Source organism: Spirochaetia bacterium 38H-sp (assembly GCA_039023545.1).
GTDB lineage: Bacteria > Spirochaetota > Spirochaetia > Winmispirales > Winmispiraceae > Rarispira > Rarispira pelagica.
On the sequence record JBCHKQ010000004.1, the window covers coordinates 115,344 to 173,014 of the forward strand.

Consider the following 57,671-nt stretch of genomic DNA (forward strand, 5'->3'; position numbering starts at 1 on the left):
AGTTTTTTAAGAGGATCAAAAAAGAAAAACTCACTACTGCAAAGGTCGTTGCCTTTGGCTCTACACGCAAGCCTGGAAAAAAAGCAACGGGTGATGCTCACATAGAAGCTCTTCTCGATGCCCAGACAGAGGCTGTAATTGTCGTAGGAAAAAGTTGGATAAAACATGTAACGGATGTTCTAAGGACCAGCCCGGAAGAGAATCTGGAGATGATATACGACTCAATTTCCTATCTCAAATCCGAAGGCAGAGAGGTATTCTTTGACCCAGAACATTTTTTTGACGGATACAAGGATGATCCTGATTATGCAGTAAAAACGCTACAGGCTGCAACAGAAGCAGGAGCATCCTGTCTTGTGCTATGCGATACCAATGGTGGCACTCTTCCCCATGAGGTAAGCGAAATTATAGGTGCTCTTCCAAAGGAAAAGCTTGCTCCTATAGGAGGTCATTTTCATAATGATACTGGTAATGCAGTAGCAAACTCTTTAATGGCTGTGCTCGCCGGAGCAACGCACATTCAGGGCACAATCAATGGTTGGGGAGAACGCTGCGGTAATGCCAACTTGTGTAGCATAATGCCCAACCTCATGTATAAGATGGGATACAAACTCACATGCGGAGACAGAATAAAAACTCTCACAAGTGTGTCACGTTTTGTTGCGGAGAAAGCCAACATAATACCTGACAAAAGACAACCATATGTAGGAGAGGCTGCCTTTAGCCACAAAGCAGGACAGCATGTGGATGTGCTGATAAAAGCAGAAGAGCTTATGGAGCATATGGATGCCTCTCTTGTGGGTAATAAGAGAAGAATAATACTATCGGAACTTGCCGGAAAATCCACTCTGGTGAAAAAACTTTCCAAATACGGTGAGTTTACCAAGGATTCTCCGGAAGTTGCAAAACTTACAGAGCTTTTAAAAGAAAAAGAAAACGAGGGTTTTGAGTACGAGGCAGCAGAAGCTTCGTTTGAGCTTCTTATACTTCAGGTACTTGGTCTGTATAAACCTCTTTTTTCCCTTGAAAACTATCATCTGGAATCCTTCAAAACAGGACGGGCGGATTCCAAGACACTTGGAAAGCTTTTCCTGACCGTAGAGGATACAGAGGTTATGGGTGCATCTGTCTGTATAGGTCCGGTAGAAACACTGGATGCCGCTCTTAGAGATGCTCTTGGAGAGAAATATCCCTTTATAAAAGAAATTTCTCTTATAGACTACAGGGTAAGGGTTCTAAATCCAGAAGACGCAACAGCAGCAAAGGTACGGGTTTTTATAAGCTCACGCAACCATGTGGGAGAAACATGGGATACGGTAGGCGTACATAAGAATATTATAGAAGCCTCATGGCAGGCACTGGTGGACAGCTACGAGTATTATTATAATACTTATGTTATAAACAGATAAGAAAACATAAGTAAGGAGGACGATTTGGCTCCAAAAATAATATATGTGACAGGATTCCGCCAGCATGCAGGAAAAACCATAACATCACTAGGCTTGCTATGGCTACTGCAAAAAAAGTTTTCTCCCTCTGAGCTTGGATACATAAAACCAGTAGGACAGGAACTTATAACACTGGAAGACGGCAGTAAAATAGACAAAGATGCAATAGTTGTCAAAGAGTTTAGCGGCATATCGGATATGGACTTGCACACCGTATCTCCAGTAAGACTTGGGAGCGGATTTACAAAAAACTTTCTGGACTCAGAAAACAAAGCAGAACAGACAAAAGAGCTAACTGATAAAATATTAAGATCCGTAAAAAAGCTTGAAGACAAGAAAGTTATAGTAGCAGAAGGAACAGGACATCCGGGAGTAGGAGCAATAGTCGGACTCTCCAATGCAAATGTTGCAAGATTAACAGGAGCCGAGGTTATATTCCTATCAGGTGGAGGTCTGGGTAAAGCATTGGACATGCTGGAGGTTGACCTTCACTACTTTATGTCTAAGGGAGTCAATGTAAAAGGAGTAATATTCAACAAAATAATTCCCAATAAAATTGAGCAAATAAAGCATTATATTACAGAAGACCTTCTCAACACACGTTTTCCGTTTTTCTATAATCCTCTGAGAATTTTAGGATTCTTACCCATAGAAGAATCCCTGTCCAGACCCAGCATGCAACTTCTTGCCAATAAACTGGATTCTGCTATAGTGATAGGAAACCCAAACGAACCACAATGGAATATCCCGTGTGGTAAAATGATAATCATCACCCAGGACAAAGAGCATCTCATTCCTCAAAGGTATATGACAGAAAAAGCACTATACCTTATAAGTGCAGGAAGCGGAGACAGAATAAATCTCATTATAGAAGCCCATAAAAAAGAAAACATACCTATAGGAGGTTTTATAATAACCTGCGGCGACACCACACAGCTAGAAGACAAAACCCTAACTATTTTGGAAAACAACTCAGTACCGGCAATATATGTGACCGCAGATACAGCAACCATAAGAGAAAGGATAGAAGACGTGTACGAAAACCCAAAGCTGCAAACATCAGATATCATAAAACTCCAAAAAATACAAAACCTCTTTGAACAATACTTTTATTGGGATAAGTTTTGCGATATAATGTCGCTTTAACAGGAAGGAGGAAAAATGATTAACATGCTGATAAAAGGCGGTCCCATACTATGGTCAATAATCCTTCTGGCATTTGTGGGAACCGCAATAGTAATAGAAAGATTGCTATATTTCAGAAAAATACGAGTAGACGAAGAAAAACTATTTTTGAGGATAAAATCTTCCCTAGAAAAAGGACACTTTGACGAGGCGCTCTACATATGCGACACCAACTATTCCCCTTTGAGTGCTCTCATAAAAGTAGGCATAGAACATAGGAATCACCCAGAACACATCCAAAGAGAAGTGATAAAAGATGCGGCTAATCAGGAGATCCCACAACTTGAGAAAAACCTCTCTGGACTAGGCACAATAGCCCACATAGCACCACTTCTTGGACTTCTTGGGACTGTTACAGGAACAATGAAAAGCTTTGGCATACTAGGACAATTTGGTGCGGTAGCAGACCCTGCTCAACTTGCAAAAGGCATATCGGAAGCGCTTATAACAACAGTAGGAGGGATACTCGTTGCAGTCCCGGCTGTTATATTCTATAACTACCTTGTAAGCAAAGTAAACCTCATGCTAATAAAAATGGAAAACCAGGTAAACGCGCTTATCCTGATGATAAATTCTAGCAAGAACAATGGGAGCAAACAACAATGAGACTGCAAAGAAGGCTTAGCCCGCAGATTAACGTAGACCTCACACCTCTCATCGATGTAGTATTCCAGCTTGTAATATTCTTTATGGTAACAAGCGTATTTAAAATAGCACCTGGAATAAGTCTAGAACTTCCAGAATCAGGAACAGCAGAACCACTTACGGTAAAAGAACTCGTGATAAGCGCAGAATCGGAAGATACAATATACGTCAACAACACACTAACAACCATCAAAGGAATCCCTGCTGTGCTGGAAACCTGGAAAGAAGAAAACCAAGGTAAGGACATGCAAGTAATCTTGGAAGCAGACAAAAACGCACCGTACCAGCTGGTAATAAAACTGCTGGACATACTGAGACAAAACGGCCTTGCAGACGTAGGACTAAGAACAAAAGCCCAGAGATGACATGAGAGAAGACCTCAGAAAACAACAAGACAAACGCATAAAGCTCCTTTCAATATCGATAAGTGCAGGCATTTATCTGCTTATAGTAATAGCACTGTGGATAGCAGGACTCCTGCAGTATCAAGAACTATCAGATATATCCAGTCCCGTAAACATCAAGCTAAAAAGCCAAGGGAATGCTCCCATCCCCCAGATAGCACAAGAACCGCCCAAAGGAACACAAACACCACCACAACCAGAAGCAACCCCACAACATACAGAACAAAACAATAATAAGCCCCAGCCCACAAAACAAGCAGAAAAGCAAACTCCAACTTCAACCAGCACAAAGCAAGCAGCCAGCACACCCCGCCCCACACAACAAGAACAACCCGCAGAAATATCAGGACAAGAAAACGGTAGCAGCTATAACATAGGCTTCTCAGCCTCAGCTGGACAAGTAGGAAGAAGCTTTTACGTACCCATCTACCTCTACATGCCACTACCAGACACACTCACAGACACAACAATATCCTACCTAAGAATAAAAGAACCGCAATTACAATGGGAAACAATCTACCACCAACAAAACGACACATGGTTAATATCAAGCCAACCACCAATAGAACAACGCCCGCAATACTGGAACGCACTTAGCAAAGCAGGCTATAACCCTACAAAAGCAAGCTATAAAAACCGTCCCAACCTTAAAAACGTAAAAATAGAATTCCGCGTGGACTCAAGCAAAAAAGGCAGCCGCCTCACAGACATAAAAATACTCACATCCTCAGGATACTCCGATATAGACGAGGCAATACTATACGGATTTAGCCAAGCCACATTCTTTAACAACACAGACCAGCCTATAAAAGGCGTATTTACTTACAAATTCTAGATTAAAACCGAACGGATTACCCTCGCCATAAACCAAGAGCACAATAAAAAAGCTCGGGTAACCCTGCCTGCGGCACATAGAAATTATAAAAAAGAAGACGGAAAAACCATCTTAACAAGACGTCCATCTGACTCGCGATCTATAACCTCCAGCCCTCCCCCAAGAGAAGAAACAATATCTCTGACAACATCCATCCCCACACCCATACCAGAAAAAACACTCACATCACCATCAGACGCAGGAACACCTCTACCATCATCAGCCAGCCATAACATAAGCTCAGAATCAGAAACCCTAGCTCCAAACTCAATCCTTCCCACCTCGCTCTTACCATTTTTTTTCCTCTCATCAGGCAACTCAATACCATGGACAACAGCATTACGCACAAGATGGACAAAAACAAAATCCAGCCCCGCCCGCCACCATGCAGGAATAATAACATCCTGCCCAAGAACAACAACTTCGCACAACTTTCCAAGCTCAGAAACAAGCCTTTTTGCCTCAGAAACAGCATAAGAAAAAAGCTCCCCTGCCCTAATCCTAAAAAGAGAAGCAATCAACCTGTCAAAATGCTCAAACTCAAGCTCACTACCTAGCTTGGCTACATACTCCCGATAGGCACGCCACCCCTTCTCAAAAGCAACAAACATAGAACGAGTTGCAACAAGAGAATCTATAGCCACATCCTTTGCAAAACCAAGCTCAGCCTCAGACAACATAGAAACAGAAAAAGAAATCAAATCAACAGCAAGAGCCTCTCGTATAGAATCCTCAGAATAACAAGAACAAAAAACAACAATGGAGTCTGGAATCTCCTCTTGACTCATATTGATTATATCAGGAACACAGGAAATCACAGCACAAGCATCCTCCAGCCTGGAGAAAGCAAGATACAACCTGGCATAACGGTAAGACTCATCCCCTGAAACAGAAATAACAACCTTAAAAATCTTTTCTCCGCGCCTTACAGACTCATGAAAAGCAGAAAGAAGAGACCGCATAACAACAACATCATCAGTAGGATGATCAGAAGAAGAAGAAACAAGAGAGGACTCCAGCTCGGAAATAAAGTTTAACAAATCAGAAGACTCAAATAAAGAAGAATCCTCTACCAAAAGAAGCTCAAAATCATGCACACGAGAAGCATACTCATCCATCTCCATAGAAAGAAGCACTGCCTTTAAAGAATGAAGAATTCGTCTTACCCGGTTTTTTGATACAGGAGAAATATCAAAACTTCTCAGCAAATCCCTCAATTCGTATAGAAGTCCTATAAGTTCTTTCTTTGCCACATCAATAGGATTAGAGCTCAACATTCCCCCTATCTTTTATCAAACAAAGTCTTCTCAAGAGAAATGATAAAATCAACTTCGCCAACAGTTTTACCAGTTTCTCTTGCTATGTAAGAAAGAGAATAGCCTTCCCTATAGAGACTGAGAACCTTTTCCATAATAATATTCTCACTTGATAAAGAACTGACAGACCCATCATAATCTGACTTATCAGCAGAAAAATCTATAACAGCCTCCTGCCTACTATCCGCCACACCATCGGATATAGCACCCCTATCATCAAGAGGAAGAGCAGAAGGAAGTTCCATGTTGTGCTCTCTTTCCTTTTTTGCCACAAGCCCGTCAAAATCAACAACAGTCTCATTCTTATCCACATTTTTATCCTCAGGAGCTGCATCAACAGACTTTATCGCATTAACAACAGAAACAACAGAAGAGATATCAAGACTTTTAAACTCCTTGATTATGAGCTCCGCATCATCACACGCAGTAGTGAGAGCAATCAATTTTTTATCCATCTGCTCAGCAACACTCCTTACTACACCGAGCCTTTCTTCAATAAGAGTTATATTTCTATCCGTAACCTCATTGCAATCTACAATGATCTCCTCAATATCACGCCTGATTTTATCTAAAACCTCCATAGAGGACAAACGTTTATCTATACGCTTATTTATAAAGAGAATAGCAATAAAAACCCCTACAAAAAAACCGACAAAAGTCCAAAGAAAAGACATAAAATAAGACCTACCCTAAGATATCAATATTATTACCCAAGTCAGAATCCTTAACTATCATTACAGCAGCACTATCCTGCTTACCTTTTTCATGCTCCTTTTTTTTCTCTCTCTCCTCTTTTTGTTGTTGATTACTCTTTTCATCCTTTATTTTCTCAGGACCTTCACCTGCTTTGGAAGTTTGCTTTACGCTATGACTCTCCTGATTAGCCTTCTTTACCATCTCCTCCGCCTGTACAGACTGAGCATGCAAAGGCAACTCCTTCGCTCCCCCCTGCTCCCTTCCCACCTCCTGCAATCTGGTGAAAAGAGTCTGTAAGTCTATGGGCTGAAGAGACATATCACCTCTCCTTTATTCCAAGATTATCCAAATCCTCCGGCTCCTCATATTTTGTAACCTTAACCATATTAGCTTCAGAAATAAATGTTACACTCTTAAAATCATTCTTGACCTCAAGAACAGCTTCTCTTATAAAAATCTTAACTCCAGGAAAAACATTTCCTGATACAGAAACACGTCCCTTAGTCTTTAACTGATTAAGATACTCCCTAATTCTGTCAATTTCAGCCTTTATGGTAGATATTTTCTGACTAAGCTCACGTTTCCTTAGAAGAAGCTCTTTATATACATTAGCCTTGTCTTGTGTTAGTTTCTTACTCTTTCTAAGATTTTCTAAGGCCCCTAAATTGAGACTCAACTCATCAAGTTCCTCGGTAAGCTTAGTATGTTCTAGGCTTAGAGACTCTTCTTTTTCTTTTGCAGATGGGTCAAACCCAACCTCAACAATAGTTTCTATACCTCCGACAGAACCCAAATTTTTGGCAATAACCTCTTCTGTTGCTATGGATTTACCACCTACAATACTTGCCCTTCTTCCATGACATATTATCTTCTTATTAGCACTCACAGTAGAATTGATAATGCCATCGCTTACAATAACGAGCTCACCAGCTTCAACCTTAGCATTTTCCACAAATCTTGATACCACATTTTTACCAGCCTTTATAAGAGCAGCTGACTTTCCTGCAATACCCTGATGTACAATAATATCACCCTCCGCATCAAGCTCACATTTTCCCACAGAACCCTTAACCTCTATATTGCCACTGGCCTTTATAGAAAAACCATCCTCGACATTTCCTGTTACTATAACAGTACCCAAAAAGAGAATATTACCTGTTTTAAGACTTACATCACCATCAACAGTATATACAGGCTCAACAGTAATCTTACCGGAGATAAGAAGAACCTGACCATTTATCTCGGCAATGGCAACCATACCATCATCGGACAACTTGACATTCTTACCCACTGGCATGGGAATATCTTTCCCATCCTTTGCGGGCAAGATCTTTCCTGTAACAGTACGTCCGGGAACACCTGCAGAAGGAGGGATCTTCTTTGCCAGAACCTGACCAGCAACAACATTTTGCACAAGATTTAGATCTTTGTAATCGATCTTGCCATTCTTTTCTTTTAAACGCACACGAGTATGATCAGTTTCAAAATTATAAATAATTTTTGCATCATCACCATTCTTGGGAGGAATCCCTTCTGCAATAAGAATCTCTCGACCATAGACAGGGCTTCTTTCAAACTCTGCAACAACATCTTCCATAATACCATATTCAATACCATTCATCTTTAGGAAGCCAATGATAACATCTCTTGTAGGATCCGTGCCCCCGTCTCTTGGTGCCTGAGCAAGAAGATAAGCTTTCATCTCACCATCAGTTATATTAACACTCAAAACCGCATCATGAGCAGGATTATAACTGTACTCCGCAATCTTAACAAACTCACCATCAGCCCGTTTTACAACCTTGCTCAAAAGATTATTATCAATATTGGTATTAACTCTTCTTATAATAGCCTCTACAGCTTCCTTTTCTGTTACAGGACGTCCCTTACCTTCCGGTGGATAAACAGCAACATATACTCCGTCACTATTCAATCTGACAAAAATCTTACCATCCTTATCCTTCTGCCTCTCATCCTCAATATCAAAGCCAAGTTCAACCTCGTTTTCTTCATAAGATTTGACAGAGACAGAAGACATTTTTGATGCCACAATAAGCCAAGGCTTTTTACCAACCCCCAATATACCTCTGGAGCCTTTTTCCATAATCTCATATTCAAGCTCTTTTATTTTGCAATCAAGCTCGATGGCAGCCTCTTTCAAAGCATCTTCCAGAGTATCCGCAGTAACCTGGACAAACTTTTTTTTATTATCTTCCTCAAGCTGTCTAGACATATAATCACGCAGTCTGTCCAGAGAAATCACAAAGCCCCCTAAAAAATACCCTTTTTAATATTTCTCAACTTAACCCTCAGCCTTGTAATAGCCTTTGTATGAAGTTGAGACACCCTTGATTCCGTGACATTAAGAATAGCACCAATTTCCTTAAGAGTAAGATCTTCGTAATAATATAGCACAAGGACCTTTTTTTCTTTATCAGGAAGTTCCTTGATAGCTTCTGCAACAACTCTTTTTATCTCTGTTTTTTCAACAACAGCTTCAGGATCATAAGCAGAAGGAGCCTCCAACATATCTACAATGGAAACCTTATCGCTATCATCTCCAGTATACCATAATTCCTGAAGAGAAAGAATAGAAGTAGAACTTATTCTTTGCAAAGTTTTTTGCAATTCCTTAGAACTAACCTTAAGCTCCTTTGCCAACTCTTCATCAGTAGCAGCACGCCCCAAAGATGCTTCAAGCTTATGTAGAGCATCTTCCACCTCTCTACTCTTTTGTCTAACAGATCTGGGTACCCAATCCAGAGCTCTTAGTTCATCATATATAGCTCCCCTTATACGAGTAACAGCATAAGTTTTAAATTTTACATGTTTGTCAGGATCAAATTTTTCTATAGCATCAAGAAGCCCAAACGTGCCAAAACCAATAAGATCATCAAATTCAACACTACTTGGAAGACCTACAGCCACCTTCCCGGCAACATACTTGACAAGAGGCGCATATTGTTTTATTAGAAACTCTCTGATATCGGGATTTTTAGTCTTTTTATAATCCCTCCAGAGCTCTTCTTCAGGTTTTTGTGCCAGAATATCTTCTACCATTGGCTAAGTTCCTTCCTCTTCCTTTTTTAATAAAGTCCTGATAGCTTTTGCCATAAGTTCTGGATCATCGGAGTCCGATGATTTATTAGGAGAAGCAGCAGAATAAGATACTACTGTATCACTCTCCATCTCAACATTATCATCGTCCGAATCATTGTCAGAAAAAAAATCATCCTCAAGAGAATCAACATCAGGTAGAGAAGATGTATCAGAATCAACAACACTATCCTGGACATCTCTAACAGCAGCAATAGTCTGAAGCTCATCTGATACGGAAACATCTTCTCCGTCTAAATTCTCTTGTAAAGCAGGCACATCTTCCATTTTGGAAACATCATCTTCAAAATCGGACATATCATTATTAGACTGGGAAGCCTCAATATTTAAATCATAAGTAGGCTTTACTTCTTCTACAGAATCATCAACAACAATATTCACAGAAGAAGCTAACGACTCATCCTCAGCCCCGGAAACCTCATTATCAGAAGAAACATCAGAAACAATCTCAGGCAAAAACTTCTCCATAAGAAAAAAAGCCACAACAAATATAGCTGCTATTCCCCCTCCTCCGACAATAGCCTTAATCAACACAGTCAAAAATGGATTTCCTGAGAACAACCCCAATACCAAAGAGAAGCCCGATGCAATCCCCCCGACATAGAGGGCCTCTTTTATTCTCATAACCAATAACCATTAAAAGGTTAGACCAAAAAAAAGTCTACGTCAAGCAAAGCTTTATCAGGCACCTCCCATAAAGCGCTTCAAAAAAGAACCAAGCCCTCGGCCTTCCTTATAATCAACCTTTTCCAATCTTCCCACAAGATGTTTTATACATCCTGCAGCCTTACTTCTGGGCTCACCAACAATAAAAGGCCGCTGTCTAAGAACAGCCCCCTGCACAGCAGGATCCTCATAGACAAAACCGAGGTAGTCAACCTTTATATTTAAAAACTGGCCTGCAATAGAAGTAACCCTTTCGGACACCTTCTTCCCCTCAGTAACAGTCTTGACCCTGTTGACAACCAACTTAAGCCCCATGTTTAGATTCTCAATCTCAGTTGCAATTATCTTTATTATACCATAAGCATCTGTAATTGCAGTAGGTTCCGGAGTAGTAACAATAACAACATCATCCGCAGCAGCAACAAAAGAAATCACATTTTGCCCCACACCGGCACTGGTATCAATTATAATTACATCGGCAAAAGAAAGACCGGAAAGCTCATCAATAAACCTATCTCTCTCATCATCAGAAAGATTAGCGATCTTGGCAAAACCAGAAGCACCGGCAATAATCTTAATACCATAAGGAGTATCAATGATTATTTCTTCCAGTGATCTTTGCCCCTTTATAAGATGATACAAGTTATATTTGGGAATAACCCCCAAAACAACATTTACATTGGCAAGTCCGAGATCCGCATCCATAAGAACAACCTTCTTGCCTATCTGAGCATATGCGATAGCAAGATTAGTAGCAACATTAGTCTTGCCAACTCCGCCCTTGCCACTAGTAACTGCAATAATCCTTGTTTTACTCTGAGAAATAGGAACAGTCCTGCTCCTCATAAGCTCTCTTAGAGACTCCGCCTGATCTGCCATAACCTTACTCCATACCATTTAAATTAAAACCTCTGACACCGGCAAGCACTCTCTCCGGTGTAGCAACCTCAATATCCTTGGGTACCCCTTGACCGGTGGTTATAAAAGAAACCGGCTTTTTCTTCTCACTCAAAACACTTATGATATTACCAAGGCTGGAAGTTTCATCCTCCTTGGTAATAATCACAGACACATAATTAAAAGGCTCAAAAACCTGAAGTACATTATATATATCGGCAGTTTTAGTAGTAGCACTCAAGGCCAAATGCACCTGAGAATAAGAACCGCAAGCATCAAGAACACTCTTCATCTTACCTATACGTGCAAGATCTTTAGGACTATTTCCAATAGTATCCACAAAAATCATATCCACTGCAGAATAAATTTTAATAAACCTCTCCAACTCATTATAATTCTCAACAAGAGAAACAGGAATCCCCATAATTTTAGCATAAGTCTCTATCTGCTGCTTTGCCGCTATTCTATAATTATCAAGAGTAATTATACGCGTATCATATCGTATATTTTCCTTATTTAACCCAACACCAAACATAGCTGCCAACTTTGCTATAGTGGTAGTCTTTCCCACTCCCGTAGGACCAACAACCACAAAAACACAAGGCTTCTTTTTTATAGAAACAGGATGCACAAGTATCTCATCTTTAATAAAAGAAGCAACACGCCCCTTCAACTCATCCATATCAGTAATCTGCTGCATCGTAAGCTCAGACTTAACACGGGAAACAATCCTATCAATAAAAGAAGCAGAAAAATCAGCAGCCATAAGATGTTCTCTAACAAAAACAATATTCTCATGTTCAGAAGAAGAAACAGCCCCCCCCTTATTCTGCAAAAGGCGCTTTACATCCTTTAGCTCCTCCATTATAAGCTTTGAAATATCCTTAGAATCAGTATCAGCAGTCTTAACCTTAGTTGCAAGCTCAACAATTCTAGATTTTTCTTCATCAAAAGAAACCGAACGCCCTTCGGGCTTTTGTCCATAAGAAGTACGGCGAGGTATATAACAAGTAAGCTCAACCGCAGGCTTTTTAAACAAACCAAGAAATCCACCAACAACAATATCTTTTTTACTGACTATTCTAACATCCATACCATGAATATTCTTTGCCTTGGCAAAAGCCTTTTCAAAACTCTCATCCTGAACAGTAAAAAAATCCATAATCCCCTCCATATCAATCAACCCTTATCTCACCAACAGCCTCAACCCTCACATCCTGAGGAATCTCAGGAACAGACAACACAACAAGATCAGGAATATCCCTCAAAGTACTGTTTTTCACCAGAGCCCTGGCTACCTCCTGACACAAAACAACAGGAATATAACCTTGTTGCTGAGCATCATTTATAGCATTCATAACAGAATTAATCCACTTCCTATACAAATCAGGCTCGAGAGCAGGAACATACCCGGACGCAGTCTCCACCCTGGAATCTATTATTCTTTGTTCCAGTACAGGATCAATAGTTATTACATAAAGAGTATTATTTTCATCAGTATACTGAGCACAAATCTGACGTCCCAAAGCCTGCCTGGTCTTTTCTATCAAAAATCCATGCTCCTTACTAATTCTTGCAAAATCGGACATAGTCTCAAGTATGGTAACCAAATTCCTTATGGAAACCTGTTCTAACAACAGACCCTGCAAAACTTTCTGAACATCACCAAGAGTGAGATCAGAAAGAACATCATCGACAACAGCGGGATAATTCTCTCTAAGAGCATTCAGCATAGACTGAACCTCCTGCCTTCCAAGCAGCTCAGAAGCATGCTGTTTTATAATCTCCGTAAGATGAGTAGCAATTATAGAAGGAGGATCTACAACTGTATATCCAGCCCTCTCCGCTCTATCACGGTCTTCCTCACGTATCCAAATTGCAGGGAGACCGAAGGCGGGATCTCTTGTCTCTTCTCCCTCTAATTCTTCTGATACTCCTCCAGGATTAATACACAAATAATGCCCCATCTTTATAACACCTCTGCCAACATTGACCCCCTTTATCTTCACACTATACTCAGAGGGTTCCAATCTCATATTATCCATAATTCTTATACGAGGGATAACAATACCTAGCTCAAGAGCTGTTTCCTTTCTTATTCTAGTAATCCTCTCAAGCAGCTCCGCCCCCTTCTCCCTATCCACAAGAGGTATAAGGGCATAACCTATTTCAAGAGAAATAGGATCAAGAGGAACAACAGGAGAAAGCTCCTGTTGTTCTTCATGTGCAGAAGATTTCTTCTCATCAACAAAAGAAGAGGTATCAGTAGACCTTACAGACTTGAGAGACAATCTGTAAGCAACAAAACCCAGCACAAAGGCCATAGGAAGAAGGACATACCACGGGAATCCCGGCAAAATAGCAAGAAAAATCAGAAAACCTGCGGCAATCCAATATATTCTGGCTTCTCCGGCAAACTGCGTAGACACATCCTCTCCAAAAGTTCCGTCGGAAATAGCCCTTGTTACAATAAGACCAGTAGCAGTAGAAACAAGCAAAGCAGGAAACTGAGAGACAAGACCATCTCCTATTGTAAGAGAAATATAAGTAGTTAATGCAACAGAAAAAGGTTCTCCGTGAATAGCCATACCTACAATTATACCACCAAGAATATTAACTACTGTTATCAAAAGTCCTACCTTAACGTTACCGGAAACAAATTTGGAAGCACCATCCATAGCACCGTAAAAATCAGCCTCTCTTTGCAACTCTGCTTTTTTTCGTGCAGCTTCTTCCTCAGAAATAGCTCCGGAGTTATATTCTGCCTCTATTGCCATCTGCTTTCCCGGTAAAGCATCAAGAGTGAAACGAGCAGCAACCTCTGCAACTCTAGTAGCTCCCTTGGTAATAACAATAAACTGAACAGCAATAAGAATAATGAAAATTATAAAACCAACGACAAGCCCCTCTTGTCCACCACTGCCCACAACAAAAGTACTAAAAGCTTTGACAAGCTTCCCCTGAAACTTACTACCCTGATTAAGAATAAGTCTTGTAGAAGAAACATTAAGAGAAAGTCCAAAAACAGTAAGAACAAGCAGTAACGTTGGGAAAACAGAAAACTCCAAAGCCCTCTTTATTGACAATACAATAAGTATCGTCAATAAACTTATAACAAGATTTAAACTCATAAGAGTATCAAGAAGAACAGGGGGCATGGGTATAATAAGCATCATAACAACAGCTATGACACCAATTGCCACAAAAACATCGCTTCGCTGATTTAAAAAAGAACTTCTAAAAATCTGAGGAATATCTGCCATAAAAAACTCCTCTAAATGGCCTTCTGCTTTTTACTAGAATCCATTGCATAAACCCTGGCAAGCACAGTAGCAACAACAGAATAATACTGTTCTGGAATAGTATCTCCCACATCAACATCAGCATATAAAGCCCTTGCAAGAGGTTTATGCTCGACAACAGGTACATCCGCATCTTTTGCTATCCGTCTCATTCTAAGAGCAAGCTCATCTGCACCCTTTGCAATAACAGTAGGAGCATGCATTCTTGATTTTTCATATTCAATAGCAACAGCGTAGTGAGTAGGGTTTGTTATAACAACATCCGCTTCCGGAACCTTTCTTATCATATTCTGAGATAACAATTCTCTCATTCGTTGTCTCAATCTGCTTTTTACAAGAGGATCCCCCTCATACATCTTCCTTTCTTCTTTCACCTCTTCCTTGGACATTTTGAGCGATTCAAGATGTTGCCGCCTCTGAAAGATATAATCAACAACAGATATGACCAGAAAAACTATACTAGATTCAAGGAGTATTCTAAAAATAATAAAGGATATAAACGACATGGACTCCAAAATAGGCATCTTGCTAAGAGATAAAATTCTCTTTATCTCTGCGGATATATTTAAAAACGCAATAAAACCAATAACAAATACTTTTAAAAAAGTTTTTCCCAGATTAAAAAGCGCCTCACCGGAGAAAAAAGCCTTTTTAAAAAATCTTACAAAATTAGGAACAATCCTCTGAAAATCCGGAGTTATAGGCTTGGTAGTAAATAAAAAACCAACTTGAATAACATTACCCGCAAAAGCAGCAATAAACGCAATAATAAGAAAAGGTAAACTCAATCGTAAGAAATATTGAATAAAAAGGGAAAAAGCTTTTCGTCCTGAAAAAAAATCAGGAGTAGAAAGTTGATAGAAAAAAGAGGTAAACATGGATACAGCCGTGGAAAGTACATATTGCGACAAAACACCTAGTAAAATCAAAGAAAAAAGCATAACAAGAGCAGAAGGAAGCTCTGGAGTTTTTGCAACCTTACCTTCTTCTCTTGCTTTCCTTATCTTGTGTTCCGTAGGTTCTTCTGTTCTGCCCTCATCTTCTGCAGCAAACCATTGTAAATGCATATCGAGCAGGAAGGAATCATCCTCCACAATAAGCATATAAGCATCGCTCATATTACACTCCCCGTAGAAAAGCTGTTAACAAGCGCTCTGTACAAATAAGCAAAAAAAGAATCAACATACTCTGCCATAAAAGGAATAAAGAGCATAAGAATAATAAACCCCACAGAAATAGAGATAGGAAATCCCATCATTAGCAGATTCATCTGAGGCGCAGCCTTACCCATTATTCCCATAGAAACAGTAACCAGAATAAGAACACACACAATAGGAAGAGCAAGAACAAAACCAGAAGAAAAAAGACTTCCCAACAACCTCATAAAAAGTGCAAGGAAACTATCCCGGGTGGTTGCTATATCTATTGCTTTTAAATACTTAAAAGAATAATATATCCCAACATAAAAAATCTTAACCATGCCGCTGGAAACCAGAAAAATCAATATTGCGATATTGTTTACAAATTGACCCATTAGAGGCAATTCTTGTTGAGCAAGCGGATCGTACACAGAAGCCGCATTAAAACCCATCTGGAAACCAAAAAGCTCTCCTGCAATCTGAAAAACAGAAAAGAAAGCAAGAACAATAAAAGCAATTATCAGTCCTATTAAAGATTCTCCTAACAAGATAAAAATATATGCAAGACCCGTATCAGGAATAGCATAAGAAGATGAGACCCAAGGGAAAACAACCATTGCAGAAAAAAAACCCAGACCTACACGGGCAACTCCCGGGAATCCAGTAGAAGAAAAAAGAGGAGCAGCAGCAAGAAAAGCAAAAACACGTGCAAAAATTATCAGAAAAATTTGACTATTATTAACAAGCTGCTCAAACATCAACAATTACCTCACAATATCAGGAATCATCTCTATAAGACGTATGGTAAACTGAGAAATAGATGAGACAATCCAAGGTCCCAAAAACGCCAAAACACCAAGGATAGCAAGCATTTTTGGAACAAAAGTAAGAGTCTGCTCCTGAATAGATGTGGTAGCCTGAAAAATAGATATAATTAAACCAACCACAAGTCCTACAAGTAGAAGAGGGGCTGCAATTACTATGAGTTGAAAAACACTACTTCTCAATAAATAAACAGCAGTTCCCAAATCCATCATCTACCTCCTAAAAAAAACTTCCCAATACCTGTTTTGTAATCAATGTCCAACCGTCAACAAGCAGAAATAACATCAACTTAAAAGGAAAAGAAACCATAACAGGAGGAAGCATTATCATTCCCATTGACATCAAAGTAGAAGCTACAACCATGTCTATTATTATAAAAGGAAGATATAGGATTATACCTATTTTAAAAGCAACAGTAAGCTCATGCAAAACAAAAGCCGGTATTAGCACATGAGTCGGAACATCAGCTAGAGTATTAGGTTTAGGTAACTCCGTCATATTCATAAACAATCTGATATTTTCCGGCGAAGAACTCATCTGCTTATACATAAATATACGCAAAGGAGCTTCTGCCTTCTTATAAGCCTCTTCTATACCAATCTCCCCGCTGGAAAAAGGAACAAAGGATTCATCATAAATTTGATAGAAAACAGGCCACATTACAAAGAAAGTGAGAAACAAAGCAATCCCCATAAGCACCTGTGTAGGTGGAACCTGCTGCAAAGATAATGCTCTTCTTATGAAATCCAAAACAATAGCAATACGTAAAAAAGCTGTTGTTAAAATAAGTATTGAAGGAGCAAGAGTTAAAACAGTAAGTAAAATAAGAAGCTGCAAAGAAAAGGCAACTTCCTGGTTGCTGACGGGTTCTCTGACTGTTAGATCTATGAAAGGAATATTTATCCCCTGATTATCCTCTGGTCCAAGCTGAGCAAAAACAGGTTGAATGGCTACTATGACAAATAGAAATATCAACAAGATTTTCTTGGGAACAAAAATCATAACTTTTTTAACCTCTCTTTCTGCTTTTCCAGAAAATCAACTGATTTGGAATCAGCCTGTTTATCCGTAGAGGCTCTGCTTAGAAGTCTTTTTAATAAATCTGGAAAAGATGCCTTATTTTGTGATACAGTAGTAGAAGATATTAACTCCAGTCTATCTTTTGTATCTTTATCCGATATTTCCGATATTAGTGAAATAGAAGAATCAGAGACTCCTATTAGGAAAAAAAGTTCTTCAAGCTTTATTACATATAATGTTTTATTAGAAGCCAGTACTTTTGTATCTATAATTTTTATAATTTCATTTTCAAGAAAGCCTTTTGTACTAGTCTTTCTTAAAAAGAAAAAGAGCGCATATATCATCCCAAGAACAACAGCTAAGACCAAAATCATTCTCATCGCATCCCAGATAGAGAAAGCCACAAGAGAAGGACTTTCTGTTGTAGATGTAGAAGCTTCTTCGGTTTTTTGCTCTATATCAGGTAAAATATAACCTTCTTCCGTAGATATATTATCTATATTAGGCTGATTTGATGTAGTAGGCTCCTGAGCAAAAATACAGAAGCCTATATACAGAGACAAAAGAACTACGCTAAAACGAGAATAAAACATATTGTCCCCTCCCAAGAACAAATATATTTTTATGGCTTAGCCAGAGCCATAAAAATATTTAATTATTATCATGACAACTGATTAACTCTAGCAAGAGGTGATATAATCTCAGTAACTCTAACGCCAAAGTTTTCATCAATAACGACCACCTCTCCTCTAGCTATCAATTTGTGATTAACAAGTATATCAACAGGCTCACCTGCGAGTTTATCAAGCTCTATGATGGTGCCTTCCCCCATCCCCAATATTTCTTTGACCATTTTTCTTGTCCTACCAAGCTCAACAGTAAGCTCCATATACACATCCATAAGCAGGGATATGTTAGTTTGTTGCTCGGCACTCAATCCGGAATCTCCAAATTGTGGAAACTGAACCTGCTGGACCTGCGGGGCACCTGCCCCCCATAGATTAGCACCGGCATTAGTGTTGTCTGCCATATTTATTCCTTGCATAGAATTTTGTCCCATAGAAGGCTGCTGCATAGAAGATTGAGAAGCAGGTAGATTTATCAAGCTCATGACAAGAGAAGAAGAAAAATATTCTTTTATAGAAACTGATTCTCCCTCTATATCTACAGGATAATCAAGGATAACAAACTCCTTATCACTAAGGGAAAAATCATTTTTTGAGACAAGTGCCCCCTGAGGAGGAGCAGTGAGTATGGTAACAGAAGCAAAATCTCCAAGAGAAGTTACCACAGGTCCATTTATCTGAGAAAGCCCTTCCTGCAATGCGGAGATAGAAGCTTCTGTAAGCTCCACATTTTCCTGTCCCACAAGAAAACCAGCTATTTTTGTTGCAGCAGCTTCATCTAAAAAATATCCATGTGCCCCTATTTTTCCATCAGTATAACTCATATCAACATGAAGAAAATTATCTGGAAAATCTCTCAGAAGATCATCAAGAGCTGTTATCTTTGCAACAGGAGCTAATATATTAACCTGTTTTCCTGTAAGCATAGACAAGTTAGCCGATTGAGATGCCACAGTATTGGCTACAATCCCCTTAAATTTTTGAACATCAGAGTCAGAAAGAGATGGGGGGGGCCCTCCTGCTGGCGTATCAAAACTAACTGTTCCCTGCAACAAGGCATCAATTTCTTCTTGAGTAAGTGCACCATCACTCATGATTCTTCTCCTTCTGGTTTTAATTCCTCAATAACTTGTTCTTCCTCTTCTATCTTTTTAACCAGTTTTACGGCCATTTTTTTCCCTACCTGTCCGGGTACGCAAAAAAACTTGGGTTTATTCTCTATTTTTAAAACAAGAGGGTTTTTCACAGAGGTAGGAAGCATAATCACATCATTTTTTTGTATGCTTAGGATATCCCGCATTTTAAGAACCATCGTACCTATTTCTGCTACAAGAGAGACCTCTACTGTTGATATTCTGTCTTTTATTATGGCAAGGTTTTCTGTTGTACCGCCTTTTCTAACAGAAGAATACCAATATTGAGCTGACAGTTTTGAAATTATTGGCTCAATAGTAAGATATGGAATACAAAAATTCATCATACCCTCTACATCACCCACTTTTGTTTCAAGTGTAACAAGCACTACCATTTCAGTAGGAGGAACAATTTGTGCAAATTGAGGATTAGTATCTATCTGTCCAAGACGTGGCCTTAGATCAACAACCTGGTTCCAAGCTTCCCGCATATTACCTAGGATTCTTACCATTATCCCTTCCATAACGGTCTGCTCTATATCGGACAGGTCTCTGTCTCTTGGGACAACAGAACCGTCGCCAGGACCACCGAAAAGTCTATCAATTATAGAATATGTTATCGTAGGGTCTATCTCCAATATTGCAGACCCTTTTAAGGGATCCATGTTTATTATACCTATAGTTGTAGGATTGGGTATAGAACGAATAAATTCTTCATAAGTCAGCTGGTCAACTGATGCAACATGTACCTGCACAAGGCTTCTAAGTTGTGCGCTCAAAGAGGTTGTGGTTAGACGTGCAAAGGTCTCATGCATTATAGATATAGTACGTATTTGTTCCTTGGAAAATTTATCCGGCCTTTTAAAATCATATATTTTAATTTTTCTTTGTTCTGGAGCTCTTTGTACTTCTTCTGTTTCTATATCACCTGCAGAGATAGCTGAGAGAAGCTGGTCTATTTCTTCTTGAGAAAGAACTTCTGTCATATTCTCGCTCCCCTCATAATTTTACTAAGTTCCAAGTTAAAACTCCACCACATTAAAAGTATCAAATACTATTTCTTTTATCATTCCATTAGTAAGCACATCGTTTATCTTAGCCATAAGCTCTGCTTTGAGAATACTTTCGTTTTGTGGTCTTAACTCATCTGCTGTCTTGGAAGAAAAAAATCTCCTTATAAGATCTCTGATATAAGGCTTCCTCTCGTTTAACTCTGTCTGAACAGCAGTATCATCAACGTCATATCCAAGATAGACAACTGCAAGAAGTGTGTTCTGCGCTTCATCTGCAGTTCTGGCCCTTATTTCTCCTATTTCATACCAGTTTAATATTGGAGGGGCGGCTTGATACTGTGGAGATATCTCCGGAGGTGTTTGAGATTGACTGGAAACATTTAGTATCTTTAGAGTAATTATAACAACAGTAAAAACAAATAATATTGCAGCTACTCCCATAGCAACAAATTTGAGAATTTGAATAAGTATATTGGGTAAAAATCCGACTTGCTTTGCATCCGAAGTATCTACCGATGATTCTTGCGTGTCATCCTCAAAAATATCACCCATTATCCCCTCCTAATATATAAATTCTATCAGAAAAACCCGGGGTTGAAAAGGTTTTTCTTTATAATATACTCAATTATTATTTATAAATGCCCGTCGGAGAGTATGATAATATCTACTCTTCTGTTGTATGCACGCCCCTCAGGGGTAGCATTATCCGCAAGAGGAACAGTGTCTGCCAAGCCCATAGCCTGAAATTTCTGCTCGTCAACCCCATAATCGCTTAAGAAATGTAATACATTTATGGATCTGTCAGCAGAGAGTTCCCAGTTGCTTGGCCAGGGACCTGCAGGATCTGTCGGTATGTTATCAGTATGTCCTTCTATTCTTATTTTTCTATCTGCAAGCTCAGGGCTGGATAACAAATTGGATAGTTTTATAAGAGTTTCTCTGGCTGCTTCTATATTGAGCTCTGCACTTGCACTTCTAAAAAAAGCATCAGCTGCGAGAGTTATCACTAATCCCCTCTCATCTTGCTTTACTCTTACTGTTTTTGCTTTTATCTCCGGCTGAAACGCAGATATGGCCTTTTTTCTGGCTTCATCCAATGCTCTTCCTCTCTGCATCGATGGTAAGCTCATGACAGTATTACCAAGTTCTGCAAGACGCCCTACGGAGAGTGTATTGCCTCCTTCTCTACTTCCCAATCCGGGAAATGCCGATAATATCAATCTTACCTGATATCCATCTACAGTTGCAGTGGTAAACATCATAACAAAGAAAGTAAGCAGAAGAGTAACCATATCCCCATATGTGAGCATGTAATCAGGAGCACCTTCGTCTGCTTTTTTTTCTTTCTTCTTCTTTTCTGCCATATTATTCCCTGCCGGCCTCTTGTCTTACCGCTTCTCTTTCTGCAGGAGGCAAGAAGGAGAGTAGCTTTTCAAGCAATACTCTCGGGTTATCTCCTGCTTGGATTGATAGAATTCCTTCTATCATTATTTCTCGTACCATGGATTCTTCCCTGTCTCTGTCTTCAAGCTTGTTTTTTATTGGTATTAAAAAAAGGTTAGCAAAAAGAGAACCGTAAAGTGTTGTGATTAGAGCTGTTGCCATTCCTTGTCCTATAGCAGAAGAGTCACCTGCAGAAAGGTTTTTAAGCATGGCTATAAGACCGATAAGCGTTCCTATCATTCCAAAAGCCGGAGCTATCTTTGACCAGTCGTCAAAGAGCTTGGCTCCTGTAGCATGCCGTGCCTGCATTTCATTGAGCTCCGTATATAAAACGGCTTTTATTATCTCTGGGTCTATTCCATCAACTACAAGCTGCAGACCTTTACGCATAAATTCATCTTCTACTTCATCCAGATTATCTTCAAGCGCCAGAAGGCCTTCCCTTCTGGCGCGTTCGGAAAAAGCAATTAAATCATTTATTATTTTACCTTCTTGTCGATTGGGAACATTGAGCACATGAGAGAATATCCCCATTATACCAAGCATTCTGGATAGAGGGTTGCCTACCATCATTGCACCAAAGGAACCTCCCAAAACAATAAGGACGGACGGGATATCCACATATACCATCAGAGGAACACCAGCTGCTATTATTCCAAAAAGAACCAACCCTAATCCGACTACAACACCTAGAATCGTCCCCAGATCCATATCTACTCCTCGTTAAAAAAAATACCTATTTTTTTTCTATACTCAATTATTCTATCAAAAATAGTCTGGTAATCCTCTTGGACTACCAGACGTTTGCCAGAAAGCATAACAAGTGTTGTATCCGGGTTGAGTTCTATATATTCTATGTGATGCGGGTTTACATAAAATACGGTACTGTCAAGCTTGGTTACCTTAATCATAAATCATCCGCCAATTACCTCTTGAGTGTAAGCAGCTCTTGTAGCATCTGGTCAGAGGTGGTTATTGTTCTGGAATTTGCCTGAAATCCTCTCTGAGTTACTATCATGTCCGTAAAGGACTCGGCAAGATCAACATTGCTCATCTCAAGGGCTCCAGCTATGAGCTTACCCTTGCCTGCAAAGTTGGGAGGGCCTATGTTGGGATCTCCCGAGTTGAGAGATACTCTAAACATTGTTTCGCCTTCTTTTTCCAGACCGCCTGGATTTACAAAACTGGCAAGAGCAATTTGTCCCAGAGAACGGTTGTTTCCATTAGAATAAACACCTGTTATAACTCCATTCTGGTCTATTTTAAAACCTTCCAGATAGCCCATAGAGTATCCATTCTGTTTGTATACTTTGGTAGAACTCTTTTCTGCAAACTGAGTTACTGCGTTTACTGCGCTACCTACTTCTCCAAGATTAAGGTTAAACGCCTGTCTTACAGCTACTTCCCCTTCTGGTATTGTAGCATCTGGAACATCAAAGGATACATTAACTTGGAGATTCCCGGCATCTATTATATCTCCATTGGCATCTTCTACTGACTGAATTGTTCCGAGATTATCAAACTGAATTATAAAATTGTTTACGGTACTGTTTTCTGCTCCAATATCAACTACTGTGTTTGTAGGAGTTTCCGCATCAGGATCAACATTGACTGTTGCCTGCCATCTATTGGGTTCTCCTGGTATCTTGGTGAAATCTATTCTAAGCGTATGAGTGTTACCAAAACTATCATAAATATCATAAGAAGCTGTCCATGTTCCTTGTGCTATAGTTTCTGGAGCAGCCCCTTCCGGTATTTCTGGCAGTCTCTTATCAAGATTACATGCAAGATAAACCTCACTTGTAGCAAAAGCCGGGTCTTTGCTGCCAACAGGTATAATCAGATCCTGCAACGCAGCTGTTGTATTAATTATCGTTTGTCCGCCTACTTTTTCTGCCTGCCATCCCTGGACTCTAAGACCATTTGCCGGATTGACAAGATAGCCATCCTCATCCAAACCAAAAACTCCGGCTCTTGTATAGAAATTCTTATCACCTTTTCTTAAGACAAAAAAACCATCTCCCTGTATTGCCAAATCTGTATTAACTCCTGTTGTTTGAAGAGATCCTTGCGTATGTATGGTATCTATAGATGCTACTGTCATACCAAGTCCAACCTGTTTTGGATTAACACCACCTACCTCATCCGTTGGTCTAGACGCTCCTGACATCATTTGAGATATCATATCCTGAAAATTAACTCTTCCCTTCTTAAAACCTGTTGTATTGACGTTGGAAATGTTGTTACCTATAACATCCATTCTGATTTGATGATTCTGGAGTCCAGAAACTCCAGAATAAAGAGAACGCATCATAATTCGCCTCCTTGAGCATTGGATAGTATGCTTTCCACAGCAGATATGTCATAGAATCTGTTGTTTATTCTAAGCTGAGGAAAATCGTTTCCTCTAATCTCATCAACCACACCGCTTATTATATTATCACCATCCTTTACAGATACAGTTCTACCAAGAAGAGAAACGGCTTGACTGCTCATAAGTCTTCCTGACATTTTTGCAAGTTCTGTATTCATATTTGTAATTTGTTCTAGAGAAGAGAACTGCGCCATTTGAGCTATAAATTCTTTATCTTCTAGAGGCTGTGTAGGATCCTGATGCGTAAGCTGTGTTATAAGCAGTTTTAAGAAATCGTCTTTATCGAGATTTTGCTTTATTTTCCTGCCATCCTGTAAAGATTTATTTATGGCATCCACCTGAGCTTCTACTTTAGCTCTGTCTGCTCCTGTCATAATTGTTGAAAGTTCCATAAAAACTCCTATACTACCAGATCAATTGACATGGTTTTCTCTCTTATAACATCGGCAAGAGGCACAGCATGATCAAGCTTATCTTTTTCTATTATTCTTATATTACCACTGTCAGAATTCTCCGATCTGTTTTCGTTATAATTATCGGAGTTTCCATCTTCCACTCCTACATTAAGATTAGCTATGCTAAACCCTTGTTCCCGGAAATTGGCAACAAGGTCATGAACATTCTGTTGGAAAATTTCTTTTACAAACATGTTCTGTACCAGTATTTTTCCTGAGATTGAGCCATCAGCAAGAGAAAGCGAAATTTTTACCCTTCCCAAACTTTTGGGCCTGAGAACCAGATTTATTTCTCCCTTATCATTATCCTGTAATATTATCTTGGCCTGTCTCACAATATCCGCGTTACCAGATTCCTTCAAAGTCTCAAGTAATTTTGTCCTTGCCTCCGGTACAGAATCCATATTGTGAGGTTTAACATCCCCCATTGTCATGTCTGCTTTACTCATATCCGTAAACGAAACCTTAATTTTATCGGTTACACCATCATCCGATGAATGCTTCACATTATTTGCTAGCTCTTTTTTCACTTTGGAAATATCAACAGAAACTGTTTCTGTTTTATTTTTGCTCCTTTTGTCTATCAAAGATATGTTTATAGAAGGTTGTGTTTTTAGTTTCTTCTTGTCTCCAGACAGAGACTCAACTTTTGGGGCTTCGTTTTTTATGCTAGATTTATCTACTACTATATAATCGGACTTTGTTAAAGAAGATTTTTTATCAGAAATATCTATAAAAACAGTGGTCGCTAATTCTGAGGCTGATTTTTTTGTCTTTTTCTTGTTTTCTACTTCATCTTGCAGGATGTTTTGATTAAAGACGCGCTTTGTCTTCTCTTTGGATTTTTTTATATCTCCATCTTTTACAACCTTATCAGATAATACAGTACGTTTATTGGAAACCTTTTCCTGTTTTGTTTTTTTATCAGCAATATTTTTATTATCCTTTTCTTTTGTATGTTTATTTATTTCTTCAGAAGAAAACTTATACTGTTTTATATTTTTTTCATCTGGATTTTTTATGTTTTCATCATCTTTTATATCTCTTTCTGCATCTTTGGTCTCTAATGCAGAAGTCGCATCATTTTTTGAATCACTGTTTATTTTATCATTAAAATTTTCTCTGGAATTATCAATCTTAGCATTGTCAAGATATTTCTGAAAATCCTGATTATCTATAAAAATATCGTTTTTTTTATCATTAGCTCTTCTTTCTCCAATAAAATCCGTTGCAAAATCAGGTTTTCCAATTGTGACAACCATTATTAATAACTCCTTTATGGTCGTTTTGTCATCTTCCTCTGTATCTCAGCAGCCCTATCTGCTGGCATCAGAGAAAGCCAATAGGGAACAATAGAATCCTCACCTCTTTCTGTAGAGATACTATCCGTTGTCCACAAAATATCTATGATCTCTTGGTCACTATCCATATTTAATAATATTTCAACCGCTTTATCAGGCGGCATGTTCATTAAGTAATTAGCACTTTGCCTGACTATGGCTTTTTTATTTTCGTACTGTTTTATCTGTTCATTAAACGATTTTTCTTGTTCTGCAAGAGCTTTCTGTCTTTCGTTTAATTCCGATAATTTACTTTCTACTTCCGCTTGCATGTCTTGTAGTTTTTTTTCCCATTCTTCAAGTTCTCTTTTTTTCAGTTCCAGAGCTTCTTTCTCTTTTTGTAATCTCGCACTATCCAATAGAGTTATTCCCGGTATTTGCTCAACAGTCTTTGGTTTTTGGACGCCAAATATATTAAAAACTGGTGCCAACTGTTCCCTGACATCTATAACACCAAGGTAAGTCAACCAGAGACCTCCTCCAAGAACCAGGAGTATTATCAGAAATATCAATGCAAATATTCTTGCACCAGGTCCTACTCGAGTATAATTATCAGGCATTTATTTCCCTCCTGTATTTTCTTATATAGCCCTGAATAGATATCTCATCAATAGAATTTATTTCTTCTTTAATGCATTGTTTCTTATATTCCGACATCTTTCTATCTTTAAGGTTTTCTAGAACTTTTGTTTCTTTTTTGGCTGCTAAAAAACTGTCAATCGCATTGTTTTTTTTCTCTTCAAGCTTTTCCCTATGTTTATGTAAAATAGCATTTTCTTGAGATAACCTTTCTCTATAAATAGAAATAGCATAGAGCATATTATTAAGTTCTTCAGATTTAATAGAAAAATCATTTATTCTTATCAGAGATTTTTTTATATTATCAATAATTTGATATTCTATCTTGTTACATTCCGATATTATCTTTCCAAGTTCTTCCTTTTTTTGCTCTTCGATATATTTTTTTAGAGTTAAAATTCTGTTTAAAGGAAAGTCAAACCTTTTCACCCAGAGAAACCTCCATATCAGCCAGAGTAAACAGCCTGTTAACCGTATCAGAAAGAGGGGCTTTATCATCTATTTGCTGAGAAAGAAAAGCTCTTATCTCTGGCATCTTTTCAATCGCCATATCTATATCAGGATTACTGCCTTTTACGTATGCTCCAACATTTATTAAATCTTCTGCTTCCCTATAAGCCGCTATCCATTGTAATACTTTCCTAGCTGCAGATCTCAAGTCGGGAGAAACCACTTTATTAGCTAAACGGGATACAGAATTCAATACATCTATTGCAGGATATTGTTGTCGTTGTGCTATTTTTCTGTCTAATACGATATGTCCATCCAAAATTCCTCTAACAGTATCGGATACGGGCTCATCCATATCATCACCTTCAACTAGAACAGAGAAGAAACCAGTTATAGTTCCTTTGTCAGAAGTACCACACCTTTCCAATAATTTTGGAAGAGTAGAAAATACAGACGGAGTAAACCCTCTTGTTGCAGGAGCTTCTCCCAGAGAAAGACCTATTTCTCTCAAAGCTCTTGCAAATCGTGTAACAGAATCAAAAAGAAGCATAACATCCTTCCCTTGATCCCTAAAGTATTCTGCTATAGCTACAGCAACATACGCACCTCTATATCTTGCTATAGCGGGGGTATCGGAAGTAGATACGATAATAACAGAACGCTTTAACCCCTCTATGCCCAAATCATTTTTTATAAACTCAGAGACCTCTCTGCCTCGTTCTCCTATCAAGGCAATAACATTTACATCAGCGTTGGTGTTTCTAGCTATCATTCCCAACAGCGTGGATTTTCCAACTCCACTACCAGCAAAAATACCAACTCTCTGCCCTTTACCCACAGAGAGAAGGCCATCTATTGCCCTTATACCAGTTACAATTTGAGAATCTATATCTTTTCTTTTTAATAAATCAGGTGGAGCAGAAATAACAGACTGATACAAATTGGCAGGAATATTTCCCCTATCATCAATAGGTTCGCCTCTTGCATTTAGAACTCTACCCAACAGTTTATCAGAAACCTTAACTGACAATGGCCTACCACTTGCCTCTATTATATCTCCAACTTGTATTCCAGCTGGATCGGAATATGGCATAAGAATAGTTGTATTATCTTTGAGCCCTATCACCTCTGCAATAACACAATTATCAGCAGAAGAGTTTGAATATATCTTACACAACTCGCCTACCATGGATATTGGGCCCTTCCCAACAATCTTCATTCCCTCTATGGCCCTAACTCTGCCTCTGCACTTTACAGTATTAGTCTTTTCTACAAGAGAAATATATCTTTCTATCATTCATTCTCCTGTTTTTTTGACACTACTTTTATCGGAATAGTCTCAAGAATCCTCTCTTCTATTTCCCCAAGCTGTGTTGCTATTCTTGCATCAATATCACCAAAATCTGTTTCTATTATACATCCTCCCCTGTCAACAGAAGAATCTTCAATCACTGTCACATTACCAAGTTCTTCTATTTTCTCTATAATATCCTGGATATGCTCACTTGCAACATCAAGATCATCAATATTAACCCTTATGACTACATCACTTTTTGTTTTAAGTTTTCTTAATGCTTGCACTACATTATTTACAACTATATTTTTTTGATTTTCCGAAAGGACCTTAATTACCTTTTTTGCTATCAGCAGTACTAACTGTACTATTTGAGCCTCTGACTCTTCCATAATTCTTGCCCGTTCACCAACTACTCTTGTTATAACAGTCTTCAAACGCTCTACAATTTTTAGGGCTTCTTCTCTGCCCTCTCTATATCCTTCTTCTCTGCCTTCTCTATATCCTTCTTCTCTGGCAGCCTCTTTAATCTCATCAGCTTTTGCTTTTGCTTCTTCTATAAGCTTATTTACTCTATCCTGAGCATCAGAAACAATCTTCTCAGCTTCTTTCGCAGCCTCTGCCTTTATTCTTGCAGCTTCTTCATTTCTTTTCTTAACTTCTTCAAAAGCTATTTTTTCGGCCTCACTTATTATTCTATCCGCTTCCGCTCTGGCCGTAGAAATCATAGCTTCTTTTTCTTTTTCCCAATTAGCTTTAAACTCTTCTGCCTCTTTAACAATGGCACTTATATCGGGAATCTGTATGTCTTTTACATCAGCTTCTAAAGGAGACTGTATCTCTTGTTTTGCATGCTCTTTAATTTCGGGATTAGCAAGAGACATCTTTGTTTTTAAAGGGACTATCTCATTTGATTTAAAAATATGTTTGGCCACAAGTTTCTCCTTTTTTATATCATCATACTACAATCTCGTCCTCTCCACCTCTAGCAATAACAATCTCCCCTTGTTCCTCAAGTTTTCTTATAATAGATACGATCTTCTGCTGAGACTCTTCAACATCTTTCATACGAATAGGTCCCATATACTCCATATCTTCCTTGAGAAGAGTTGCCGCACGTTTTGACATATTTCTAAAAATTTTATCCTGAACTTCGGAATCGACTGCCTTAAGCGCTTTTGCAAGCTCCTGAGTATCTACCTCTCTCAAAACCTTTTGTATAGCGCGATCATCAAGGAGAACAATATCTTCAAAGACAAACATCTTTTTCTTTATTTCTTCTGCAAGTTCGGGATCTTCTTCCTCAAGCGATTCTATTATTGATTTTTCCGTAGAACGGTCTACCATATTGAGAATCTCTACTATGGCATCGACACCTCCTGCCATAGTATAATCCTCAGATGCAAGAGTAGAAAGTTTTTTCTCAAGCACTCTTTCTACCTCTCTCAATACTTCCGGAGATGTTCTATCCATGGTTGCTATTCTTTTTGCAACTTCAGATTGTATATCGTGGTCAAGACTGGCAAGAATTATAGAAGCTTTCTGAGGATCCAAATAAGAAAGAATAAGAGCTATCGTCTGAGGATGTTCCTGTTGTATAAAATTAAGCAACTGAGTTGGATCTGTTCTTCTGACAAAATCAAAAGGCCTAACCTGTAAACTACTTGTAAGTCTATTAATTATATCAACTGCCTTTTGACTGCCAAGAGCCTTTTCCAGCAACTCCCTAGCATAATCTACTCCTCCGGTTATTATAAACTCCTGAGCCATCATCAGCTCTTGGAATTCCATAAGAACCTTGTCTCGTTCTTCTGCATCTATGCTCTCTAACCTGGCTATCTCAAATGTAAGCGCCTCTATCTCATCCTCTTTAAGGTGTTTAAAAATTTCTGCTGACAGCTCAGAACCTATTGTAACAAGAAATATTGCAGCCTTTTGTCTACCTGTCAGTTCTCTTTTTACACCACTCTTCTTTCCATGTGTAGCTCCAGAAGGAGCTGCTTTTGCCTTTCCCATACTTATTCCTCCATCAACCAGGTTCTTATGAGCTGAGCAACCTCTTCAGGATGTTCTCTGGCCATATTAATAGCCTGCTCCTGCAATTCCATCTTGGCTCGTTCTTCCACAGACATCTCTACCTGAGCAGCCTCTTCTTCTGCACTCCTTAAAGCAGCCTCACGCATAGCTTGATGCTGCCTTGCAAGTTCTTCTTCTTTAAGCCTTCTTCTTCTCTCAGCCTCTCTGAGTATGAGCCTGATAACTATAAACAACAGTAGTAATCCAGCAACAGCAAGAAGAGAAATCAAAATAGCTCTTTCTCTCTGTTGTCTTGCTCTAAACTCAGCATCCTCCTTTGCAAACTCAAAAGTCCTGTCAAATTGGATATGCTGAACAGAAACAGAGTCCCCTCTTTCTTTTTTATAACCAATAGCAGTCATAACAAGCTCGTTTGCCTTTTTAAGATCCTCATCAGGAACTGGAATGTATGTCCTTTTTATGGAACCATCAGGGTTCAGAATAACCTCTCCCTTATCATTATATTCCCATTTCCAGATGCCATCTATAGCAACAGCTACACTGATACGATTTATATTCCAAGGATCTTTTTTTTCTGTTATATTCTTAGTATTGACTACCTCATTCTGAATAACAGAATTCTTTGAATACTTTCCCACCAGACCTTCCAGATCCTTATATGCAGGCGGAGTCTGCCCCTCCTGTCCAGGGGGACCTTCTGGATTGAATCCTGTTCCTTCAAACTTTTCATCCTGAGTCTCTTTAGAAAGAGTTATAGAAGGAACGACTTCACTCTCATCATAAGGAGTCTTAGGATTATCAGGTTTCATTGTTATGGGGAAATGTTCCTCCGTAGAAATCTCAACCTGACTCATATCCAACTCTATATCTAGATTGACTATCTCTACCCTATCCTCTCTAAAAATATTCCTAAGCGCAGATAAAATCTTCTTTTTATATTGACTTTCCAGTTCTTCTTTTGTCTTTATCTGACGTTTAGCAAGCTCCAACCTGTCGAAATTTTCCATTCCTGCAAAATCATTGAGAACAACTCCTCTCTGATCGGTAATCGTAATATTTTCTTCCTTAAGCCCCTCAACAGCAAATTCTACAAGTTTTACAATGCCTTCTATCTTTTTTCTATTGGAAACAATGTCCGAGCCAGGCTTTGGAGTTATGATTATAGAAGCAGTAGTAGGTTCCTGATCCTGTTCAAAAAGAGCCTTTTCTGGCATTACAAGAGTCACACTGGCCTTATCAATATCATCCAATGCCTCCAGATGCTGCTCAATTGACTTTGTTATTGCCCTTCTCAAATTAACATTTCTTTCAAAATCAGTAATTGTCCATCTCTCAATATCAAAAAGCTGCCAAGGATCCGTGCCACTGGGAATAAGGTCTTCCCTTACCAATATAGCTCTCATTTTTTTGGCAGTCTTCTCATCGGAAACAAGAATCCTATTATCAGCTGTAACTTGGTATTTTACATTTTCCGCTTCCAATCTTGCTGTTATATCATCAAGAGCCTGCTGATCAGTTATAACCTTGTTAAGAAGTGGAACCATAGATGGAGCCGCACTGAAGCTTGCCAGAAAAATAAATCCAGCAACCACAACTCCAACAATAGAAAAGAAAATAATTTTTTGTACAATAGTCCATTTTGTCCAAGCGTCTTTAACACGCTGGAACATTTTTTGTAGCCATTCGTTCATATCCCCTCCCAGAACGAAAGACCCTAAAAGCTAGTACATTATCTAAGCGATAGGATCTCCCTATATGCCTGTACAGCTCTATCTACTACGGATTTTGTTATAGACAGAGCCATATTTGCTTTTGCCATTGCAATTGTAACATCATGCGGATCTACCGTATCCGGATCAGTTATCATTTGCTGAGATAAAAGAGCACTTTTCTGCTGTAGACTATTAACACCGTTAATAGCACCCAAAAGAACTTGAGAAAAATTATCCGGATCTATTGGCTTATCCTCGGGTTTAGAACCGACAAAATGCCTAGGATCCGCTTTTTGCATATATATCTTATGACCAACAAGATTTGTCTCTGACATAAAATTCATCTATTACCTCCCTATTTCCAAAGCCTTAAAAAACATAGTCTTAGAACCATTAACAACAGCAAGGTTTGCTTCATACGCTCTGGAAGCATCTATCATGTCTACCATTTCGTTTACAATATTTACATTAGGATATTCCACATATCCTTTTAGCGGCCCGGATTTTATAGCATCAGGATGAGTAGGATCATACACTAGCCTTGTTTTTGCATCATAATCCTTTTCTACCTTTGTAACCTTAACCCCTTTACCAAGACCATTATCAAGCGGCTTAGGTAAAAAAGGGCTCTTCCAATATGGCTCTTCTACACGAGGTCGGAAAACAACACGGCTACGCCTAAAAGGCCCACCCTCTGTTGTTCTGGTAGTAGTTGCATTGGCTATGTTATTAGAGATAACATCCATTCTTAATCTTTGAGCAGTAAGACCTGTAGCAGCTATGTTAATAGGCGTAAAAAGTCCCATCTATTAATTCCTCCTATTTAAGAACCATCTGTACTTGAGAGAATTGATTATTAACAGACTGTACCAACATGTTATAAAGCAGCTCATTATTCAAGAGATTCATAGATTCCTGCTCCAAATCCACATTATTACCATTATTTTTGCTAGTTGTCCAAAAATCCAAAATCTTTCTAGGCCTTACTGTCCTATAATCAACAGGTTGATTAAAGGGAATATGCCGTTTATCTGTTACAAAAGCCGGCATTTTCCTTGTTTTTTCCGACTCCAAAGCACGCTTTAAAGAAGACTCAAAATTGAGCTCACTTCTCTTAAAGTTGGGAGTATCAGCATTAGCAATATTATTGGCAATTATCTGTCTCCTGAGCAAATTAACATCCATCTCCCTATGTAGAATATCAATCGTCCTGCCAAAAGTAGAAGCCTCAAACATATTAAAAACCTCCCAAAACAAAACTCATCTTTACTTATCGGAAAAAACAAAAATTCGATAAATAAAAATCACAATATATATCTTGACACATCCTCATTGGAAACCACCTTATCAAGTCTCTCTCTCACATATTCTCTTGTTATTGGAATTTTCTGTCCCTTTATTTCAGGTCCAGCAAAAGAAACATCTTCCAGAATAACTTCCATTATAGTATGCAAACGCCTTGCTCCTATATTTTCTGTTTTAGAATTGACCATCTCTGCTACAAGAGCGATCTCTTCCAACGCGTCCTGCGAAAAATCAAGCTCAACATCCTCTGTCTTAAGCAGCTCTGTATATTGTTTTATAAGAGCATTTTGAGGTTGTGTAAGAATCTTTAAAAAATCATCTTTACCAAGAGGCTCAAGTTCAACCCTTAGAGGAAATCTTCCCTGCAACTCTGGAATCAAATCACTTGGCTTACTAATATGGAAAGCACCAGCAGCAATAAATAAAATATGAGAAGTATCTATAATACCATACTTAGTATTGACCTTTGCTCCCTCTATTATGGGAAGCAAGTCTCTCTGCACTCCCTCTCTGGACACATCAACACCGGTTTTACTCTCCTTAGCAGCAATCTTATCTATTTCGTCAATAAAAACAATACCACTATCTTCTACTCTACCTCTTGCAATATCAGCAACCTGATCGTGATCTATAAGCTTATCCACCTCTTCTGCAATTAATATCTCCCTTGCTTGTTTAACAGGAAGCCTCTTCTTCTTCTCCCCGCCAAACAACCCTGCAACACCCCCAAGACTCATTCCTATCTCTTCAAAATTAGAACCAGAAAAAATCTCTATTGCAGGTATCGATTTTTTCTTTACACTAATCTCAACGACCTTATCATCCAGCTCACCAGCTCTCAACATTCGTCTAAACTTCTCTCTGGTATCCGGGGATACAACAGAAGAATCCTTGGCATTACCAGGCAACAGAAGGTCAAGCAACTTTTCTTCGGTTCTCTTTTCTGCATCCTCCATCACAGAATCCTGCAACTCTGCCTTTACCATAGAAACAGCAACACTCATGAGATCTCTAATCATGGACTCCACATCTCTGCCAACATAACCAACCTCGGTATACTTTGTTGCCTCCACTTTTAAAAAGGGAGCCCCTGTTAACTTAGAAATCCTTCTTGCAATCTCTGTCTTACCAACACCCGTAGGACCAATCATTATAATATTCTTGGGAGCAATCTCATCCTTTAATTCCTTAGGCAGTTGCTTTCTTCTCCATCTGTTTCTGAGAGCAATAGCAACAACCTTTTTTGCCTGCTCCTGACCTATAATATATTTACTCAGCTCTGCAACAATCTCTCTGGGAGTCAAATTCTCAAGTTTTGTCATCAAAGTTCCTCCAAAACAATATTATTATTGGTATAAATACATATAGAAGCAGCAATCCTTATGGCCTTATCTGCAATATCAGCAGCAGAAAGTTCGGTATTCTCCATGAGAGCTCTTGCGGCAGCCTGAGCATAAGGACCGCCAGACCCTATTGCAACAATACCATCCTCCGGTTCTATAACATCACCTGTACCCGAAAGAAGAAAAGTTTTTTCCTTATCTCCGACAAGCAAAAGAGCCTCAAGCCGTCTCAACATCCTATCCGTTCTCCAATCCTTAGCAAGAGCAACAGCAGAACGCAAAACATCACCGGAAAACTCCTTAAGTTTAGCCTCAAAACGCTCAAACAAAGTAAAAGCATCCGCAGTAGCCCCTGCAAAACCAACAAGGACCTGACCATCATAAAGCCTTCTGATTTTTTTTGCATTACCTTTCATAACAGTCGCCCCCATAGTGACCTGACCATCACCGGCCATAGCAAAGCGACCATCCCTTCTTACAGCAATAATAGTAGTACTTCTTATCTTATCACTCATGACCATTCCTCCCAGAATGCGGGTGAGAAACATCATACACCCTTTTTAAAGAATTAAAATCAAGATGAGTATAAACCTGAGTAGTAGAAAGACTGGAATGCCCCAACATCTCCTGAACCACTCTTATATCAGCCCCTCTCGACAATATATGAGTAGCAAAACTATGCCTCAAAGTATGAGGACTAATCTTCTTTACAATCCCCTTTTCTGCAGCCCTTTTCTGCAAAAGATAGAAAACCCCTCTGGGACTAAGAGCCCCTCCCCTAGAATTAACAAAAAGAACTTCACACTCATCCTTCCCCAACCGTGACAACAAAGCATCGCGCAAAGGAATATACCTATCTAAGGCAGACCGCGCAAAATCTCCGATAAAAACAATCCTTTCCTTATTACCCTTTCCCCGTATAAGAATCCAGTCCTTCCCTCCCATCACATCACCTCTACGGACAGACACAAGCTCAGCAACACGACAACCCGTAGAATACAATAACTCAAGCATAGCCTTATCTCTCACAGAAATAAAATCATCCCCATTAACATCAAGAAGCTGCTCCACCTCGCTCTCAAGTAAAAACTCCGGCAGCACCCTTGCAACCTTAACAGACCTGACCCCCTCCAAAGGACTATCATCTCTCAATCCCCGTTTTCTCAAAAACCTATAAAAATTCCGGAGAGTAGAAAGACAGCGATTAACAGACCTAGGAGAAATACCATTTAAACTCATCTCAGAGACAAACGACCTAAAATCTCCCCTAGAAGCCGATAAAAACCCCAAGTCCAAACCTGATAAAAAAGAAAAAACCTTGTACAAATCATTTTTATAAGACCGAACGGTCGCCTCAGAGGCTCCCTTTATATCTCTGATATAATCAAGAAACTCATCTATAAGCTCTACATCACTCTTCATCACCACCCTCCGCAGAAACCTCATGTTTAAGAGCCGATACAGAAGAAACAGCATCCCCATCATGGAGATAATCACAATCAGGATTTATGCAAACCTTGACAGAATCACCCTTTTGAGACTTCTCTACAAGAGGCCAACCACAAGTCGGACACCTTACATCTGTAAGAGGATAAGGACTCAAGAAAGTACAATCAGGATAATTAGTACAACCATAGAAAGTTCGCCCTCTTTTTCCCCTTGACTTTCTTTCCACAATCTTACCTCCACAGCCATCAACAGGACAATCAGCCACAGGGATAGGCATAGTATATCTACACTCAGGAAAACCAGTGCAGGCAATAAAATATCCATATCTACCAATCTTCTTAACCATAGGCCTTCCACATTTAGGACAAACCTCACCTGTCTCTTCATCCATAGACACCTTTACAGACTCAAGATGCTCCATAACATGCTCAACCTTCTCTTTAAAAGGAAAAAAGAAATCAGAAATCATATCCACCCATTTTTCCTCGCCTGACTCCACCATATCCAAGCGAGATTCCATCCTTGCAGTAAAATCCACATCAAGAACATCAGGAAAAGAAGAAACAAGAATATCATTAACCATCTTTCCTAGAGCAGTAGGAACTATCTGCTTATTCTTTCTCTGTACATAAAACCTATCAAACAGCACAGAAATAGTAGGAGCATAGGTAGAAGGACGACCAATACCAAGCTCCTCCATAGCCTTAACTATAGTAGCATCAGTATATCGGCTTGGACCAGAAGTAAAATGCTGCTCAGGAATAAATTCTTCCAGTTTAAGACTATCACCCTCATTTAAAACAGGAATAGACTTTTTTTCATCAGCAGGCTTAAGTAAAGACAAAGCAGCCAAAAACCCTTTATCAACAACCTCAGAAAAACCAGTTCTAAAAACAGCCTCTCCAGCACCAATATCAACAGAAACAGTTTTTACAGAAGAATTATTCATCTGTGATGCGACAAATCTTTCCCATATAATAGAATACAATCTATGCTCATCGCGGGACAAATAATTCTTAAGATAATCGGGAGTATACTCCACAAAAGTAGGACGTATAGCCTCGTGTGCATCCTGAGCATTTCCTCCCTTACTATAATAACGAGGCTTCTCAGGCAAAGCATCCGGATAAGTTTTTCCAATAAAATCCCTTACAGCACTTATTGCAGTCTCGGAAATTCTTGTTGAGTCAGTTCTCATATATGTTATGAGACCAACACGAGTACTACCAACAGAGACACCCTCGTACAGTCTCTGGGCTATTTGCATCGTTTTTCTTGCATTATACCCCAACCTGTTTGCAGCAACCTGTTGAAGCTGAGAAGTAGTAAAAGGAGGTTTAGGCTTATTCTGCTTTAAAACCTCCCTAACAGAAATAACAGTAAATGACTTATCCCTAAGCTGCTCTATAACCGCATCAGCATCAGCCTTAGTTTTAAAATCAGGCTTCTTATCCTTGTAATTTACAAGCACAGCATTAAATCTTTTCTTATCTTTCCTTAAAATAACATCCAGAGACCAATACTCTTCTGGAACAAAGGATTCTACCTCCTTCTCCCTCTCACATATCAATCTGAGAGCAACAGACTGCACTCTTCCTGCAGACAGACCATTTTTAACCTTCTTCCATAATATAGGAGACAGATTATATCCCACTAAACGATCAAGAACCCTTCTTGATTTCTGAGCATCAACCTTATTCTCATCTATATCTCCGGGATTCTCGACAGCAGCCCTTATTGCAGAAGGCGTGATTTCATTAAAAACTATTCTTTCGATCTTTACATCCGGATATTTCTTTTCTATAGCATTCTTTATATGAAAAGAAATAGCTTCACCCTCTCTATCATTATCAGAAGCAAGCATAACATGACCAGCCTCCTTAGCCTGCTTTATTAAATTCCTTAGAATCTCAGCTTTTCCCCTTACAGTAATATACTCCGGCTCAAAAGAATTATTGATATCCACAGCAAGTCTGGATTTGGGCAAATCAATAAGATGTCCCTTGGAAGCCTCAACCTTATATCCCGGCCCCAAATACTTCTCTATAGTAGAAGCCTTAGCAGGCGACTCCACAATAAGAAGAGTATTTATCTTTTTATTTTTTTTATTTGTACCCTTTTTATTTGAGGACCCTTTAGCTGACTTTCCCATAATACTACCCCTCAATAATATCACCCTTATGTCTTACAATCTTTCCATCCAACTCCTTTTCCATCATAGAAGCAAGAACAGAACCAGGATTGGAAAAACCATTATTCTTGTCTTTAGGATGATTATAATTATTTTTATTTTTCTCATGAGAATGAGACAAAACATTCCATTCTTTCATTATTTCATATACAGAAACTACACTCATAGCACCATTTTCCAGCAAATCATAAGTCCCTTCGGAATTACCCCCCTCCGGAACATTAGCAGGAATAAATACATCCCGCCCTTCGTCAAGAGCATATTCGGCAGTAATAAGAGCTCCTGATTTTTTAGGAGCCTCAACCACAAGTGTTCCTCGGGAAAGACAAGCTATTATTCTATTCCTCTGAGGAAAACAATACTTTTTTGCTACAGCAGAAGGCACATACTCGCTCAAAATAGCACCACCATTTTCTACAATCTTCTGAGACAATCTTCTGTTTGTAACAGGATAAATATTATCTATACCGGAACCCAAAACAGCAAAAGTCTTTCCACCACCCTCTACAGCTCCTTTATGAGCAGAAGTATCAATACCATTTGCAAGTCCGGATACGACTATTCCCCCTTCCACAACAACATCCCTGGCAAAAGAATAAGCAACTCTGGAAGCAGTAAGAGTAGGCTTTCTGGTTCCAACAATAGATAAAATAAAATCTGTATTGAGTTCAAGGCAGCCAATATAAAAAAGCATAAAAGGAGGATCAAAAGAATTCCTAAGCAAAACAGGATAATTATCAGCATTAATATAAGTCCAATCAAAATTCTTTACTTTCATAATTTTCAATTCTCTTTCCGCCCTTGCCATAAGAAGATCAACACAGATTTTAGCCCTAGGAATTTTTCTATTTATAATACCCTCAACATCAGAATGAGAAAGATGTAAAAAATCATCCACAGAAGACAAATTACTCAACAATCGCAATTTCTCTTCTGTGGAAATAACATTAATGAGATGTATGGAACATAACAATAAAAACTCTTTCTCACTCATACCCTAATTACTCACTTGTTGTTTGTAATAATATTTAAATTCTCCTTGGCTTTCTCCACCTCATCCTTATTCTTGCTATTTTTTATTATATACATATACTGATCTACAGAAGCATCCATATTTCTCATCATATAATAGGCCCTAGCCAGTAAAAATCTTGCTTCAATAAACGAAGGATCTATGGACACAAGCTTAGTAAGATAATCAATAGCAGAGGAAGGTTCATTTTTTTCAAAGATATAAACAACAGAAATACCATATAAAGCATCCTTCAATCTAGGATCCAACTCAAGAGCTCGTTTATAATAAGATATAGAAAGAGAAAACAGCCTTTCTCTCTCTGCTGGATCCATCTTTGATTTAGCAAGCCTAGCAGAACATACTCCCGCCATCTGAAACAGAACCGGATTCTCAGGAAAAATATTTATGGCATTCTCCAGAGCTTCCTTGGCAGGTCCATACATCTCACGCTGCATATATTCTATAGCAAGAAGTTTATAAACTATCCCCAAGTCACCTGTAGCTTGTACTGTCCTATCTATAGCTTCCTTATGCTTTTTTATCTTGGACTTTAATTCTTCTATTCTATCAGAATTGGACAGGATTTCCTCTCTCTCTATCTTAGGCTCAAGAAGTATAAAATTATCAAAATCATTATCAACAGTAGAATTATTACATGCTGTAAAAAATAAAAGTACAAAAAATAAAAAAATAATTACTTTTTTCATAATTTTCCCCGTGGATGATATTGCTTATGAAAAGAAGAAAGTCTACCTATATCAACATGAGTATATATCTGTGTAGTAGAAATATCAGAATGCCCCAAGAACTCCTGCACCTCTCTCAAATTAGCTCCACCATGCAACATATGAGTAGCACAAGAATGCCTTAATGCATGCGGTTTTGCATTGAGCCCCAAAGCAGAAACTATTTTATTAAACCTAACCCATACGGATTTTCTGCTTATTTTATCTCCTCTGACAGATAAAAATAAGAAATTGTTCCTTATCTTATTTCCTGATAAAAACGGTCTTGCCACTTCCATATAGTCAATAAGCCATATCTTTGCCTCTTTTCCAAAAGGAACAAGACGTTCCTTGTTTCCTTTGCCAATAATTCTCAAGAATCTATCCGCAATAAAAATATCTGACATTTTTATATTGCATAGCTCAGATATTCTTAACCCACAGGAGTACATGAGCTCCAGCATGCATCTGTCTCGTACACCGATAGGCGTAGTAGTATCTATAGAATCCAATAGCAAATCTATTTCACTTTGCTCCATAACAGCTGGCAGGATAGCCGCCGCTTTAGGAATATCTACACTTTCGATAGGGTTATCTGCTCTAAAACCAGACATGACTATGAATCTAAAAACAGCTCTCAATGCACTTACTTTTTTGGCAATAGTTCTAGGAGAATTATTTCTATCAGTACCGATATGCCTTATATACTTTTCACAATCAAGAGATGTGACATCAATAACAGACTGTCCACTCCTTTCAATCCAGAGCAGAAAATCAGTATAAACAGGTTCATAAGTTTCCAGAGTTTTTTTTGACAAAGACAGCTCTGCCAGCAAATATGTCCTAAAAGCAAGAAATATTTTCCTATGAATTAACTCATTAAATACAGGCAAAGATTTTGTCATAATGACTATTTCCTACTCCTTCTTCTGAAAATAGCCGGAATATCAAGCTCACTATTTCCAGAATCTATACTTCCAGAAAACAAATCAACTCTTTCTCCTGGCTCCTGTTCACCTCGTATCACCTTATCCCATTTATCAAGAGTCAAATATTCTCCTGCAGTACTAGGTTTTTTTTTGCTATCATCAACAACATCTTCATGAGAACCTGCAAAACCCGCAGCAACCACAGTAACTTTCACAACCTCTCCAAGAGAGGAATCTATAGAAGTACCAATAATCATCTCAAAATCATCATCAGTATTGTTATTGGTATTGATTATGTCCATAATATCAGCATATTCCTTAAGAGTAAAATCAGAACTGCAAGATATATTTATAAGAAGCCCTTTAGCCTTTTCCAGCTGTATATTCTCCAATAAAGGATTGTTTATAGCAGAGGTTATAGCATCTATAGCTCTATTAGCTCCGGATGCACTCCCCGTACCCATAAGAGCATAGCCTTTATTTCTCATAACACGCTTAACATCTGCAAAATCTATATTTATCTTGCCGGGCCTGGTTATTAAATCCGATATCCCCTGCACAGCATCTCTCAAAACACCATCAACCATCTCAAAAGCTTCACTAACCTTTGTACCTTGCTTAGCTGTTTTAAAAAGATTTTCATTAGGCACAACAATGAGAGTATCCACATACTCTCTCATTTTCTTTATTCCTTCGCTGGCCAGCTTAGCTTTTTTCTTACCCTCAAAGGCAAAAGGCTTTGTAACAACCCCAACGCAGAGAACTCCCATTTCTGCTGCTATACTTGCAATAACAGGAGCAGCCCCGGTACCCGTACCTCCGCCCATTCCCGCAGTAATAAAAACCATGTCACTACTTTCAAGAACAGCACGTATTTTATCCGAGTCCTCTTCCGCAGCCTGCCTGCCTATTTCGGGATCTCCGCCAGCACCTAGACCTTTTGTGATCTTCTTTCCCAGTGGAAGTTTAAATGGAGCCTCTGACAATGATAATGCCTGTATATCTGTGTTACAAGCAATAAAATCAACACCAGATACAGATTCTTTTATCATCGTATCAACAGCGTTACAACCACCACCTCCTACACCTAGTACTTTTATCTTAGTAGGATTTAAAGAAAGCTCGTCATCCAATTTTATCTTCATTTCCCCTCCCAAACTCAAAAAGAGTCATTCAAAAAAATTTCTAAGCCATTGTTTAAAACCGGCAAAGACAGAAGACTTCTTATCCTTACCAGCATCATAACCATATTGTAAAAACAAATCTTTTCCCAACAAAGCCAGCCCCACACAAGTAGCATATGACGGAGACATAACACTATCCGGCAAATTGGAAATTCCCATGGGATAGCCAATACGTGCAGGCACACCAAATATATTGGAGGCAAGCTCAGCAGTACCATTGAGTAATGCCCCGCCTCCAGTTATAACTACTCCTCCACCTATTCTTTTAGTTATCTCTTGCCTATCAAGTTTATCTCGTATTATTTCAAAAATTTCAGCCATTCTAGCTTCTGCAACCTCGGAAAGCATCTTTAGAGAAACCTCATATGCAGGTCCGCCTCCACTGGAAGGGACAAGAATAGGCTCATCTCTATCCACCATAGGAGGATAGCAGGTTCCATAAGTGATTTTTATTTTATCAGCAGCAAGAAACGGTATCTTAAAAACATCAAAAATATCATACGATACATTATTTCCGCCAACAGGCAAAACAAAAGTAGAAAAAGGAGCACCATCTACATAAGCAACAACCCCGGTACTCCCTCCCCCTATATCTATATGAATAACTCCCAGCTCCATTTCCTCAGTAGTTATAACAGCTCGTCCAGCTGCAAAAACATTCAAAAATATGGCACTAACCTCATAGCCGCTTCTTTTAACACAATTAATAATATTATGAGAATAAGATACAGGTGCAGTAATAATATGGGTATCAGCCTCCAATCTTACTCCCAATATGTTTAAGGGCTGCTTTATTTTATCCTTGTCATCCACCTTGTATTCCCTTACTATAGAATGCAAAATTTCTCTATCAACAGGAATAACTATTGCTTTTGCAGCCTCTACAACTCGTTTTATATCATCATCAGAGACCTTTCTTTCCTTTCCCTTGGAAGATATTGCAACTACACCTTTGGAATTTACGGATTCTATCCTTGGACCGGAAACTCCAACAAAAAGATCCTCCACTTCATACCCCGACTCAAGAACAGCAGCCTCTATAGCTTCTGACACAGCAGCTATAGTATCATCTAGGTTAATTATTACCCCCTGTCTTAAGCCGGTAGAAGAAGCTATACCCGTACCAAGAAAATCCAACGAGTTTTTTTCTGTTATTCCGCTCACAACGACCCTTATCTGAGTCGTACCAATATCAAGACCAGCAAATACACTCATCAGATATTGCTCCTTAGCTTATAACTGACAATATTCCCCCTCAAATCTATATACTCTATTTTTTTAAAATCAACTTTAGAAGAAACCACATCAACTATCAATAATGCATATTTTAACATTGATTCCGAAATATCATTATTAACAAGTACAGGCAGCCTGATGCCTTTGAAATATATAAAATAATCAAAACTATAATCCCCTCTTTTTATAAATCTTAACTCGGAAATAAGAGCAAAAAGCTCAGGATTGGATTCTTTAACTCCTTTTAGATTCTTCATAAAGGCAATAATAACATCAGGAAGCTTTGCACCAACAATAAAATTCTTAAAGCCTATCCCGCTTATTACCGGCATTCCCTCATATCTCATATTTTTTCCGGCATCAAAAACAATCCCCTCATCATCACACACTGCAGGGAAAATTATTCCATCATTTTCAACCAGAAGATATACTAAAGGCTCTCTGGAGCTAATAGAAATTTTCAAAGCATTAGGAAAGAATTTTTCGACCTCAACTTCTTTAACCTTAGGCCACTCCGCCAATCGTTTCTCTATAACATATGTATCAACAGAGAAATACAGAACACTCTCAGTACTTAGACCCGCTCTCTCCAGTATTTCTTCATTAGACACATTCAAATTGCTATCTATAAATATCTTTTCTATTCTAAACCTGGGGACAAGAACCCCTCTTACAATAATAATGATAAGCAAAAAAATAATAAGTAAAAATCCGGTTAAGATTGAATTTTTCTTAGTATTCTTTACAGAGCCTCTTTTTCCTGAAACATATTCAAAATGCCACACGTGGTCAGACATTCCATCCCCCTTCTGAACTTTTTGATATATTAATTATCAGACCACAGAGAGCAAGAGTTATCAAAGCAGAAGAACCTCCAGCAGAAAAGAAAGGCAAGGGAATACCTGTGGTAGGAAGCAACCCGCTGACAACAGAAATATTCAATAAAACCTGTAATACGATAGTAAAGATAGAACCAAAACCAAGCATCCGGTAAAAAAAAGATTCCTGATTAATAGATACAGAAAAAGCTCTAACTGCAAAAATGGAAAACAGAGCAAAGACAACTAACACCCCAACAAACCCCATCTCCTCTGCAAAGATACTAAAAACAAAATCAGAATGAGCTTCTGGCAAAATACCAAACTTAAAATCACCGGCACCTATTCCTTTACCCCAAAGCCCTCCTTCCGACATAGCCCGCATAGATACCTGAATCTGATATCCAGTACCATCTGGATCTCTAGAAGGATCAAGAAAAGTAATCAATCTCAATACTCGATGTTCCTTTGTGAAAAGCAAAATAAGCAACAAAGGCAAGGCAACAACAATAAAATATAAGAAATATCGTATAGGAACTCCTGCAATAAAAAGCATAAAAGCTCCTATAAACAACAGAAAAATAGCTGTTGAAAAATCGTTTTGCAAATACACAAGAAAAGAAAAAATAAAAATAACAATTGCCGGAGGAATAATAGAAGTAAAAGGCTCGTCAAAAGCATCTTTCTTTTTACTTAAAATATAAGCAAGGTAGAAAACCAGAGTAAATTTTGCAAACTCGGATGGTTGAAACGAAATTCCTGCAATTATTATCCATCTATTAGCCCCCCAAAAAGAGACACCTATTCCTGGTATAAAAGTAAGTATCAACAATAATATATTTAAAAGTATTAAAAGCGGTAAAAATCTCGTTAAAGATTCAAAATTAACCTTAGATATTATAAACGCAAAGACAGCACCAATTATCATTCTTATAAATTGCTGTTTAAAAAAATAGTACGGATTACCGAACAACAATTCCGATCTGTAATACGAAGCAGAGAAAAGGAAAACCAATCCAACAAAACATAAAACAAAAACCAACCAACCTATCGAATGAGACTGTTTTGTCTTATGAATCTCCTCAGGAACAAAGCCTCTAGCTAGCATATCTCCTCACTGTACCTTTAATGTAGAAAGCCCAATAATTGCAAATAGTCCACCCAGTATCCACATCCTTATAACAACCTTGCTCTCCGGCCATCCAGAAAGCTCAAAATGGTGATGTAATGGTGCCATTTTAAAAATTCTCTTTCCATTTCTCAGCTTATAAGATAGAACCTGTAAAATCACAGATAGCGTTTCCAAAATAAATACTCCGCCAACAATTAAAAGGAGAATTTCCTTTTTTATGAGCATAGAAAAAACAGCCAAAGTACCTCCTATACTTAGGCTTCCAGTATCTCCCATCATAACCTCTGCAGGATGACAATTAAACCATAAAAAACCTACGCAGGCCCCCACAAGAGCTAAGGCAAAAACAGATAATTCACCTGCACCAGAAATATAAGGAATTTGCAAATACTCCGAAAAATCCACCCTTCCTGTTAAATATGCAAAAATAGCAAGAGCAAACCCCACAAAAATAACAAGCCCTGCAGCAAGCCCGTCAAGACCATCTGTTAAATTGACAGCATTAGAATAACCAACTACAAACATTACTGCCAGAGGAACATACCAATACGATAAATTAATTACAGGAGTTTTTATAAAAGGTAAATATAAGAGAGTAGAATACTCATTAGAAAACAACAGAATAAGCCCAGTTAAAACCAATGAAATTAAAATCTGCCCTATAAACTTAATACTTGCTCTTAATCCCTCTTTGTTCTTTTTGAAAACTTTTAGGTAATCATCTATAAAGCCCAATAAACCAAAAGAGAGCAAAGATGCTACAAGAACCCATGTAAATGGATAATGTATATCCTGCCACAGAAGAACAGAAAAAACAGTGGAAAAAACAATAAACAGTCCTCCCATTGTAGGAGTTCCACTCTTGCTTTTATGAGTGCTAGGCCCCAGTTCTCGTATTTCTTCTCCTGCTTTTAGCTTTCTCAATTTTTCTATCACCCATGGACCTAAGACAAAAGAAAGAAGAAGAGAAGTTATTGCAGCATAAGCTGCCCTAAAGGTTATATATTGAAAAACATTAAAAGGTGTAAAATACTTTACAAGCGGATAAAACAATTCCTTAAGCATTAACAGCTCCTTCTACAATATTCTTCACAGTCCTTTCAAGTTCCATAGCTCTTGACCCCTTACATAGAATAACATCACCAGAAGAAGAAATATCTTCCAGAGTTTTTCTAGCCTCTTCTGCAGAATCAAAATGAAAACACATATTAGTATCTCCCATCTTCTCAAAAGCAAGACGCATTCTCTGCCCCACAAAAATAAACACATCAATATCAAGAGAAGAAACATACTCTCCTATCTCTTGATGAAATCTATCTTCCCCATCCCCTAATTCCAACATATCACCTATAACAACTATTTTTTTTCTTACATTGCTTTTTATATCCGAAAAGGTAGATAAAGAAGCCTTGAGAGAATCAGGATTGGAATTATAACAATCAAGAATAACTGTTATATCACCTTTTACAACCTGCCAGCGACCAAACAAAGGCCGATACTCAGAAAGGCCCGCAGCGATATTTTTGTTAGAAAGACCAATTGTTTTTGCCATTTTTATTACACCGAGAGCATTTTTTACTATATGTCTACCCGGCACAGGTATCCTTATCTCAAGCCCCTCCCAGACAAGAGAAACGCCATTTAATCCATCATCTTTCCACGCTTGCAATCCTTTTGTAGATAAAAAGCCATATTTAGAAATATTTCCAGAACATCCCTCTTTTAATAGATCAAACATATCTTCATCTTCTGGAATAAGACCAGTGGAACTACTACCAAAATAGGAGAAAATCTTCTTTTTCTCTAGCGCAATATTTTCTCTTGTGCCAAAAGCTCCCAAATGCGCTGTTCCTATACCTGTTATTACTGCTAGATTAGGCCTAACAATCTTGACCAACCTATCCATTTCTCCCGGATGATCAACACCCATTTCCAGTATTAAGCATTTTGACTTTTTTGGCATTCTCAATACAGACAAAGGAAGCCCTATCTCGGAATTCAGATTTCCTTTTGTATAGGCAATAGCACCTATTTCCTGTTTTATTACAGAGGCCAACATTTCTTTTGTTGTTGTTTTACCATTACTACCAGACACACCTATTCTAAGAGGAGCATTTATATGACTCATATAGAATTCTGCTATACTCTGCAAAGCAGAAAGGGTATCAGAAACAACAATAAAAGAAGCTCTATTAGTTGCAGCATATCTTAATATTGCCGCACCAGCCATTCTAAAAAACGACTCATCTACGAGAGAACATGGAGCACCTTTGGAAAATGCTTCTTCTATATAAAAATGACCATCTGTATTCTTACCTTTTAGAGGGACAAATAATTTACCGGGAGCAGCTTCTCTGGAATTAATAACAACATCTTCTACTGTTAATTTTGAACCTGATATATTATACAATTTTCCTGATACTATTTTTGAGATCTTTATTATATCCATAAAAAAAGAATCTATTGCCATATTATTATTTAACCTCAATTGTTATAATCTTATTTCTATCCACCTTTTCTAATCCAAGACCGTCCTTTGCTATCTTTTCTATCCTTTGCGGAGAACTCATTACCTCTATGGCAGCAATTAAGCGTTTATTCTCTTCCACAAGTTCTTCTTGTTTTTGCTGAATTTCTAGAAGCTTTTTTTCTAATTCCTGATACTTATAGGATTGAAAAATAAGCAATGAGAACAAAATAAGAATAGAAACAGTAGCAATATATTTAAACATTCTCATGTTTAACCCCATCTTTACATAATACCAACTCAGCAACTCTTAACTTAGCGCTCCTCGAAGGAGGATTATTTTTTATTTCATCCTCAGTAGGGACAAGAGGTTTTTTTGTTATAATATTAAAATACATATCATTATCTTTATTTGAATTCTGTTTAAAAAATCTCTTTACAATTCTATCTTCAAGAGAATGAAAAGAAATAACAGCGCATCGTCCATAATCATGCAATAAAGACATTGATAGAGACAAAGCCCTGTCTAGTCTTGAAAGCTCATTGTTTACAGCTATTCTTAAAGATTGAAAAACCTGCGTTGCAGGATGGATTCTGCCATGTCGAAATCGAGAAGGAACACTATTAAAAACTATATCAGCCAGTTCTTTTGCAGTTCTTATATTATTGTTTCTTCTGTGTTTTATGATACTTTTTGCTATGGTCTTGGCAAATCTCACCTCTCCGAAATCCGAAAAAATGCTAACCAATTCTTCTTCTGTTTTTGTCATAAGGATTTCTTCTGCTGTAATACCATGCCCAGGAAAGAGCCGCATATCAAGCGGCTCATCCTTAAACATGGAAAAGCCCCTCCCAGAGCTCTGATAATGGAATACTGATACGCCTAAATCCATGAGTATTGCAGAAACACTGCATTGTGTGGATAATTCTGTAAGAACATCATCAAACCACCCATGAACAAAATCTATTCTATTTCCATATTTTTTCAATCGCTTTTTTGCTAATCCCAGCATGCCCTCATCAGCATCAATACCTACAATTCTTATATCCGGATATTTCTCCAATAAAGCCTCAGAATGGCCTCCGGCTCCCAAGGTAGCATCAATAACAAGACCAGAAGAATTATTCTGACCAATAAGAAGAGAAAGCACTTCTGTTCTCATAACAGGTATGTGTACTACGTCTTTCATACTACCTCAAAAAAGCAATGAGTCGCCGATTTCCTCTGCTGCTTCATTAAATTCATCTTCATGCTCATCCCAATATTTTTCATATTCAGAAACATCCCATAATTCTATATATTTCTGAATTCCAAGAATAAGAATATCTTTCTCAAACCCTGCAAACTCTCTCATAGCCTGAGGGATTGTTATTCTTCCCGCCTTATCAATTTCTATTTCCTGTGCAGGTGCTACAATTCGTCTTTGTATTAATCGCGCTTTTTGTTGAAAAGGAGATATAGTGGTTAATAATTTTTCTGATATTTTATTCCACTCATCAGGTGGAAACAACCATAAGCATCTGTCAAGGCCACGGGTAAGAACAAGACTTTCTCCTGCTATGGATGACCTTAATTTTGCCGGTATAAGGAGCCTGCCTTTATCATCAAGAGCATTCCTAAATTCCCCCGTAACCATACCCTTTTACCACTTCCTCCTATTTTTTACCACTTTTTCCCACAAAATTCATATTATACCATCTATATCATTTGTCAACTTCGGATTTGTGTTTTAATGTAGTTTTCTTCCGATAATACAACGCCCTACTCAACACATGTTGAGTAGGGCGTTCAGTTTTTTATATATTTTATAAATTATTCCAATTTTTTTGCTAAAGTGTGCTTATATTATCACCGATAAATATTCGATAATCTATATTACCAAATAGAGGATATTTCTTCTCCCGTGTGGTTATCAATTCTGTAGGAATCTCGCCTCTGCTAAAAGAAGCGTAAATCTCATAAAAGTAGAATAGATGTTCTTTTATTCTTTTTTCGGCATAGGGAACCATAGTCCCATTCCTAATGATGAAAGGCCAATCTGAAGCTTGCGATAACAATATTTCTCTAGCTGCTTGATTAAGTGCTCGAGCTCTCAATCCTTCGGCATCAGAAAATCGCAAAGCAAGATCTTGCATCTTTTCTATTGCATGATGGAGATATCTGTATATCCAATCATTTTTGCCATCCAACCATACTTCGGAGTAGCCTTTTGTTCCCCAGCTTGAAAAAGAGGGAAGGTTCTCCTGAAATTCAAAGTTATTAGAAAGATAAGAAGATGGAGATGCTATTTCTAACACATCGTCTTCTGCAGCAAGCCTTATAACCTCTTCTAACCATGCCAATCCCTCAAACCACCAGTGTCCAAATAATTCTGCATCATAAGGACAGGTTATAACAGGAGAAAAAGGCATATGTTTATTTATCTGTCGTATCTGCTCTCTTTTTTGTGTTATAAAAAGATGTGCATGTTCTTTTGCTTTTTTTTCCGCAGCCTCAGGATTATAGATATCTTTATTGTAGGTATTACCTGTTATCGCATTATACTTGTAACCAGTAAAAACCCTACTTTTGCCATCAGGGAAAAAGAAAGATATATCATCCATATCAAGTTGATATCCTATATCCTGATAAAAATCACGATATACTACATCAGCAGGATAGCCATGTTTTTGGGACCAGACAGCTTTTGCAGAATGAGGATCCCTGCCAAATGCAAAAACTCCAGAAGGTGTAACAATCGGAGCAAAAACCCCATATTGTGGTCTTTTTTCTGCAAATAGTATGGCATGTGAAGCTACAAAAAAATATTTTATATTTCCATCTGCTAGAATATTTTCCAGTCCAGGTGTATATCCACACTCAGGAAGCCAAAAACCTTGTGGCTGTTGAGTAAAATTTTCCTTATGCTCATTTATACCAATATTTATTTGAGCTTTTATATTATTAGGAAAGATCTCAAACAAAGGAAGATATGCATGTGTGGCGGCACTTGCAACTATTTCTATATAGCCTTTTTTCCTATATTTGTTAAAAGCAGATAATAAATCTCTATGATATAATCTTTCATAATCCTCAAGATTTTGTGAAAATAGATTGATATACATATCAACCAGCTTTTCAAGCTCAGAATTCCCTCTTACTCTTATTTTCTCCCTTTCCCCCAGCTCTAGAAGAAGTTCTAGATGCTTTACATATCTTTCCTGAAGAAGAGAATCCCTGAGCATTGCCGCAAGAGTAGGGGTTATAGTCATGGAAATAGAAAAAGGTACAGAATCCTTATCCAGCCTAGCAAACATTCTAAGTAGAGGAAGATAAGTTTCCGAAATTGCCTCAAACAGCCATAATTCCTCTAAAAACCTATCGTACTCAGGATGCCTTACAAACGGAAGATGAGCATGAAGATGTAACAATAAATATCCTTTATTCATAATCAATCACCTGTAATATAAAAATCAACTGAGGAAAAAGACGAAGAGGATTCAAAAGGCGACTGAATAGCAAGAAACTCCTCTCTGGTATCTATTGCAGATAAAGAAATAAGAATATCGGAATCAAGATTAAAGTCATTATCATTCTTAGGTTTTATCTGCACGGAGGGCACGTCAATAATATTTGAGGTAAGGATCACATTTTCTTTATCCATTTCCTGAGTTACCAACGATACCTGATAAGAATATCCCTGTACAATGCTAAAATAATAGGAATCATCATCAGTACTGACAGGAATCACATAACTGTCAAGAGAGGAATCCTTATCATTTTTTTTATATTGATATACCTTTAGGAAAAACCCAGAAAAATCTTCATTTGATAACAGTTCCTCCAGAATAGTATCCTTTACATTCCAATAGCAAAAGGCCCAAACAGGATCTCTGATAAGAAGTCTAAAGAACGACTCTCCTTTTAAATCTGGTAATTTCTTTTCTTCCAAATTATTGTAGAGTTCTTCATCTATCAATACGTCATATTTTCTCTGCTCCACACGCATCGGAGCATTTTCTATATCATCCAATTCTTCCCGTCTATCATTACAATCATCGAGTATCTGTTCTATCAAGGATTCTCTTGAGATATCATCTCTGACTTTTATTTTCCTCTTTTTTGCAATATCAATCAAAATCTCGGAATCAAGGCTTTCTAACGCTTTCCTATCCATATCTTTTATCCTAAAGAAAAGATTTTCATAGTGTCAAGTAACTTATAAATCAACAGTTGGTTTTCTTATAAGGAATAGCATAACATCTCCAAAACCCAATAGTTTTGCCATAATATCAAAAGGTTTCTTAATGAAAGTAGGAACAATACCTTTTGCAATGCCTCCCCATGTTTTCCATGCAACTATTTCAAACCCTTGTTTTTCCAAAATAGAAAGAAGAGTATGCTTTGAAAACAAAAAAGTATGATCTGGAATAGCAGACCTCCACTTCTCACGTAGGAGCAAAGCCTGAAAACCTTCAACATTAGGAGTAACAATAACAGCATAACCTCCGGGTACAAGCAATCTATAAATTGCAGACAAAAAGGCTACCGGAGATGGCACATGTTCTATTACATGAGAAGAATGAATAAATCCAAAATATTCATTTTCTATATCAACACTCTCAACTGGTGTTTCTAATATTTCCAGACCATAATTTTTTCTTGCATATTCTGCAGACTGATGACATATTTCTATACCGTAAGCGTCCCATCCCCGTGACTTAAAAAAGGAGAGCAGTTTCCCTGTAGCACAGCCTATATCCAAAATACGCTTCACCTTAATTAAACTTTCCAACTCATCAAAAAACCGAATATCATTTAGGCCCTTTAACATCAGATCAAAAAAATTGCTTTCATTCTCAATTTCGTACTCAAAATAGGAATCATCATATCTACCTGCAAGTGCATCTGGAACAGGCTGTGGATACTGATATACAAATCCGCATTTTTTACATTTCACATAGCTTGCGGACTCTATTTGCCAAAACATCCGCCTTTCGGCTGAACCACATACATAACAATCAATATGCCTTTTTGGCTCATTAGAAGGACGAGTAGAAAAAGTTTTTGTCATACATACTCCCGGCTATTTTACTATAAGACTATAATATTGATAATCTACACTACCATTAATATCCTCTAGGACTATCTTCAAACTCTGTTTTCCGGGAAGAAATCTAAATTCTCCCAAAATAAAGTTACCAGCAGAATCAAAAATTTCGTCGGACGGCCGTGAAGATACAACAGACATATTCCCGGCAAAAATAAAAACAGAACTCATTTCAAAATACGCTATCTCAAGACCTTCAAGGAATACCGAAATCTTATACCATGGTAATTTGATATTATCAGAAACATAATAGGCTTTGAGTCTCATTTTCCAAGTACCAATAGGAAGAAAATTATCTTTATATTTATCAAGAATAATTTCTCTCCCGTCATCTGATACAATAGAAAAAGATTCCACCACTGCTTTTGGCTTAGCATTCACAGGAATACGAGGTAAAAGCAATAAAGGATTCATCACCATTTTTTTATTGGTATCATAGAATTCCATATAATATATATCAGAAATGGGAACACCCAGCTCAGTAAATTCTGATAGAAAACCGGAATCTTCTGCCACAGATAAGCCCATATAACAAGAATAAAGACCATCACCATTATATATTATAGAAGAACTATCTTTAAAATAAGGTATAACGCTTCTTTTTGAATCATAATAAAAAACGAGTTCACCTGGAATAGCGATATCCACAGGATAGTTAGAATTAAAAATTAAGCCCGAAGAAAGGTGGGAAAAATTATTAGTATAAAACTGGCCAAAAAACACATTGACATTCTGATAAGAACCAGGCCACTCTATGGAAAATGCAAAACTAGAAACAAAAAAAAACATTAGGATTTTGCTTCTCATATTCTATCACCCGTTTTTTTTATTGCAATCAAAAAAAAACCTTTTTTTGAAAAAAACATGAATTTATTTTCTTTATATCCGGGGATAACTCTTAAATCCGATAATACAGACGAAAATAATACTTTATTATTTTTTATAGCAGAAAGAACCATACTATTATTTTCTTGAGAAACCACAAAATCAAGTTTTAGGCTCTCCACATTATAAAATCTCAATAGACTTTTTATATCAAATCTTATCTCCTCGTTTGTATTTATGTTCTTTATCAACATGCCGTTCTTCTCTTCTACTACAACTCTACCATTAGACACCGTAATATATACAGGACGTTTAAGTACTCCGCTCAAAACAGTATTCCATATTTCTTTTGGTTTTCCTTCTGTAATAGAATAAACACGAACATACTGCTTCTTAAATCCTTCCACAAGAGCAAGATACTTATAATCATCGCTCAGTGCCAATCCATACACAATGGACTCACCAGTATTGGAAACAGTTATTTTATAAGAGTTGCTGGGAGTATCCCAATAAACATCTCCCCCTACGACAGCAGAAACAACATTATCGGATGGAGCAGTAAAAGCAGTTACAACACCTGGATACACATAAGAATTTATGATCCAATTATCCAAATTAAGTCTCTTAATAAACTTTCCGGAATCATCGATAAAAAAAACATAAGGACTACTACTGTCATAAAAAAAAGGTCTTCCCTGTTTCAGAAAACTTCCTACCTTTCTATCTTCCCAATCTTTAATTATCCATTGTCCGTTGTCTTCTATTATATAAAAATGCGAAGAAGCAGCTCCATTATCTATTTTTTTCTCTATCCAACTTTTTAAATTCCAATCCACTACACCCGCAACACCAGAATACATATAACTCCAACTATCGGCATAATAAGCATTATCCTTGGAGTGATTGGTATCCGTCACGTCGGTTTTTGCTTCAATAGAAAAAAATATTTCATCTCCTAAATGATACGGGAAAATAAAAAAAGAGAAGCAGAACAAAACAAGTAACCATAAAAGAATATCTCTCATATATGCCTTTATAATATTTAGCTTTTGAATTATCCTATAATAACGAAACATAAGATGTCAACAAGAGGTAAATATGGAAAAAATAAAGCTTATGGAAAAGGCTAAAGAAGCCAGCAAAAAAGCATACGCCCCATACTCAAAGATAAATGTAGGTTGTGCAATAGAAACAATGGAAGGAGAAATCATACTGGGAGCCAATATAGAAAACAGATCATACGGACTAACAATATGCGCAGAAAGAACAGCCATATTCAACTATGTACTAGGAAAACATAAAGGAATAAAAGCTCTTGCCATATACAGCGCAAACGTAGAAAATACTCTTTACCCTTGCGGAGCATGCAGACAGGTTATGTCAGAATTTATGAAAAAAGATACACCTATAATATGTTATAATGCAAAAGAAAATAAAATAATAACAGAAACATTGGGAAGTCTTTTTCCAGGCGATGTCCTCTCAGAAATAAAGCCAGATTAAAATCAGGAATTTTTAGCTCGCTTTTCATCATCTTCCATTTTTGTCTTCCAAACATCTATTTTTCTATTTGTACTTTCTACCTCTTCCTTATTTCCCAGAATCTGATTAAACCTCTTATAACTTTCCAGAAAAAGTATCGCCTTTCTAAAATCATCAAGTCTCTGAGTAGAAAGCTCATATCTTTCTCTATAGCGATCAGCAGCCTGAGCAAGAAGACGCTTTACCATATCCACATACAACAGGCGCTCTCTATATCCATCAATCCTAGGATCAAGCTTAGCAACAATTTCACGCAAATCAAGAATATTTTTTGAAACAACTGCAAATCTGGCCTCAAGATCCACAAAAGCCCATTTCCACTTGGAAACCTCCCCAAAGGCATCCTTAACACTTGCTAAAGAAAACCCCAATTTATTTATCAGTCTGAATCTCTCAATATCATTAATTCCCATAATAGCATCCCACCTCCCCTTTAACTCACTAAGAGGCGGATCAATAGAAGAAGAAACCACATCTTCTATCCGCATAATAGAAACAGAGCAAAGTTTTCTTGCTTCATTTAAAAAACCATCATTTTTTATTCCCAGCAACTGTTCTGACAAAGCATTCATGAGAAGATAAAACGACACCTTGTTGATAAGAAGCTCAGACAGAGCAAATCTCTGAACCTCAAAACCAGAGTCAGAAGATGCTATAACAGACTCTAGGTTTTTTTCTCTTGACGAAAGCTTATCCAATATATTCTTATATTTCTGAATCCTATTAGCATATATTTGCTTTGCCTCTTCTGAAACTTTAGCCACCTTTTACTCCTTGATATCTCTCAAGCAAAGCCCTGGCATGCTCCAAGGAAACAGGATTTTCCGAATCGCCAGAAAGCATCCTTGCTATTTCCTTTTCCCTTTCCTCTTTTTTTATATAACTTATATCGGTATAAGTGGCATTAGATTCAACTCTCTTGCTAACAAAAAGATGCCTATCTGCTCTGGAAGCAATGGAAGCAATATGAGTAATACAAAAAACCTGCTTATCTTTAGCAAGCTCAGAAAGATGCTTACCAACAGCTATAGCTACCTCACCTCCAATACCTGTATCCACCTCATCAAAAATAATTGTAGAAATGGAATCTGCCTTTGCCATAAGGGTTTTTATGGCAAGCATAACCCTAGAAAGCTCACCTCCAGAAGCAATTTTCCTAAGAGGTTTAAAATCCTCTCCGGCATTAGGTGCAATAAGAAATTCAACAGTATCCATACCGGAGGGGTTACACAGCGGAACACCCTTTTCCGATATGCGAGGAGAAACATCTATCTTAAACCTTGCCTTAGTCATTCCTAGAGTTTTTACAATATCTTCAATCTTTGCAGAAGAATCAGAAGCAGCCGCATTTCTCAAAGCGGATATTTGTTTGGCCATTTCAAAAACACCACGTCTTAGCTCGGAAACCTTCTTCTCCAACTGCATAATATCATCATCGTAAGAAACAACTTCCTCAAGTCTTTTTTGGGCATTTTCAAGATACGAAAGAATCTCAGGGATAGAATCTCCATATTTACGCTTGAGCTTCTGAATCTGTGCAATACGCTCGGAACACTGCTCAAGCCTCTCAGGAGAAAAAGAAAGACCATCCCTGTAAGAAGAAAGCTGTTCTACAACATCCTCAACCTCATAAAATGCACTTTCCAATCTGGAATACAACTCCTTAATAGAAGAATCAAACCCTGCAACACTATCAAGAAGTCGTAACATACGCTTGAGACCAGGCAAAACACCATGCCCATCATCCCCTGCCAGATAAAAAAAATCGGACAAATCGGAAAAAATCTTTTCCATATTGGATAAAACAGCTAGCTCGCGATCCAACTCTTCATCTTCACCTTCGACAAGAGAAGCTCCTTCAATCTCCTTTACAGAAAACTCAAGAAGCTCTCTTTCCTTCTCCAAATTATCCCCTCTGGCAACAAGCTCATCAAGCCTGTTTTTGGTAGAAACAAAATCATTAAAAAGAGAAGAATACCTTGCAAGCTCATCATCTAGCCCTGCAAAAGAATCAAGATATCTTCTCTGACTATCCGGTTTAAATAGAGATTGATGCTCATGTTGTCCATGTATGTCCACAAGAAAAGACGTAAACTCTGCAAGATCAGAAGCAGAAACGCTGACCCCGGATATAAAAGCAGAACTCCTACCCGTCTTTTTTATAACACGTCTTACGATAACAAGACCATCCTCAAACGCTATATCCCGCCCAGAAAGCCATAATAAAGCATCATTATTATTAGCTACATTAAAGACAGCAGAAACCTCTGCAAAATCGGCACCACTCCTTATGACATCAGAAGCGACACGCTCTCCCACCAAAACAGAGAGAGCACCTATAAATACGGACTTTCCAGCACCAGTTTCACCCGTTATAACAGTGAAGCCAGGAAAAAAATCCACAACAAGCTCGTCTATAATAGCATAATT

At 38.0% G+C, this 57,671-nt stretch carries 60 protein-coding genes and 1 pseudogene (2 of these 61 cut by a window edge); 6 read left to right on the forward strand and 55 right to left on the reverse strand.

Translation table 11 applies throughout. From position 1 onward, the window contains the following. The 5 genes in view from cimA to WKV44_08780 are tightly spaced (at most 24 nt apart) and all read left to right on the forward strand, a layout consistent with a single transcriptional unit that may run on beyond the window. Positions 1 to 1,409: the 3' portion of a citramalate synthase gene (gene cimA / locus WKV44_08760; protein MEM5948632.1), read on the forward strand. The gene continues 166 nt to the left of window position 1, outside the view; the window shows 1,409 of its 1,575 coding nt (coding positions 167-1,575); its start codon lies beyond the left edge, outside the window; its stop codon occupies positions 1,407 to 1,409. Positions 1,410 to 1,433: 24 nt separating this feature from the next. Beyond that, positions 1,434 to 2,594 (forward strand): AAA family ATPase, encoded by a 1,161-nt coding sequence (locus WKV44_08765; protein ID MEM5948633.1) that lies wholly within the window; start codon positions 1,434 to 1,436, stop codon positions 2,592 to 2,594. A 15-nt stretch (positions 2,595 to 2,609) separates the two neighbouring features. After that, a complete protein-coding gene (locus WKV44_08770) occupies positions 2,610 to 3,239 on the forward strand; it encodes a MotA/TolQ/ExbB proton channel family protein (protein MEM5948634.1) in 630 nt (209 codons plus the stop codon). Further along, on the forward strand, positions 3,236 to 3,643 hold the full coding sequence (locus WKV44_08775) for a biopolymer transporter ExbD (protein MEM5948635.1): 408 nt from the start codon (positions 3,236 to 3,238) through the stop codon (positions 3,641 to 3,643). The genes WKV44_08770 and WKV44_08775 overlap by 4 nt, the downstream gene beginning before the upstream one ends. 1 nt (position 3,644) lies before the next feature. Continuing rightward, on the forward strand, positions 3,645 to 4,517 hold the full coding sequence (locus tag WKV44_08780) for a hypothetical protein (GenBank protein MEM5948636.1): 873 nt from the start codon (positions 3,645 to 3,647) through the stop codon (positions 4,515 to 4,517). An 83-nt stretch (positions 4,518 to 4,600) separates the two neighbouring features. On the opposite strand, the gene WKV44_08785 is transcribed toward WKV44_08780, so the two are convergent. The 53 genes and pseudogenes from WKV44_08785 to WKV44_09045 form a co-directional block, all read right to left on the reverse strand. Continuing rightward, complete coding sequence (locus tag WKV44_08785; GenBank protein ID MEM5948637.1) at positions 4,601 to 5,833, reverse strand: ATP-binding protein; 1,233 nt, start codon at positions 5,831 to 5,833, stop codon at positions 4,601 to 4,603. Between the two features lie 5 nt (positions 5,834 to 5,838). Beyond that, positions 5,839 to 6,453, reverse strand: a complete 615-nt coding sequence (locus WKV44_08790; protein ID MEM5948638.1) for a hypothetical protein — start codon at positions 6,451 to 6,453, stop codon at positions 5,839 to 5,841. 103 nt (positions 6,454 to 6,556) lie between these two features. Further along, positions 6,557 to 6,886: a hypothetical protein gene (locus tag WKV44_08795; protein MEM5948639.1), complete on the reverse strand. Its 330-nt coding sequence runs from the start codon at positions 6,884 to 6,886 to the stop codon at positions 6,557 to 6,559. Position 6,887: 1 nt separating this feature from the next. Continuing rightward, entirely contained in the window at positions 6,888 to 8,831 is a 1,944-nt protein-coding gene (locus WKV44_08800) for a FapA family protein (protein MEM5948640.1), read from the reverse strand. An 8-nt stretch (positions 8,832 to 8,839) separates the two neighbouring features. Then, positions 8,840 to 9,628: an RNA polymerase sigma factor WhiG gene (gene whiG, locus WKV44_08805; GenBank protein ID MEM5948641.1), complete on the reverse strand. Its 789-nt coding sequence runs from the start codon at positions 9,626 to 9,628 to the stop codon at positions 8,840 to 8,842. A gap of 3 nt (positions 9,629 to 9,631) precedes the next feature. Continuing rightward, positions 9,632 to 10,309: a hypothetical protein gene (locus WKV44_08810; protein MEM5948642.1), complete on the reverse strand. Its 678-nt coding sequence runs from the start codon at positions 10,307 to 10,309 to the stop codon at positions 9,632 to 9,634. A gap of 57 nt (positions 10,310 to 10,366) precedes the next feature. Beyond that, positions 10,367 to 11,230, reverse strand: a complete 864-nt coding sequence (locus tag WKV44_08815) for a MinD/ParA family protein (GenBank protein MEM5948643.1) — start codon at positions 11,228 to 11,230, stop codon at positions 10,367 to 10,369. Between the two features lie 4 nt (positions 11,231 to 11,234). Next, on the reverse strand, positions 11,235 to 12,410 hold the full coding sequence (locus WKV44_08820) for a flagellar biosynthesis protein FlhF (GenBank protein ID MEM5948644.1): 1,176 nt from the start codon (positions 12,408 to 12,410) through the stop codon (positions 11,235 to 11,237). A gap of 13 nt (positions 12,411 to 12,423) precedes the next feature. Continuing rightward, positions 12,424 to 14,511 carry a flagellar biosynthesis protein FlhA gene (gene flhA, locus WKV44_08825; protein MEM5948645.1) on the reverse strand — a complete coding sequence of 696 codons (2,088 nt, stop codon included), beginning with the start codon at positions 14,509 to 14,511 and terminating at the stop codon, positions 12,424 to 12,426. 11 nt (positions 14,512 to 14,522) lie between these two features. Then, positions 14,523 to 15,668: a flagellar biosynthesis protein FlhB gene (flhB, locus tag WKV44_08830; GenBank protein ID MEM5948646.1), complete on the reverse strand. Its 1,146-nt coding sequence runs from the start codon at positions 15,666 to 15,668 to the stop codon at positions 14,523 to 14,525. Continuing rightward, positions 15,665 to 16,447, reverse strand: coding sequence for a flagellar biosynthetic protein FliR (gene fliR / locus WKV44_08835; protein MEM5948647.1), 783 nt, complete (start codon positions 16,445 to 16,447; stop codon positions 15,665 to 15,667). Before fliR ends, flhB begins: the two co-directional genes overlap by 4 nt. A 6-nt stretch (positions 16,448 to 16,453) precedes the next feature. Continuing rightward, on the reverse strand, positions 16,454 to 16,723 hold the full coding sequence (gene fliQ / locus WKV44_08840; GenBank protein ID MEM5948648.1) for a flagellar biosynthesis protein FliQ: 270 nt from the start codon (positions 16,721 to 16,723) through the stop codon (positions 16,454 to 16,456). Between the two features lie 10 nt (positions 16,724 to 16,733). After that, positions 16,734 to 17,411, reverse strand: a pseudogene (gene fliP, locus WKV44_08845) (flagellar type III secretion system pore protein FliP). A gap of 101 nt (positions 17,412 to 17,512) precedes the next feature. Beyond that, positions 17,513 to 18,127 carry a flagellar biosynthetic protein FliO gene (locus tag WKV44_08850; protein MEM5948649.1) on the reverse strand — a complete coding sequence of 205 codons (615 nt, stop codon included), beginning with the start codon at positions 18,125 to 18,127 and terminating at the stop codon, positions 17,513 to 17,515. A gap of 68 nt (positions 18,128 to 18,195) precedes the next feature. After that, positions 18,196 to 19,254: a flagellar motor switch protein FliN gene (gene fliN, locus WKV44_08855; GenBank protein ID MEM5948650.1), complete on the reverse strand. Its 1,059-nt coding sequence runs from the start codon at positions 19,252 to 19,254 to the stop codon at positions 18,196 to 18,198. After that, positions 19,251 to 20,279: a flagellar motor switch protein FliM gene (gene fliM, locus WKV44_08860; GenBank protein ID MEM5948651.1), complete on the reverse strand. Its 1,029-nt coding sequence runs from the start codon at positions 20,277 to 20,279 to the stop codon at positions 19,251 to 19,253. The genes fliN and fliM overlap by 4 nt, the downstream gene beginning before the upstream one ends. A gap of 36 nt (positions 20,280 to 20,315) precedes the next feature. Then, a complete protein-coding gene (locus tag WKV44_08865) occupies positions 20,316 to 20,858 on the reverse strand; it encodes a flagellar basal body-associated FliL family protein (GenBank protein ID MEM5948652.1) in 543 nt (180 codons plus the stop codon). Between the two features lie 80 nt (positions 20,859 to 20,938). Next, the gene (gene motB / locus WKV44_08870) at positions 20,939 to 21,670 is read right to left on the reverse strand and encodes a flagellar motor protein MotB (protein ID MEM5948653.1); all 732 of its coding nucleotides are present in this window, start codon (positions 21,668 to 21,670) and stop codon (positions 20,939 to 20,941) included. A gap of 1 nt (position 21,671) precedes the next feature. Further along, on the reverse strand, positions 21,672 to 22,460 hold the full coding sequence (locus tag WKV44_08875; GenBank protein ID MEM5948654.1) for a motility protein A: 789 nt from the start codon (positions 22,458 to 22,460) through the stop codon (positions 21,672 to 21,674). A 2-nt stretch (positions 22,461 to 22,462) separates the two neighbouring features. Then, entirely contained in the window at positions 22,463 to 22,660 is a 198-nt protein-coding gene (locus WKV44_08880; GenBank protein ID MEM5948655.1) for a flagellar FlbD family protein, read from the reverse strand. A gap of 14 nt (positions 22,661 to 22,674) precedes the next feature. Beyond that, the gene (gene flgE, locus WKV44_08885; protein MEM5948656.1) at positions 22,675 to 24,063 is read right to left on the reverse strand and encodes a flagellar hook protein FlgE; all 1,389 of its coding nucleotides are present in this window, start codon (positions 24,061 to 24,063) and stop codon (positions 22,675 to 22,677) included. Continuing rightward, the gene (gene flgD, locus WKV44_08890; GenBank protein MEM5948657.1) at positions 24,060 to 24,515 is read right to left on the reverse strand and encodes a flagellar hook assembly protein FlgD; all 456 of its coding nucleotides are present in this window, start codon (positions 24,513 to 24,515) and stop codon (positions 24,060 to 24,062) included. The genes flgE and flgD overlap by 4 nt, the downstream gene beginning before the upstream one ends. Before the next feature lie 8 nt (positions 24,516 to 24,523). Beyond that, positions 24,524 to 25,840: a flagellar hook-length control protein FliK gene (locus tag WKV44_08895; protein ID MEM5948658.1), complete on the reverse strand. Its 1,317-nt coding sequence runs from the start codon at positions 25,838 to 25,840 to the stop codon at positions 24,524 to 24,526. 14 nt (positions 25,841 to 25,854) lie between these two features. Further along, a complete protein-coding gene (locus tag WKV44_08900; GenBank protein ID MEM5948659.1) occupies positions 25,855 to 26,478 on the reverse strand; it encodes a hypothetical protein in 624 nt (207 codons plus the stop codon). After that, positions 26,471 to 26,926, reverse strand: coding sequence for a hypothetical protein (locus WKV44_08905; protein MEM5948660.1), 456 nt, complete (start codon positions 26,924 to 26,926; stop codon positions 26,471 to 26,473). Before WKV44_08905 ends, WKV44_08900 begins: the two co-directional genes overlap by 8 nt. Then, positions 26,913 to 28,244: a FliI/YscN family ATPase gene (locus WKV44_08910; GenBank protein MEM5948661.1), complete on the reverse strand. Its 1,332-nt coding sequence runs from the start codon at positions 28,242 to 28,244 to the stop codon at positions 26,913 to 26,915. The genes WKV44_08905 and WKV44_08910 overlap by 14 nt, the downstream gene beginning before the upstream one ends. Next, positions 28,241 to 29,176 carry a flagellar assembly protein FliH gene (fliH, locus tag WKV44_08915; GenBank protein MEM5948662.1) on the reverse strand — a complete coding sequence of 312 codons (936 nt, stop codon included), beginning with the start codon at positions 29,174 to 29,176 and terminating at the stop codon, positions 28,241 to 28,243. The genes WKV44_08910 and fliH overlap by 4 nt, the downstream gene beginning before the upstream one ends. Before the next feature lie 22 nt (positions 29,177 to 29,198). Beyond that, positions 29,199 to 30,257: a flagellar motor switch protein FliG gene (gene fliG / locus WKV44_08920; GenBank protein ID MEM5948663.1), complete on the reverse strand. Its 1,059-nt coding sequence runs from the start codon at positions 30,255 to 30,257 to the stop codon at positions 29,199 to 29,201. Between the two features lie 2 nt (positions 30,258 to 30,259). Then, complete coding sequence (gene fliF / locus WKV44_08925; protein MEM5948664.1) at positions 30,260 to 31,969, reverse strand: flagellar basal-body MS-ring/collar protein FliF; 1,710 nt, start codon at positions 31,967 to 31,969, stop codon at positions 30,260 to 30,262. A 38-nt stretch (positions 31,970 to 32,007) separates the two neighbouring features. Continuing rightward, complete coding sequence (gene fliE, locus WKV44_08930; GenBank protein ID MEM5948665.1) at positions 32,008 to 32,334, reverse strand: flagellar hook-basal body complex protein FliE; 327 nt, start codon at positions 32,332 to 32,334, stop codon at positions 32,008 to 32,010. A gap of 3 nt (positions 32,335 to 32,337) precedes the next feature. Further along, positions 32,338 to 32,796: a flagellar basal body rod protein FlgC gene (gene flgC, locus WKV44_08935; GenBank protein ID MEM5948666.1), complete on the reverse strand. Its 459-nt coding sequence runs from the start codon at positions 32,794 to 32,796 to the stop codon at positions 32,338 to 32,340. Positions 32,797 to 32,809: 13 nt separating this feature from the next. Continuing rightward, the gene (gene flgB / locus WKV44_08940; protein MEM5948667.1) at positions 32,810 to 33,226 is read right to left on the reverse strand and encodes a flagellar basal body rod protein FlgB; all 417 of its coding nucleotides are present in this window, start codon (positions 33,224 to 33,226) and stop codon (positions 32,810 to 32,812) included. Positions 33,227 to 33,294: 68 nt separating this feature from the next. Next, positions 33,295 to 34,617 carry an ATP-dependent protease ATPase subunit HslU gene (gene hslU, locus WKV44_08945; GenBank protein MEM5948668.1) on the reverse strand — a complete coding sequence of 441 codons (1,323 nt, stop codon included), beginning with the start codon at positions 34,615 to 34,617 and terminating at the stop codon, positions 33,295 to 33,297. Continuing rightward, positions 34,617 to 35,153 (reverse strand): ATP-dependent protease subunit HslV, encoded by a 537-nt coding sequence (hslV, locus tag WKV44_08950; GenBank protein MEM5948669.1) that lies wholly within the window; start codon positions 35,151 to 35,153, stop codon positions 34,617 to 34,619. The genes hslU and hslV overlap by 1 nt, the downstream gene beginning before the upstream one ends. Then, positions 35,146 to 36,060, reverse strand: a complete 915-nt coding sequence (gene xerA, locus WKV44_08955) for a site-specific tyrosine recombinase/integron integrase (GenBank protein ID MEM5948670.1) — start codon at positions 36,058 to 36,060, stop codon at positions 35,146 to 35,148. Before xerA ends, hslV begins: the two co-directional genes overlap by 8 nt. Further along, positions 36,050 to 38,239 carry a type I DNA topoisomerase gene (gene topA, locus WKV44_08960; GenBank protein ID MEM5948671.1) on the reverse strand — a complete coding sequence of 730 codons (2,190 nt, stop codon included), beginning with the start codon at positions 38,237 to 38,239 and terminating at the stop codon, positions 36,050 to 36,052. Before topA ends, xerA begins: the two co-directional genes overlap by 11 nt. A gap of 4 nt (positions 38,240 to 38,243) precedes the next feature. Continuing rightward, positions 38,244 to 39,272 (reverse strand): DNA-processing protein DprA, encoded by a 1,029-nt coding sequence (gene dprA, locus WKV44_08965; protein ID MEM5948672.1) that lies wholly within the window; start codon positions 39,270 to 39,272, stop codon positions 38,244 to 38,246. Positions 39,273 to 39,283: 11 nt separating this feature from the next. Next, positions 39,284 to 40,000 (reverse strand): hypothetical protein, encoded by a 717-nt coding sequence (locus WKV44_08970; protein ID MEM5948673.1) that lies wholly within the window; start codon positions 39,998 to 40,000, stop codon positions 39,284 to 39,286. Further along, positions 39,997 to 40,923: a tyrosine recombinase gene (locus WKV44_08975; protein ID MEM5948674.1), complete on the reverse strand. Its 927-nt coding sequence runs from the start codon at positions 40,921 to 40,923 to the stop codon at positions 39,997 to 39,999. The genes WKV44_08970 and WKV44_08975 overlap by 4 nt, the downstream gene beginning before the upstream one ends. A 5-nt stretch (positions 40,924 to 40,928) precedes the next feature. Beyond that, the gene (gene ftsZ / locus WKV44_08980; protein ID MEM5948675.1) at positions 40,929 to 42,092 is read right to left on the reverse strand and encodes a cell division protein FtsZ; all 1,164 of its coding nucleotides are present in this window, start codon (positions 42,090 to 42,092) and stop codon (positions 40,929 to 40,931) included. Between the two features lie 24 nt (positions 42,093 to 42,116). Next, positions 42,117 to 43,346, reverse strand: coding sequence for a cell division protein FtsA (ftsA, locus tag WKV44_08985; protein ID MEM5948676.1), 1,230 nt, complete (start codon positions 43,344 to 43,346; stop codon positions 42,117 to 42,119). Then, entirely contained in the window at positions 43,346 to 44,164 is an 819-nt protein-coding gene (locus WKV44_08990; GenBank protein ID MEM5948677.1) for an FtsQ-type POTRA domain-containing protein, read from the reverse strand. Before WKV44_08990 ends, ftsA begins: the two co-directional genes overlap by 1 nt. After that, positions 44,157 to 45,293 carry a putative lipid II flippase FtsW gene (gene ftsW, locus WKV44_08995; GenBank protein MEM5948678.1) on the reverse strand — a complete coding sequence of 379 codons (1,137 nt, stop codon included), beginning with the start codon at positions 45,291 to 45,293 and terminating at the stop codon, positions 44,157 to 44,159. The genes WKV44_08990 and ftsW overlap by 8 nt, the downstream gene beginning before the upstream one ends. Before the next feature lie 6 nt (positions 45,294 to 45,299). Then, the gene (gene mraY / locus WKV44_09000) at positions 45,300 to 46,382 is read right to left on the reverse strand and encodes a phospho-N-acetylmuramoyl-pentapeptide-transferase (GenBank protein MEM5948679.1); all 1,083 of its coding nucleotides are present in this window, start codon (positions 46,380 to 46,382) and stop codon (positions 45,300 to 45,302) included. Beyond that, complete coding sequence (gene murF, locus WKV44_09005; protein MEM5948680.1) at positions 46,375 to 47,766, reverse strand: UDP-N-acetylmuramoyl-tripeptide--D-alanyl-D-alanine ligase; 1,392 nt, start codon at positions 47,764 to 47,766, stop codon at positions 46,375 to 46,377. The genes mraY and murF overlap by 8 nt, the downstream gene beginning before the upstream one ends. Before the next feature lie 25 nt (positions 47,767 to 47,791). Then, positions 47,792 to 48,055: a cell division protein FtsL gene (gene ftsL / locus WKV44_09010; protein MEM5948681.1), complete on the reverse strand. Its 264-nt coding sequence runs from the start codon at positions 48,053 to 48,055 to the stop codon at positions 47,792 to 47,794. Continuing rightward, entirely contained in the window at positions 48,042 to 48,974 is a 933-nt protein-coding gene (rsmH, locus tag WKV44_09015; GenBank protein ID MEM5948682.1) for a 16S rRNA (cytosine(1402)-N(4))-methyltransferase RsmH, read from the reverse strand. Before rsmH ends, ftsL begins: the two co-directional genes overlap by 14 nt. A gap of 6 nt (positions 48,975 to 48,980) precedes the next feature. Next, positions 48,981 to 49,421 carry a division/cell wall cluster transcriptional repressor MraZ gene (gene mraZ, locus WKV44_09020; GenBank protein MEM5948683.1) on the reverse strand — a complete coding sequence of 147 codons (441 nt, stop codon included), beginning with the start codon at positions 49,419 to 49,421 and terminating at the stop codon, positions 48,981 to 48,983. Positions 49,422 to 49,614: 193 nt separating this feature from the next. Continuing rightward, a complete protein-coding gene (locus WKV44_09025; protein ID MEM5948684.1) occupies positions 49,615 to 51,213 on the reverse strand; it encodes a 1,4-alpha-glucan branching protein domain-containing protein in 1,599 nt (532 codons plus the stop codon). 2 nt (positions 51,214 to 51,215) lie between these two features. Continuing rightward, the gene (locus tag WKV44_09030) at positions 51,216 to 51,941 is read right to left on the reverse strand and encodes a DUF4912 domain-containing protein (GenBank protein MEM5948685.1); all 726 of its coding nucleotides are present in this window, start codon (positions 51,939 to 51,941) and stop codon (positions 51,216 to 51,218) included. 42 nt (positions 51,942 to 51,983) lie between these two features. Beyond that, positions 51,984 to 52,838, reverse strand: a complete 855-nt coding sequence (locus WKV44_09035) for a class I SAM-dependent methyltransferase (GenBank protein ID MEM5948686.1) — start codon at positions 52,836 to 52,838, stop codon at positions 51,984 to 51,986. A 12-nt stretch (positions 52,839 to 52,850) separates the two neighbouring features. Next, a complete protein-coding gene (locus WKV44_09040; GenBank protein MEM5948687.1) occupies positions 52,851 to 53,681 on the reverse strand; it encodes a hypothetical protein in 831 nt (276 codons plus the stop codon). Beyond that, positions 53,678 to 54,724 carry a hypothetical protein gene (locus WKV44_09045; protein MEM5948688.1) on the reverse strand — a complete coding sequence of 349 codons (1,047 nt, stop codon included), beginning with the start codon at positions 54,722 to 54,724 and terminating at the stop codon, positions 53,678 to 53,680. Before WKV44_09045 ends, WKV44_09040 begins: the two co-directional genes overlap by 4 nt. A gap of 73 nt (positions 54,725 to 54,797) precedes the next feature. Between WKV44_09045 and cdd the strand changes: the two genes are divergently transcribed. Further along, positions 54,798 to 55,202 carry a cytidine deaminase gene (gene cdd / locus WKV44_09050; GenBank protein MEM5948689.1) on the forward strand — a complete coding sequence of 135 codons (405 nt, stop codon included), beginning with the start codon at positions 54,798 to 54,800 and terminating at the stop codon, positions 55,200 to 55,202. A 2-nt stretch (positions 55,203 to 55,204) separates the two neighbouring features. On the opposite strand, the gene WKV44_09055 is transcribed toward cdd, so the two are convergent. Both WKV44_09055 and recN read right to left on the reverse strand, forming a co-directional pair. After that, complete coding sequence (locus tag WKV44_09055; protein ID MEM5948690.1) at positions 55,205 to 56,005, reverse strand: hypothetical protein; 801 nt, start codon at positions 56,003 to 56,005, stop codon at positions 55,205 to 55,207. Next, positions 55,998 to 57,671, reverse strand: the 3' portion of a protein-coding gene (gene recN / locus WKV44_09060) for a DNA repair protein RecN (protein ID MEM5948691.1). Its footprint extends 24 nt past the window's final position; 1,674 of the gene's 1,698 nt are visible here — the last part of the coding sequence; its start codon lies beyond the right edge, outside the window; its stop codon occupies positions 55,998 to 56,000. Before recN ends, WKV44_09055 begins: the two co-directional genes overlap by 8 nt.

What these genes read in the sequence shown, in the direction of transcription:
- WKV44_08790 (MEM5948638.1), bottom strand. Translation starts at nt 6,453, where the DNA reads ATGGAGGTTTTAGATAAAATCAGGCGTGATATTGAGGAGATCATTGTA.
- WKV44_08895 (MEM5948658.1), bottom strand. Translation starts at nt 25,840, where the DNA reads ATGGTTGTCACAATTGGAAAACCTGATTTTGCAACGGATTTTATTGGA.
- WKV44_08785 (MEM5948637.1), bottom strand. Translation starts at nt 5,833, where the DNA reads ATGTTGAGCTCTAATCCTATTGATGTGGCAAAGAAAGAACTTATAGGA.
- murF (MEM5948680.1), bottom strand. Translation starts at nt 47,766, where the DNA reads ATGGATATAATAAAGATCTCAAAAATAGTATCAGGAAAATTGTATAAT.
- WKV44_08775 (MEM5948635.1), top strand. Translation starts at nt 3,236, where the DNA reads ATGAGACTGCAAAGAAGGCTTAGCCCGCAGATTAACGTAGACCTCACA.
- WKV44_08780 (MEM5948636.1), top strand. Translation starts at nt 3,645, where the DNA reads ATGAGAGAAGACCTCAGAAAACAACAAGACAAACGCATAAAGCTCCTT.
- WKV44_08865 (MEM5948652.1), bottom strand. Translation starts at nt 20,858, where the DNA reads ATGGGTGATATTTTTGAGGATGACACGCAAGAATCATCGGTAGATACT.
- WKV44_08810 (MEM5948642.1), bottom strand. Translation starts at nt 10,309, where the DNA reads ATGAGAATAAAAGAGGCCCTCTATGTCGGGGGGATTGCATCGGGCTTC.
- WKV44_09045 (MEM5948688.1), bottom strand. Translation starts at nt 54,724, where the DNA reads ATGAGAGATATTCTTTTATGGTTACTTGTTTTGTTCTGCTTCTCTTTT.
- flhB (MEM5948646.1), bottom strand. Translation starts at nt 15,668, where the DNA reads ATGAGCGATGCTTATATGCTTATTGTGGAGGATGATTCCTTCCTGCTC.
- WKV44_08850 (MEM5948649.1), bottom strand. Translation starts at nt 18,127, where the DNA reads ATGTTTTATTCTCGTTTTAGCGTAGTTCTTTTGTCTCTGTATATAGGC.
- WKV44_08970 (MEM5948673.1), bottom strand. Translation starts at nt 40,000, where the DNA reads ATGAAAAAAGTAATTATTTTTTTATTTTTTGTACTTTTATTTTTTACA.
- fliN (MEM5948650.1), bottom strand. Translation starts at nt 19,254, where the DNA reads ATGAGTGATGGTGCACTTACTCAAGAAGAAATTGATGCCTTGTTGCAG.
- WKV44_09040 (MEM5948687.1), bottom strand. Translation starts at nt 53,681, where the DNA reads ATGAGAAGCAAAATCCTAATGTTTTTTTTTGTTTCTAGTTTTGCATTT.
- topA (MEM5948671.1), bottom strand. Translation starts at nt 38,239, where the DNA reads ATGGGAAAGTCAGCTAAAGGGTCCTCAAATAAAAAGGGTACAAATAAA.
- WKV44_08795 (MEM5948639.1), bottom strand. Translation starts at nt 6,886, where the DNA reads ATGTCTCTTCAGCCCATAGACTTACAGACTCTTTTCACCAGATTGCAG.
- cdd (MEM5948689.1), top strand. Translation starts at nt 54,798, where the DNA reads ATGGAAAAAATAAAGCTTATGGAAAAGGCTAAAGAAGCCAGCAAAAAA.
- ftsL (MEM5948681.1), bottom strand. Translation starts at nt 48,055, where the DNA reads ATGAGAATGTTTAAATATATTGCTACTGTTTCTATTCTTATTTTGTTC.
- WKV44_08990 (MEM5948677.1), bottom strand. Translation starts at nt 44,164, where the DNA reads ATGTCTGACCACGTGTGGCATTTTGAATATGTTTCAGGAAAAAGAGGC.
- WKV44_09035 (MEM5948686.1), bottom strand. Translation starts at nt 52,838, where the DNA reads ATGACAAAAACTTTTTCTACTCGTCCTTCTAATGAGCCAAAAAGGCAT.
- WKV44_09025 (MEM5948684.1), bottom strand. Translation starts at nt 51,213, where the DNA reads ATGAATAAAGGATATTTATTGTTACATCTTCATGCTCATCTTCCGTTT.
- fliF (MEM5948664.1), bottom strand. Translation starts at nt 31,969, where the DNA reads ATGAACGAATGGCTACAAAAAATGTTCCAGCGTGTTAAAGACGCTTGG.
- fliR (MEM5948647.1), bottom strand. Translation starts at nt 16,447, where the DNA reads ATGTTTGAGCAGCTTGTTAATAATAGTCAAATTTTTCTGATAATTTTT.
- mraZ (MEM5948683.1), bottom strand. Translation starts at nt 49,421, where the DNA reads ATGGTTACGGGGGAATTTAGGAATGCTCTTGATGATAAAGGCAGGCTC.
- rsmH (MEM5948682.1), bottom strand. Translation starts at nt 48,974, where the DNA reads ATGAAAGACGTAGTACACATACCTGTTATGAGAACAGAAGTGCTTTCT.
- xerA (MEM5948670.1), bottom strand. Translation starts at nt 36,060, where the DNA reads ATGAAGAGTGATGTAGAGCTTATAGATGAGTTTCTTGATTATATCAGA.
- flhA (MEM5948645.1), bottom strand. Translation starts at nt 14,511, where the DNA reads ATGGCAGATATTCCTCAGATTTTTAGAAGTTCTTTTTTAAATCAGCGA.
- WKV44_08820 (MEM5948644.1), bottom strand. Translation starts at nt 12,410, where the DNA reads ATGGATTTTTTTACTGTTCAGGATGAGAGTTTTGAAAAGGCTTTTGCC.
- flgB (MEM5948667.1), bottom strand. Translation starts at nt 33,226, where the DNA reads ATGTTTGAGGCTTCTACTTTTGGCAGGACGATTGATATTCTACATAGG.
- flgD (MEM5948657.1), bottom strand. Translation starts at nt 24,515, where the DNA reads ATGGAACTTTCAACAATTATGACAGGAGCAGACAGAGCTAAAGTAGAA.
- fliQ (MEM5948648.1), bottom strand. Translation starts at nt 16,723, where the DNA reads ATGGATTTGGGAACTGCTGTTTATTTATTGAGAAGTAGTGTTTTTCAA.
- WKV44_08770 (MEM5948634.1), top strand. Translation starts at nt 2,610, where the DNA reads ATGATTAACATGCTGATAAAAGGCGGTCCCATACTATGGTCAATAATC.
- flgE (MEM5948656.1), bottom strand. Translation starts at nt 24,063, where the DNA reads ATGATGCGTTCTCTTTATTCTGGAGTTTCTGGACTCCAGAATCATCAA.
- whiG (MEM5948641.1), bottom strand. Translation starts at nt 9,628, where the DNA reads ATGGTAGAAGATATTCTGGCACAAAAACCTGAAGAAGAGCTCTGGAGG.
- WKV44_09030 (MEM5948685.1), bottom strand. Translation starts at nt 51,941, where the DNA reads ATGGATAGGAAAGCGTTAGAAAGCCTTGATTCCGAGATTTTGATTGAT.
- ftsZ (MEM5948675.1), bottom strand. Translation starts at nt 42,092, where the DNA reads ATGAAGATAAAATTGGATGACGAGCTTTCTTTAAATCCTACTAAGATA.
- flgC (MEM5948666.1), bottom strand. Translation starts at nt 32,796, where the DNA reads ATGGGACTTTTTACGCCTATTAACATAGCTGCTACAGGTCTTACTGCT.
- motB (MEM5948653.1), bottom strand. Translation starts at nt 21,670, where the DNA reads ATGGCAGAAAAGAAGAAGAAAGAAAAAAAAGCAGACGAAGGTGCTCCT.
- hslU (MEM5948668.1), bottom strand. Translation starts at nt 34,617, where the DNA reads ATGACAAAACTTGAGAATTTGACTCCCAGAGAGATTGTTGCAGAGCTG.
- WKV44_08880 (MEM5948655.1), bottom strand. Translation starts at nt 22,660, where the DNA reads ATGATTAAGGTAACCAAGCTTGACAGTACCGTATTTTATGTAAACCCG.
- ftsW (MEM5948678.1), bottom strand. Translation starts at nt 45,293, where the DNA reads ATGCTAGCTAGAGGCTTTGTTCCTGAGGAGATTCATAAGACAAAACAG.
- dprA (MEM5948672.1), bottom strand. Translation starts at nt 39,272, where the DNA reads ATGAGTGAGAAAGAGTTTTTATTGTTATGTTCCATACATCTCATTAAT.
- WKV44_08910 (MEM5948661.1), bottom strand. Translation starts at nt 28,244, where the DNA reads ATGATAGAAAGATATATTTCTCTTGTAGAAAAGACTAATACTGTAAAG.
- fliE (MEM5948665.1), bottom strand. Translation starts at nt 32,334, where the DNA reads ATGAATTTTATGTCAGAGACAAATCTTGTTGGTCATAAGATATATATG.
- ftsA (MEM5948676.1), bottom strand. Translation starts at nt 43,346, where the DNA reads ATGAGTGTATTTGCTGGTCTTGATATTGGTACGACTCAGATAAGGGTC.
- WKV44_08975 (MEM5948674.1), bottom strand. Translation starts at nt 40,923, where the DNA reads ATGACAAAATCTTTGCCTGTATTTAATGAGTTAATTCATAGGAAAATA.
- fliM (MEM5948651.1), bottom strand. Translation starts at nt 20,279, where the DNA reads ATGACAGAAGTTCTTTCTCAAGAAGAAATAGACCAGCTTCTCTCAGCT.
- hslV (MEM5948669.1), bottom strand. Translation starts at nt 35,153, where the DNA reads ATGAGTGATAAGATAAGAAGTACTACTATTATTGCTGTAAGAAGGGAT.
- fliG (MEM5948663.1), bottom strand. Translation starts at nt 30,257, where the DNA reads ATGGGAAAGGCAAAAGCAGCTCCTTCTGGAGCTACACATGGAAAGAAG.
- WKV44_08875 (MEM5948654.1), bottom strand. Translation starts at nt 22,460, where the DNA reads ATGGATCTGGGGACGATTCTAGGTGTTGTAGTCGGATTAGGGTTGGTT.
- WKV44_08900 (MEM5948659.1), bottom strand. Translation starts at nt 26,478, where the DNA reads ATGCCTGATAATTATACTCGAGTAGGACCTGGTGCAAGAATATTTGCA.
- WKV44_08815 (MEM5948643.1), bottom strand. Translation starts at nt 11,230, where the DNA reads ATGGCAGATCAGGCGGAGTCTCTAAGAGAGCTTATGAGGAGCAGGACT.
- mraY (MEM5948679.1), bottom strand. Translation starts at nt 46,382, where the DNA reads ATGCTTAAGGAATTGTTTTATCCGCTTGTAAAGTATTTTACACCTTTT.